Raw genomic sequence first — 56,500 nt, forward strand, 5'->3', positions numbered from 1 at the left:
AGCCCGCTCCCACATTTTGTTTTGTGTCGTTGCTGCATTCCGGGCGAAGGCGAAATCTCCGGATTTTGTTAATTGTTGCTTAACCGCCTTTTGGCTAAGCTCCCGTCCCATGAGCCGCTATCTGCGTTTTTTCCTGGTCCTGCTGTTGAGTCTTGCGCTTCCCCTGACCGGGATGGCGGGTGTGCCGTCGAGCACCGAGCCGTGCCCGATGCAGATGTCCGACATGCAGATGATGAGCGACATGGCCCCTGACTGTTGCCAGGACGGCGCAGCCGCTGACCACGGCAAAAGCTGCAAGCCCGGCCAGGAGTGCAAGACCGGCGGCATGCTGCAATTGTCGATGCCGGTGCTCAAGGCCCCGGTAACTGCCTCCAATGCGCTGGTCGTCAGCGTCTCTTCCGACTTCATTCCCGACCGCACGCCGTCCGGCGTCTGGCGCCCGCCCCGTCGCTGAATCCTGTTGCACCTGAAGACTCGTCCCTGAACCGGGACGGCCTTGCTGTGGGCCGCGTAAAGCGGTGCGCAGCGCAACAGAACAGGACACTTCAAGATGAATTTCCTATGCGTGCGTGCCCTGGTGATGGGCGTGCTGGCGTGGCCGACGCTGGCGTCTGCGCTGACCCTGGATGAGGCCTTGCGCCTGGCGCAAAACAACGCGCCGTCGCTGACGGCTGAATCCTCCAAATTGCAGGCCGCGACCCAGGCGGCGATTCCGGCCGGCGAACTGCCGGACCCGAAACTGGTAGTAGGCCTGCAAAATTTCCCCGTTGGCGGGCCCAATCGCGGCACGTTGTATGGCGATGACATGACCGAGCAAATGATCGGCATCCAGCAACAAGTGCCCAGCCGCGACAAGCGCAAGGCACGGGTTGAGTTGGCGTCGGCCAGCGTGGACACGGCTGCCGCCGAAGGCCGGATCGAGCGCTTGAATGTGCGTCAGGCCACCGCCCAGGCGTGGATTCGCGCCTATGCGGTGGAGCGCAAAGAGGCACTGTTCAAGGACTTCTATCAGCAGAATCGCCTGCTGCAAGACACCGTGCGTGCGCAACTGGCCGGCGGTCGCGGGCAGCCTTCCGACGTCGTGATCCCGAAGCAGGAAGCGGCTGACCTGGCCGAGCGCGAGGATGAGCTGATCCAGCAACGCGCCCAGGCCCGGGCGGCCCTCAAGCGCTGGATCGGCCCGGCCGCCAGCGAAGCCCCCAGCGGGCAATTGCCGAACTGGAAAATCGACACCACCGGCTTCACCCACAACCTGCACCAGCACCCGGTTCTGCAAGCCTTTGCACCGCGCACCCGCGAGGCCGAAGCCCGGCTGAACGAGGCCAAGGCGCAAAAGACCTCGGACTGGAGTTGGGAAGTGGACTACCAGCACCGAGGCCGTGAGTACGGCGACATGGTCAGCCTGCAATTCACCTTCGATTTGCCGATCTTCCCCGGTCGCCGACAAAACCCCGGTATCGCCGCCAAGCAGGCCGAACTCGACCAACTGGACGCCGAACGCGAAGCCAAGACCCGTGAACATACCCAGGAACTCGAAGACGACCTGGCCAACTACCAGCGCCTGGACCGCGCCGTGCAGCGCAGCCAGGACAGCCTGGTGCCGCTGGCCGAGGAGAAATTGTCGCTGAGCCTGGCGGGGTATCGCGCGGGCAAGGGCGACCTGATGAGCGTGGTCAGCGCCCGCCGCGAGTGGGTCGAGGCGCGCTTCAAACAGATTGATGCCATTGAGCAGCGCGCCCTGACCGGCGCCCAGCTGTATTTTGCTTACGGGGAACCCGCCAATGAATAACCGAATCGTGAATATGGCCCTGTTGGGCTGCGTCCTGCTGCTGGGTCTGGGTGGCGGCTATTGGCTGGCGCAGACACGCGAGGCACAGCCGGCCATGGTCGGGACGATGCGGGCGCCGGACGAGAAAAAGGCGCTGTACTGGTACGACCCGATGTACCCGCAGCAAAAATTCGACAAGCCGGGCAAGTCGCCCTTCATGGACATGCAACTGGTGCCGCGCTACGCCGGTGGCGCCGAGGAGAGTGCGGCGATTCAGATCGACCCCAGCCTGACCCAGAACATCGGCGTGCGCCTGGCGAGCGTCAGCCGTGGGGTGCTGGCGTTGAGTCTTGAGCTGTCGGGAATCCTCGCCTTCAACGACCGCGATGTGGCGGTGGTGCAGGCGCGCGCTGCCGGATTTGTCGAGCGGGTTTACGCCCGTGCGCCGGGGGATGTGCTCAAGGCTCAGGCGCCCCTGGCGGACATTCTGGTGCCGGAATGGGCTGCCGCGCAGGAAGAGTTTCTTGCCCTGCGCCACAGCGATCCCGGCCTGTTGGCCGCCGCCCGCCAGCGCCTGCGCCTGAGTGGCATGCCCGCCGGGCTGATCACGCAGATGGAGCGCAGCGGCCGGGTGCAATCGGTGATGACCATCACCACCCCGCTGGGCGGCGCGTTGCAAACCCTCGACGTACGCGAAGGCATGACTGTCGCGGCGGGCCAAACCCTGGCGCGGGTCAATGGCCTGGGCACCGTGTGGCTGCAGGTCGCCGTGCCTGAAGCCCAGGGCGCCGCGCTGGCCGTTGGGCAAACGGTCGAGAGCCGTTTTGTCGGGTTGCCGGGACAAGTCGTCAAAGGCACCGTCGCCGCGATTCTGCCGGCAACCGCCATGGACAGCCGCACCGTGCAGGTTCGGGTCGAACTGCCCAACCCTGACGGTATGTTGCGCCCCGGTATGACCGCCCAGGTGCGCCTGGCCCAATCCAGCGGCCAATCGGTGCTGTTGCTGCCGAGCGAGGCGTTGATTCGCACCGGCAAACGCGTGCTGGTGATGGTGGCCGAGGAGGGCGGGCGATATCGCCCGGTAGAAGTCCAGGTGGGTGCAGAAAACCAGGACAACACCGTCATCCTCGCCGGCCTGCAGGAAGGCCAGCAGGTGGTGGCCTCCGGTCAATTTCTGCTGGACTCCGAAGCAAGTTTGAAGGGAATTACCACTCAATCGTCCGGCGGTTTTTCAGATGAGGGGGCCATGGACGGCATGAGCATGCAACCGGGAGCCCGGCCATGATCGCCCTGTTGATTCGCTGGTCGGTGGCCAACCGCTTTTTGGTGTTGTTGGCGACTTTATTCGTGACGGCCTGGGGTTTGTGGTCGATCCAGAACACCCCGGTGGACGCCTTGCCGGACCTGTCGGATGTGCAGGTGATCATCCGCACGCCGTACCCGGGCCAGGCCCCGCAGATTGTCGAGAACCAGGTCACTTACCCGATGACCACCACCATGCTCTCGGTGCCGGGGGCGAAGACCGTGCGTGGCTTTTCGTTCTTCGGCGACAGCTACGTCTACGTGCTGTTCGACGAGGGCACCGACCTGTATTGGGCGCGCTCGCGGGTGCTGGAATACCTGAGCCAGTTGCAGGCGCGTTTGCCGGCGTCGGCCAAGCCGGCGCTGGGCCCGGATGCCACCGGTGTCGGCTGGATCTACCAGTACGCGCTGGTGGACCGCACCGGCAAACACGACCTGGCGCAACTGCGCTCGTTGCAGGACTGGTTCCTCAAGTTCGAGCTCAAGACCCTGCCCAATGTCGCCGAAGTGGCGACCATCGGCGGCCAGGTCAAGCAGTACCAGGTGCAGATCGACCCGCTGGCCCTGGCCAGTCGCGGCATCACCCAGGCCCAGGTGGTGGAAGCCATCGGCAAGGCCAACCAGGAAACCGGCGGTTCGGTGCTGAACATGGGTGAGTCGGAATACATGGTGCGTGCGTCCGGCTACCTGAAAACCCTGGAGGACTTTCGCGGCATTCCCCTGCGGCTCGACACCCACAACGTGCCGGTGACCCTTGGGGATGTAGCGACGATCCAGCTGGGCCCGGACATGCGCCGGGGCATCAGTGAACTGGATGGCGAAGGCGAGGCGGTGGGCGGCGTGGTGATCCTGCGCAGCGGCAAGAACGCCCGCGAGGCCATCGCGGCGGTCAAGACCAAGCTGGAGCAACTGCAAACCAGCCTGCCGCCCGGGGTGGAAATCGTCACCACCTACGATCGCAGCAAACTCATCGATCGCGCCGTGGACAACCTCAGCCACAAGCTGCTCGAAGAGTTCCTGGTGGTGGCGCTGGTGTGCGGGATCTTCCTGTGGCACCTGCGCTCCTCGCTGGTGGCGATCATTTCGTTGCCGGTGGGGGTGTTGATTGCCTTTATCGTCATGCGCTTCCAGGGCATCAACGCGAACATCATGTCCCTGGGCGGGATTGCGATTGCCATCGGCGCGATGGTCGATGGCGCGGTGGTGATGATCGAGAATGCCCACAAGAAAATCGAAGCCTGGCACCACGCGTATCCGAACCAGGAATTGAAGGGGGAGGCGCATTGGAAGGTCATCACCGATGCGGCAGTGGAGGTGGGGCCGGCGTTGTTTTTCTGCCTGCTGATCATCACCTTGTCGTTTATCCCGGTGTTCACCCTGCAAGCCCAGGAAGGCCGCTTGTTCGGGCCGCTGGCCTACACCAAGACCTATGCCATGGCCGCTGCGGCGGGGTTGTCGGTGACCCTGATCCCGGTGCTGATGGGCTACTGGATTCGCGGGCGTATTCCCGATGAGCAACGCAACCCGCTGAATCGCGGCCTGATCAAACTCTACCAACCGGCCCTCGACGCGGTATTGCGCTGGCCGCGCATGACCATGCTGGTCGCGCTGCTGATGGTCGCCAGTGCGCTATGGCCGGTGTCGCACCTGGGCGGTGAATTCCTGCCGCCGCTGGATGAGGGTGACCTGTTGTATATGCCGTCGGCGTTGCCTGGTTTGTCGACGCAAACTGCCGGCGCATTGCTGCAACGTACCGACCGCTTGATCAAGAGCGTGCCGGAAGTCGCGCACGTGTTCGGCAAGGCCGGCCGCGCAGAAACGGCCACCGACCCGGCGCCGCTGGAAATGTTCGAAACCACCATCGAGTTCAAGCCGCGAGACCAATGGCGGCCGGGCATGACCCCGGAAAAACTGGTGAAGGAACTCGACCGGGTGGTGCAGGTGCCGGGGCTGACCAACATCTGGATTCCGCCGATCCGCAACCGCATCGACATGCTCGCCACCGGGGTCAAAAGCCCGATCGGCGTGAAGGTCGCGGGTTCCAGCCTGATGGACATCGACGCCGTGACCCAGGCCGTGGAAAAGGTCGCCAAGACGGTGCCCGGCGTCAGCTCGGCGCTGGCGGAACGCCTGACGGGCGGGCGCTACATCGACGTGGATATCGACCGCCCGGCCGCCGCGCGTTATGGCCTGAGCATCACCGATGTGCAGTCCATTGTCTCCGGGGCGATTGGCGGGGAAAACATCGGCGAGACCGTCGAAGGCTTGGCGCGGTTTCCCATCAACCTGCGCTACCCGAAAGAATGGCGCGACTCGGTGAGCGCGTTGAGCAACCTGCCGATCTATACCCCGTCGGGCAGCCAGATCACCCTGGGCACCGTGGCCAGGATCAAGGTCAGCGAAGGCCCGCCGATGCTCAAGAGCGAAAACGCCCGGCCTTCCGGCTGGGTGTACATTGACGTGCGTGATCGCGACCTGGCGTCGGTGGTGAAGGACTTGCGCGAGGCGATCAACCAGAACGTGCAACTGCAACCGGGCATGAGCCTCAGCTACTCGGGGCAGTTCGAGTTCCTGGAGCGGGCCAATGCGCGCCTGAAACTGGTGGTGCCGGCGACCTTGCTGATCATCTTCGTGCTGCTGTACCTGACGTTCCGGCGGGTGGATGAGGCGCTGCTGATCCTCGCCACGTTGCCGTTCGCGCTGACGGGTGGGGTGTGGTTGCTGTACTGGCTGGGCTTCAACCTGTCGGTGGCGACTGGTGTTGGATTTATCGCGTTGGCGGGGGTGTCGGCGGAGTTCGGCGTGATCATGCTGCTGTATTTGAAAAACGCCTGGGCCGAACGCCAGGGAGGAGGGGACCAGGCCCTGCTGGAAGCCATCACCGAAGGTGCCGTATTACGCGTGCGGCCCAAGGCGATGACCGTGGCCGTAATCATCGCCGGCTTGCTGCCGATCCTTTTAGGCGGCGGCACCGGCAGCGAAGTCATGAGCCGGATTGCCGCGCCCATGATTGGCGGCATGCTCACAGCGCCCTTGCTCTCCCTCTTCGTCATCCCGGCGGCATATAGGCTAATGCGCAAATCCAAAAGCTAACGACAATCAAATGTGGGAGCGGGCTTGCTCGCGAAAGCGGTGTGTCAGTCGCCAGATGCCGTGGCTGACCCACCGCGTTCGCGAGCAAGCCCGCTCCCACATTTAGACCTCATTCAGCCTGACCCACCGCTCCTCCTTGGCCGCCACCCGAATCGCCGCCGCCAACCGCTCAACCTCCCAAGCCGCCGCAAAATCCGTCCCGTCACTGCCCTTGCCGGCCAACGCCATCACCAACTCATGCACCTCCAGCGTCTTCAACTCGTTGTACCCCAACTGATGCCCCGGCGCCGGACTGAACGCCGCATACCCTGGCAACGAAGGCCCCGCCAACACCCGCTGAAACCCCTCCTGCCCAACCCGAAACAGCTGCAATTCATTCAACCGTTCCTGATCAAAAAACAACGTGCCCCGCGTGCCACTGATCTCAAAGCTCAGGTGATTCTTATACCCATGCTTCAGCCAGCTACTGCTCACCGTCCCCCTTGCCCCATTGGCAAACCGCAACAACGCATGCACCTGGTCATCCACCGCAATCTCCCGCAGCGTCTCACTCCCGGCGGTGGCAGGCCGCTGCCCGTGCACCGTTTGCGTATCGGCACACACACTCACCACATCCCCCACCAAATAGCGCGCCATGGACAGTAAATGGCTGCCCAGATCCGCCAACGCACCGCCGGCATGTCCCACCTCACAGCGCCACGACCACGGCGACGCCGAATCCGCCATGAAATCCTCGCTGAACTCCCCCTGAAAACTGATGATCTCCCCCAACTCACCGCGGGCGATCAACTGCCGGGCCAAACCAATCATCGGGTTGTGCTGATAGTTGTAACCCACCCGCGTCACCACCCCGGCCTTGCTCGCCGCATCACGCATCGCGGCCGCCTGCTCCAGGCTCACCGCCAGCGGCTTCTCGCAATACACCGCCTTGCCTGCCGCCAGTGCAGCCATGGCCATGGGGTAGTGCAAATGGTTGGGAGTAGTGATGGCGACAACATCCACCTTGGGATCGTCAATCAACTGCTGCCAGTCGCCATGGGCCTGGGCAAACCCCCAGTCATTGGCGCAGCGTATTGCGCGCTCGGTATCGGCATCGGCCAGGGCGGCCAGCGTGAGCTTCACCGGCAGCTCGAACACCGCCCGCGCGTTATTGAACGCCAAGGCGTGGGCACGCCCCATAAAGCCTGTACCAATCAGGCCGATTCCGAGTTCGCGCATAGCCGGGTTCCTTCGAATTATTGTATTGAGAAGCCTATTTATGGAATAAATATTCCCAAAACTCAACACATAGAATAAAAATTCATTCTCAAAGCCCACACCTCCCCCGTGGCGAGGGAGCTTGCTCCCGCTGGGCTGCGCAGCGGCCCCAAAAAGCGTAGGAGCCCTGCGCACTCCAGCGGAAGCAAGCCCCCTCACCCCAACAGCCCCCCTCCACGGATCACCGCCGCTGATAGCACTACATTCAGCACCGACCCAAACCCCTCCAGTTAACAAAACATAACGTAGCGCCGATTGTCAGACGATTCCAAAGCCCGCTAGGATGGCCCAGCTTGCCCAAGGCGCTCTAGATTGCAGGTTTCAGGGCTCCCCACGGCAAGACGACCTAACAATAATAAAATGGGAGAAAGGTCTATGAGTGAGCCTGTCATGGGTGTGGTGTTTTTCCGCCCGAAGGCCACGCGCAGGGTCGCATTGCTGGCCACAGCGCTCTCGTTGCTGGGGGTTGTCGCGTTGTCGACACCGGCCCATGCCGCCACAGAAACCACCGCCGCCGCGGTGTTCGCCATTGACTCCCCCAAGGCCGCCAAAAGCCTGATGATCGACGTGGTCCACGCAGGCAAGCGCCTGGTCGCGGTCGGTGATCGCGGGCACATCCTCTATTCCGACGACCAGGGTGTCACCTGGACTCAAGCCAAAGTCCCCACCCGGCAACTGCTGACCGCCGTATTTTTCGCCGACGACCAACACGGCTGGGCGGTGGGCCATGACGCACAGATCCTCGCCACCACCGACGGCGGCGTTACCTGGACCCAACAATTCCAGGACCTCAAGCGCGAAGCACCGCTGCTCGACGTCTGGTTCAAGGACGCCAGCAACGGCTTTGCCGTGGGTGCCTACGGTGCGCTGATCGAAACCACCGACGGGGGCAAGACCTGGGACGACGTCAGCGACCGCCTCGACAACGAAGACCAATACCACCTCAACGCCATCGCCCAGGTGAAAGATGCCGGGCTGTTTATCGTCGGTGAGCAGGGCAGCATGTTCCGCTCCCATGACGAGGGGCAGACCTGGGAAAAACTCGAAGGCCCCTACGAGGGCTCGCTGTTCGGCGTGATCGGCACCGCCCAGGCGCAGACGCTGTTGGCCTACGGCCTGCGTGGCAACCTGTTCCGCTCCACGGATTTTGGCAGCACCTGGGAGCCGGTGGAGCTGAACGCCACTCGTGGCGCGCTGGAATTCGGTTTGTCGGGGGCGACCCTGCTGGACGACGGTTCCATCGTGGTAGTGGGCAACGGTGGCAGCGTGGTGGTCAGCCACGACGACGGCCTGACCTTCAGCGTATTCAATCGCCCGGACCGCATTTCGCTGTCGGCGGTCACCGCGGCGGGCAACGGCAACTTGATTCTGGCGGGGCAGGGCGGCGTTCGCGTGGCCAGTCCAACCGGCGCCGAGCCGACAAAACAATAAGAAGGCGGGGACACAATGAGCAGTCATCACAACGACAAGGCCACGTTTCTCGAGCGCCTGATTTTCAATAACCGCCCGGCAGTCATCACGATCTGCCTGCTGGTGAGTATTTTCCTGTTCTGGCAGGCGACGTTGATTCGCCCGTCCACCAGCTTCGAAAAAATGATCCCCCTCCAGCACCCCTTCATCGAGAGGATGATGGAGCACCGCAACGACCTGGCGAACCTGGGCAACACGGTGCGCATCTCGGTGGAAGCCAAGGACGGTGACATCTTCACGAAGGAGTACATGGAGACCCTGCGCCAGATCAACGACGAGGTGTTCTACATCTCCGGCGTCGACCGCTCCGGCCTCAAGTCCCTGTGGAGCCCCAGCGTGCGCTGGACCGAAGTTACCGAAGAAGGCTTTGCCGGCGGTGAAGTGATCCCGCAGAGCTACAACGGCTCGCCGGAAAGCCTCGACCAGTTGCGCAACAACGTGCTGAAGTCCGGGCAGGTCGGGCGGTTGGTGGCCAACGACTTCAAGTCGAGCATCGTCGACATTCCGCTGCTGGAGTCCTATCCGGACCCACAGGACCAGGGCAAGCTGCTGGCCCTGGACTACCGCAAGTTCTCCCATGAGCTCGAAGACAAGATCCGCGACAAGTTCGAAGCGCAGAACCCCAACGTCAAGATCCACATTGTCGGTTTTGCCAAGAAGGTCGGCGACCTGATCGACGGCCTGGTGATGGTGGTGATGTTCTTCGGTATCGCCTTCGTCATCACCCTGGTGCTGCTGCTGTGGTTTACCAACTGCCTGCGCAGTACCGTCGCGGTGTTGAGCACCACGCTGGTGGCGGTGATCTGGCAGCTCGGGCTGATGCATGCCCTGGGTTTCGGGCTGGATCCCTACTCGATGCTCGTGCCGTTCCTGATCTTCGCCATCGGTATTTCCCACGGCGTACAGAAGATCAACGGCATCGCCCTGCAATCCAGTGATGCCGACAACGCCCTGACCGCGGCCCGGCGTACCTTCCGCCAGCTGTTCCTGCCCGGCATGATCGCGATCCTCGCCGATGCGGTCGGTTTTATCACCCTGCTGATCATCGACATCGGCGTGATCCGCGAGCTGGCAATCGGTGCTTCGGTGGGTGTGGCGGTCATCGTGTTCACCAACCTGATCCTGCTGCCGGTGGCGATCTCCTATGTCGGCATCAGCAAACGCGCCATCGCCAAGAGCAAGAAGGATGCGCACCGCGAACACCCGTTCTGGCGCCTGCTGTCGAAGTTCGCCAGCCCCAAGGTCGCGCCGGTGTCGATAGCCCTGGCGCTGATCGCCTTCGGTGGCGGCCTCTGGTACAGCCAGAACCTGAAGATCGGTGACCTCGACCAGGGTGCACCGGAGCTGCGCCCGGACTCGCGCTACAACAAGGACAACAACTTCATCATCAACAACTACTCCACCAGCTCCGACGTGCTGGTGGTGATGGTCAAGACCCCGCCCGAAGGCTGCTCGCGGTATGAAGCCATGGCGCCCATCGACCAGTTGATGTGGAAGATGCAGAACACCGAGGGCGTGCAGTCGGCCATCTCGCTGGTGACCGTGTCCAAGCAGATGATCAAGGGCATGAACGAGGGCAACCTGAAATGGGAAACCCTGTCGCGCAACCCGGACGTGCTGAACAACTCCATTGCCCGTGCCGATGGCCTGTATAACAACAATTGCTCCCTGGCGCCGGTGCTGGTGTTCCTCAACGACCACAAGGCCGAAACCCTCGACCGCGCGGTGCATGCGGTGCAGGACTTCGCCAAGGAGAACAACAAGGACGGCCTGGAATTCATCCTCGCCGCCGGTAACGCCGGGATCGAAGCCGCCACCAACGAGGTGATCAAGGAGTCCGAGCTGACCATCCTGATCCTGGTGTACCTGTGCGTGGCCACCATGTGCATGATCACCTTCCGCTCGTGGGCGGCGACCCTGTGCATCGTGCTGCCGCTGGTGCTGACCTCGGTGCTGGGCAACGCGCTGATGGCGTTCATGGGCATCGGTGTCAAGGTCGCGACCTTGCCGGTGGTGGCGCTGGGGGTGGGGATCGGCGTGGACTACGGCATCTACATCTACAGCCGCCTGGAGAGTTTCCTGCGGGCCGGCCTGCCGTTGCAGGAAGCCTATTACCAGACGCTCAAGTCCACCGGTAAAGCCGTGCTGTTCACCGGCCTGTGCCTGGCAATCGGCGTATGCACCTGGATCTTCTCGGCCATCAAGTTCCAGGCCGACATGGGTCTGATGCTGACCTTCATGCTGCTGTGGAACATGTTCGGCGCGCTGTGGCTGCTGCCGGCGCTGGCACGCTTCCTGATCAAGCCCGAGAAGCTGGCGGGGCAGAAAGGCAATTCGCTGTTCGCCCACTGATCCAACGCTGTTTGCCAAAACGCCGTGGCCTGTGCCACGGCGTTTTGCATTGCGCGGGCTTAGGCCGATGCAACGATTTGACCTATCATGAGGTCTTTCCTCTTGATGATTGATGGTTATGACTGCCGACACCGCTACCTTGCCCGACGCTTTTGAAGACTGCCAGATGGTCGAAATCGATGGCCTGCACAGCTTCGATTTCAGCCTGGATGACCAGACGTTATCGATCATCTGCATGGACGGTCGCGCCGAGAAGCGCTGGAGTTTCACCCTGGAGCAAGTCAAGGCGGCGACCTTTGATCAAACCCTGCAAAGCTGGACCCTTACCGGTGACTCGGGCGAACACCGCCTGGTCTGCATGAGCGGCGTCACCGGCAACAATAATGACGAGGATGAAGCGGATGATGATGCGTAAATTCTGGCCCCTGCTGATGGCCGGCAGCGTAGGCGCAATGTCGGTCCAGGCTGCGCCGGTGGACACCTATGAGTTGCTGGTGGGCAGCTACACCGCCGGCACCAGTGAAGGTATCTACCGCTTGCAGTTCGACAGCCGTACCGGGCAGTTCAACGGCCAGCCGGTGCTCGCCGCCAAGGCGGCCAACCCGTCGTGGCTGACCCTGTCCAAGGACCAGAAGCACCTGTTTGTGGTCAACGAAAACGGCCCGGGCCAAAAAGACCCGGTGGGGCGCGTCAGCAGCTACAGCATCGACCCGAAGAACCATCAACTGACCCTGATCAACCAGGTGCAGAGCCTGGGCAACGAGCCGACCCATTCCAGCCTGGCCAGTGATGGGCGCTATCTGTTCGTGGCCAACTATTCGGTGCTGGAAGATCCGGGAGGAAGCCTCGCGGTGTTGCCGGTAGATGCCCAGGGCAAGCTGTCGCCGCCGGTGCAGTTGAGCGGGCACCCGGCCAGCCGGGTCAACCCGGAGCGTCAGGCGTCCAACCACGTGCATTCGGTAGTGTCTTCGCCGGACGGCAAATACGTGTTTGTCCAGGACCTGGGGGCGGACAAGATCTTTGCCTACCACTACGACCCCAAGGCCAACCATGAACTGCCGCTGACCCCGGCCGACCCTGCGTTTGTGCAATTGCCACCGGGCAGCGGCCCGCGGCACCTGCTGTTCACCGCAGACGGCAAGCACGCGTGGCTGACCACCGAGATGAGCGCGCAAGTGGCGGTGTTCGACTACAACGATGGCAAGCTGACCCAGAAGCAACTGGTCAACTTCGCGGATGGCCAGCCGGTGTCCGACAAGGCCGGTGCTGCACTGCACACCTCAAGCGACGGCAAGTTCCTCTACGTGAGCAACCGTGGCACCGCCAACCAGATGTTGGTGTTTGCCATCGACCCGGCCACTGCGCAGCTCAAAGAGATCCAGCGCCGATCGGTGGAAGGTGACCATCCCCGGGAGTTCGCCCTGGACCCCAGCGGCAAGTTCCTGCTGATCGCCAACCAGAAGAGCAACGAGATTGTGGTCGTCGAGCGCGATCCCAAGACCGGTCTTTTGGGCAAAACCGTGCAGAAACTGGCGATTGATGCCCCCAGCGACCTCAAGTTCCTGGTGCGGCAATAAGCCACAGGCCCCGCAGTGCGGGGCCTGACTTGTTGTATTAATACTATTAATAGCGGCTAGTGTTTCAATGAATTTCTAAGGCTAACCCCTCGGGCGTAAGTTTGGTTCCAAGGCCAACACAGGCCACCAAGCCAACCGAACACAAGGGTTACCGACATGAACTTCAATCTTTTCTCGATCATCGCCGCTTCCGCTGTTTCCGCCACCGTAGCGTTGCCAGCCAGCGCCAGTGTTGAAATCAGCAGCAAAAAAACCAGCACCAGCGCCTACACCCAGAAATACCTGCAACAAAGCGCCAACTTCTATGCAGCGCTGGACCACAAAATCCAGAACTGATCTTGAAGTTGATGAAGATCAAATGTGGGAGCGGGCTTGCTCGCGAAAGCGCCGGGTCAGTCTATACATGGGCTGACTGATACACCGCCTTCGCGAGCAAGCCCGCTCCCACATTTTGTCCTGCGACAGTCTCAGGTTTTTGCCATCACGGCGATGAACAACGGCGATTCCAGAAACCGCTGCAACCAAGCTCGCAACCGCGGATACGGCGCCCGGCCAAACCACTCCCGATCCACATGGGCAAACTGCCGCACAAACGGTGCAAGTGCCACATCCGCCAGGCTCAAATGCCCGGCCAGCAAATACTCCCGCTCCGCCAGCAACCCCTCCAGCCTCATCAAAAACACCTCACCCTCGGCCCGATAATGCTCCATCGGCTGCTCCGGATAGCGCTCGGCATACTTGTATCGATTCAATTGATGTTTGAAGCCCTGATCATTCTCTTCAATCAGCGCCTGCGTCGCCCGATCATCCCCAAGCAACCAACCCTCAGGATCGTTCTTTGCCAGTGCCCAGCGCATGATCGCCAGGCTTTCATCGATCACCCGGCCATCCACGCTCAGCACCGGCACCGTGCCTTTGGGTGACAACGCCAGCATCTCAGCCGGCTTGGCCTTGAGGCTGACCTCGATGATCTGCACCGCCACCCCTGAATACCGCAGGGCCATCCGCGCCCGCATCGCATAGGGGCAACGGCGGAACGAATACAACACGGCCTTGCTCACTTGACCTCCAGGGTGCTCAAGCCATTGCCCTGGCGCTTGACCTGAATCTGCACCGGAATCCGCTCGTGCATTTCCTGCACATGGGAAATCACCGCCACCTTGCGGCCCTGGGCCTGCAAGCCGTCGAGGGCGTCCATCGCCAGTTGCAGCGACTCGGGGTCGAGACTGCCGAAGCCTTCGTCGATAAACAGCGACTCGATCTTCAACGTGCTCGACGCCATCGACGCCAGGCCCAAGGCCAGCGCCAGCGACACCAGGAACGTCTCGCCGCCGGACAACGAGTGCACCGAACGCAGTTCGTCGCCCATCTCCGTGTCGAGTACCAGCAGGCCGAGCATGCTCCCGCCGCGCTTGAGGCGGTAGCGGCGCACCAGTTGGCGCAGTTGGACGTTGGCGTGGTGCACCAGCAGGTCGAGGTTGTAGGCCTGGGCGATCTTGCGGAAGGTATCGCCGGTGGCCGAGCCGATCAGCGCATTCAGGCGTGCCCAGCGTTGCCATTCTTCGTAGGCCTTGGCGATCTCGGCCGCCAAGGCCTGGTTGGCATCCTGGCGGCGCTGGTCGTCGGCCTGGCGGGCGCGCAGTTCGGCGCAGTGTTTTTCGCCAATGATCAGCGCGGCATTGAGTTCGGCCAGGGCGCTGTCCAGTTGCTCGGCGTCGAGGTTGCCGTTGTGCAGCGCCTGGTGATCCTTGAGCCGCTGTTCGCGCTCTTGCAGCAACACCTTGGCCTGCTCGATGGCTTTTTCGCTGTGTTGCAGTTGCTGGCGTAGCTCGGCCACCTGCGGCTCATCGAAGGCCATCAGGCGCGCCAGGCCTTCGTCATCGAGTTCCGGGTGCAACGCGCGCCAGTCGCTCAGGCGCGTAGTGAGGGCCGCGTGTTCGGTTTCCAGGGACTGTTGGCGTTCTTGCAGCGATTTGAGGTCGGCGGCCAGTTGGATCAACTGGTTGCGGGTGTCCTGCAACTGTTGGTTGGCCTCGGCCTCATGTTGCCGCGCCTGGTCGACGGCCAGGTCCAATTGCTGTTGCCAGTGCTCGGCGCTGGGGCTTTCGCCCAGCAGGCCGGCGAGTTTTTCCTCGGCCGCGTGTTGCAGGGCGCTCTGTTCGGCGAGCTGTTTGTGCAAAGTCTCCAGCTGCTGCTGGCGATGTTGCTGGCGGTCCTGCTCTTTCTCGATGGCTTGCTGGCGCTGTAGCTGCTCGGCCAATTCTTCCTTTTGGTTGTCGAGCTGTTCCAGGCGCTGGCTGACCTGCTGGTCGAGCAACATGAAGGTCGCCGCCGGCTCGCTGCGCAGGCCTTCGAGGGTCTCGGTGGGGAGCAGGCTGGCGAAGGCGTTGAGTTCTTCGTCCAGGCGTTCGCGGTCGTTGGACAGTTCCCGTTGCTGGTCGATCAGTAACTGGCGCGCCTGTTGGCTGGCGTCCTGGGCGGCTTGCAGTTGTTGCTGCAAACGCCCGGCGTTCTGTTGCAGGTTGAGCAGGGCGCCCTGGCGTTGCTCGTCCTGGGTGAGGCTCTGGCTGAGCTGGCTCAGTTGCTGGGCGAGCCAGGCGTCGCGCTTGGCCGCGTCCTGGTTGAACAGCGAGGCCGACAGCGGATGGGCTTCAAGGCTTGGCAGCAAGGCCTGCAACTGGCTGGCGAGTTGCTCCTGTTGTTGCAGGAATTCCTTTTGCTGGGCGATCAGGCCGCCCACTTCGCCACGCAGGTCAGTGAGTTTTTCCTTGAGCACATCCACGGCTTGCTGCGCGTTGGCTTCTTCGCTTTCGTCGTGGCGGGTCAGGCTTTGCAGCATGGCTTCGGGCTGGTGATACGGGTGCTCGACACTGCCGCACACCGGGCACGGCTGCTCATCCTGCAGCTGGCCGCGCAACTCTTCGACGCTGGCACTGCGGGCCAGGCGCTGGCGCTCCAGCAGTTGCTTGGTGACGGTCAGGGTCTGTTCGGCGACGGCCAACTCGGCCTTGGCCTGCAAGCCGCTCTGGTTCAACAGTTCGCGTTGTTGCTGGGCGAGGGTCTGCTTTTGCGTCAGGGCCTGGCTCTGGCTGTCGAGTTGCTGATGGCTGTTCCACAGCCGCGCCAGGTCCTCAAACGCGCGATGTTGCTTGCGGTTGTCCTGGAGCAGGCTGCCGAGCAACTGGATTTGTTCGGCCACTGCATGGGGTTCGGCGCCGGCTTCGTGGTACAGCAGGTCAAGGGCTTCGCGTTGCTCGGTCCATTTTTCACCGAGACGGGTGGCGCGCTCTTCCAGTTGTGGCAGTTCGGCCTGGCCTTTATTGAGGCGATTGCCGATCAGCATCAGCTGTTGCAAGCGGTCGCGGTAGGCGCTCCAGGCCTCACTCAACGGCGCGAGGGCGGCGCTGCGTTCAAGCTCTGCGGCCAGCCTGTGCAGGCGCTCGGCGACAACTTTCTGCTTGTCGAGCAAGCCGCTCAACGTCGCCTGGCCTTCCACGCAGGCAGCTTCACCCAGCTGTTTCTCTTCGCTGCGTTTGGCCAGTTCGCGGGTCAAGTGGGCGAGGGTGGTTTGCTCCTCGAAGGCCTGGCGCAGCAAGGGCACAGCGTCGGCTTGCTGCTTGAGGGCCTGGGCGAGGGCGGCTTGCACGTCGGCCTGTTGCTGTTGCAGTTGGGTCTGGCGGGTGTGCAGCGCGGTTTGTTGCTCAAGGTGCTGCTGGATCTGCGCGGCAAGGGGCTGCAGCTGCGTGGTCAGTTCGGCCTGGCGGGCGAAGTGGTGACGTTGCGGCGCCAGTTGTTCCAGGCGGCTGAGGTCCAGGCGCTGCGGGCCCTGGCTTGCCCAGTGTTGCTGGGCCTGTTGCAGTTGCTCGACCGCACTTTGTTGGCGCTCCTGCCACTCCCGCAGTTCCTTCAGCCAGGTGTGCTGCAACTCGAGTTGCTTGAATTGCGCCTGCTGGGTCTTGAGCAGTTGCTGTGCGGCGGCCAGTTGTGCGTCGAGTTCGGCGCGGGCCTCGGGGGCCAGCGGGGTGACGCCGGTGGCCTGGTCCTGCAGGTGTTTGTGGGCGTCCCGGGCGTCCTTGGCCTTATCGAACGCGCGGCGGCCGAGTTGGGTGTAGAGCGCGGTGTCGGTGAGCTTTTCCAGCAGTTCGCTGCGCTCGTTGTCGTTGGCCTTGAGGAACGCACTGAACTCACTTTGCGCCAGCAACACGGCGCGGGTGAACTGCTCGAAGTTCAGGCCCAGGGCCAATTCCAGCTGGGTCTTGTATTCGGTTTTCTGGCTGGCCAGCAGCTGCTCGCTGTCCAGGTCGATCAGGCTTTGCCGGCTGGCTTGCAGCTTGCCGCTGGCCTTGTCCCGGGCGCGGTTGGCTTCCCAGCGGGCGCGGTAGCGACGGCCACTGACGCCGACAAAATCCACTTCGGCATAACCGCCGCCAGTGCCCCGGCGAATCAGGGTGCGTGGGTCACCGATGGAAATATCGGTGTCGGCATCCGGCATTTTTGCCTGGCCGGTATCGCCCAGGCGCGGCACGGCGCCAAACAGCGCCAGGCACAGCGCATCGAGCAAGGTACTTTTGCCGGCGCCGGTGGGCCCGGTAATCGCGAACAGCCCGGCGCTGGCCAGGGGCTCGGCGGTAAAGTCGATTTCAAACGGACCCGCCAAAGAGGCGAGGTTTTTCAGGCGAATGGCGAGGATCTTCATGGCTGTTCGCCCTCCTGTTGCACTTCCTGGAGCAGCACGGCGAAGTCCTTCAGGGTCTGTTCGTCCACTTCACTGCCGTAGCTTTCCTGCCAGGCGCGGCTGAACAATTCCTGGGGCGTGAGCTGGTCGAGTTCGATCAGGCGGTCTTCCTGGCTGTCTTCACGGCCTCCGTTGCCTGCGTATTCAGCGGCGATGCGCACCAGGCGCACGGCCTTGCCTTGCAGGGCGTTTTCCACCTGCTGGCGCAGGTCGGGTTGCGGTTCGTCGAGGCGCACCCGCACTTCCAGCCACGGTTGGCGCTGGGTTTCGGCCAGCAGGTCGATGTCGGGCAGGTCGGCCAGTTGCTTGAGGATGTCGGCCAGGGGCGCGGCTTCCAGGCGTTGCAGGTTGACCGAGCGCGGGATCAGGCGGGATTCGACGCTGACCAGGATTTCGCCGTCCAGTTGCACGTCGAGGATCTGGTGCTGGTAGCCGATTTCCGAGAATGACAGCGGAATCGGTGAGCCGCAGTAGCGAATCCGCTCCTCGCCATTCACCCGCTGGGGTTTATGCAAATGGCCGAGGGCCACATAGCTGACGCTGGCATCGAACAGGCTCGCCGGCAGCGCTTCGGCATTGCCGATGATCAGGCTGCGCTCGGAGTCTTCCGACACCGAGCCGCCGGCCATGTGCGCATGGCTGATGGCAACCAGTGCCTGGCCCGGCTGGCGCTTGGCATTGGCGGCAGCAATCAGCCACTCGTGAACCTGGCCGATGCCCCGCAGGTAATCGTCCCCCAGTTGGGCGCCGGTCACTTCGGCCGGGCGCAGGAACGGCAATGCCAGGCACCAGCCGGCAATTTCACCGTCGGCACCGGGCAATGGAATCAGCAGGCGTTCGACATCCAGTTGTCCGTCATCCAGCCACAGCACCCGGCCCAGGGCGTGGGTGCGCAGGCGGCGCATCAACGGCGCCGGCAGTTCGATGCGCGAGCCGGAGTCGTGGTTGCCGGCGATCATCACGATGGTCAGTGCAGGGTTTTGCTCATGGGCGCTGATGATGAAGTCGTACAGCCGCTCCTGGGCCTTGAGTGGCGGGTTGACCGTGTCGAAAATATCGCCGGCGATCAACAGCACGTCAGGGCGATGCAGGCCCAACTGGCCCAGCAGCCAGTCGAGGAAGCAGGCGTGTTCGAAGTCGCGTTCCTGGCCGTGCAGGTTTTGCCCAAGGTGCCAGTCGGAGGTATGAAACAGACGCAAGGCGATCTCCGTAAAAAAGAGGGTGACCGCTCAAGACAAGGTGGCGGTACGCAGAACCGCCAATTCTACTTTGCAAATGAACCTAGTGCGCGTACGCCCTGCTTTTTGTGGCGAGGGAGCTTGCTGTGGTGAAGGAGATTGCTGGTGAAAGGAGCTTGCTGTGGCGAGGGAGCTTGCTCCCGCTGGGCTGCGAAGCAGCCCCAAAACAGGCAAATGCGCTTCTTCCTGGAAAACCGCATCAGCCGGATAAGGGCCGCTTCGCGCCCCAGCGGGAGCAAGCTCCCTCGCCACAGCAATCTCCTTCACCAAAGCAATCTCCCTCACCACAGAAAGCGGTCTCACACTCATTGAGGTGTCTGGCGAAGTTAAACGTCGCGCATCAAAAGGCCGAAGCGCAGATCCGTCTCCGCCGGGATCGGCAGATACACCGTATGGCCGTCGCCCGGCGCCACTTCGATAGCCTCGCCCTTGGCGTTGTGCAGCGTGGCCAGGTCAAAGTGGAAATTCCCCGCCGGGGTCATCAGTTCCAGGTGATTACCCACGGCAAAGCGGTTCTTCACCTTGACCTCGGCCAGTTCGCCGCGCCGTTCACCGGTGAGCTCGCCGACGAACTGCTGACGTTCAGACACCGAGCTGCCGTTCTGGTAGTTCTGGTATTCATCGTGCACGTGTCGGCGCAGGAAACCTTCGGTGTAGCCGCGCTGGGCCAGGGATTCGAGGTTGGTCATCAAGCCCCGGTCAAAGTCGCGCCCGGCCACCGCGTCATCAATCGCCTGGCGATATACCTGGGTGGTGCGGGCGCAGTAAAAGTGGGATTTGGTGCGGCCTTCGATCTTCAACGAGTGCACGCCCATGCGCGTCAGCCGCTCGACGTGCTGCACCGCCCGCAGGTCCTTGGCGTTCATGATGTAGGTGCCGTGTTCATCTTCGAAGGCGGGCATCTGTTCGTCGGGGCGATTGGCCTCCTGCAGCAGGAACACCTGGTCGGTGGGCGCACCGAGGCCCAGGGTCGGCTCGGGCGCATAGTGCTGCACGATGTCGCCGGCGGCGTTTTCCACCGCCGGCGTCGCCTGGTATTTCCAGCGGCAGGCGTTGGTGCAGGTGCCTTGGTTGGCATCGCGTTTGTTCATGTAGCCCGACAGCAGGCAGCGCCCGGAATAGGCCATGCACAGCGCGCCGTGCACAAATACTTCCAGCTCCATGGCGGGGACTTGCTGACGGATTTCCTCGATCTCTTCCAGCGACAGCTCCCGGGACAGGATGATCCGGCAGATGCCTTGGGCCTGCCAGAACTCGACGCTGGCCCAGTTCACCGTATTGGCCTGTACCGACAGGTGGATCGGCATGTGTGGGAAGTGTCGGCGCACCAGCATGATCAGGCCAGGGTCGGACATGATCAGCGCATCCGGGCCCATGGCGATCACCGGGGCGAGGTCCTTGAGGAAAGTTTTCAGCTTGGCGTTGTGGGGCGCGATATTCACCACCACGTAGAAGCGCTTGCCCTGGGCCTGGGCTTCCTGGATTCCGAGGGCGAGGTTGGCGTGGTCGAACTCGTTATTGCGCACCCGCAAGCTGTAGCGCGGTTGCCCGGCGTAGACGGCATCGGCGCCGTAGGCAAAGGCATAACGCATGTTTTTCAGGGTGCCGGCGGGGGCGAGCAGTTCGGGAGCGATAACGGGGGGCATGGGTTCAGGTCGCAAAAGGGCGGCAGGGTAGCGGTGCCCGTCGCGACGTTTATTGATCCAGATCTAAGAAGTAGGGCACTCGCAGGATTTGCAGCGGACTAAGCATCAGGGTGCACATGAGTGTCCTGCGTTTTTTGAGATGGATCGGCCATGAATCAGACCAACCTGCAATTCAAAACCCTGCTGTTACTGCTCGCCCTGGTGACCATCGCGTTTATCTGGATTTTGCTGCCGTTCTACGGCGCGGTGTTCTGGGCGGTGATCCTGGGGATCATCTTTGCGCCGATGCAACGGCGCTTCCAGCAACGTTTTGGCTGGAACCGCAATCTCACATCCCTGGCAACCCTGACGGTGTGCCTGATAATCGCGATTCTGCCGGTGATCATCACCAGTGCCTTGCTGGTGCAGGAGGGCGCGACGCTTTACAAGAACGTCGAGAGCGGCAAGCTCGACGTTGCCGGGTATATCGAGCAGTTCAAGAACTTCCTGCCACCGTATTTCCAGCACCTGCTGGACCGCTTCGGCATGGGCAACCTGGAAGGCCTGCGGGAGAAGATCGTCAAGAGTGCGATGCAGGGCAGCCAGTTTTTTGCGACCCAGGCGTTCAGCTTCGGCCAGGGCACCTTTGACTTCCTGGTGAGCTTTTTCATCATGCTGTACTTGCTGTACTTCCTGCTGCGCGATGGCCCCGAGCTGGTACGCAAGGTGCGCACGGCGGTGCCGCTGGCCGAACCGCAGAAGCGTCGCCTGCAATTGAAGTTCAACCGGGTGGTGCGTGCCACGGTGAAAGGCAACGTGCTGGTAGCAGTCACGCAAGGCGCGTTGGGTGGCTTGATCTTCTGGTTCCTGGACATTCCCAGCGCGTTGCTCTGGGCGGTGTTGATGGCGTTTCTGTCGCTGCTGCCGGCGGTGGGCGCGGGGATCGTGTGGGGGCCGGTGGCGGCGTACTTCCTGCTGAGCGGGTCGATCTGGCAGGGCGTGGTGCTCGGGTTGTTCGGGGTATTTGTGATCGGGCTGGTGGACAATGTGCTAAGGCCCATCCTGGTGGGCAAGGACACCCGCATGCCGGATTACCTGATCCTTATCTCAACCTTGGGCGGCCTGTCGATCTTTGGCTTGAACGGCTTTGTCATCGGGCCACTGATTGCTGCGTTGTTCATGTCCAGCTGGGCGCTGTTTGTGGAAACCAAACCGCGGGTGCAACTGCCTTAGGCATGAAAGCAATGCGCCATTTTGACCGACAGGGCCTGGGCGGCCGGTAGTGAAGTGAGTGGGCCGCTGATGGCTTCGCCATCGCGTACCAGGTACCAGCAGGCGAGCAAGCCAAGCTCCCGCAGAGAGGCGGGAACGGCACTGCCGATGACAGACATGATTTGAATAGTGGGCATGATGACCTCCGATACGCTATGGAGGTGACATTACGGTGCGTGGGCCTTCAGGGAAAATCAACCTGCTCGATAGTCGACATCACTGTTATCGAGCGACCCTCAGTCAGTCGACCACCTGGTCGAGCATATGCACCACTTCCTGTTCACTGAGCAGGCCCTTGCGCACCAGGTTTTCCGTCAGCAAGGACAGGAACTTGGCGTTGCGATGGCCTTCCAGGGCCTTGAGCTCCGTCAGTACGCTATAGACCTTGCTCGAGGTGCAGAGGCCGGCGGTGCGATGTGGGTTTTGCGTGGGCATGGGCAATCGTCCTTGTTGTTATTGGTCGGACAGTGTTGATAGTGGAAGCCTTTTGAGACACAAACATGACAGCGCAGGCCCCGTTCGGGCAAGCGCCTATTGAGATCAATGATGTGGGATTTGGCCACAGCCATTGTCCTTATAACGACCTTGGCGAGATTTATTCAGACCTGCAGGCCAAAAAAAGGCCCCGCTTTTAGGGCGGAGCCTGTTCAGGTGTATCAGTTGAGGCTTACCAGCCGCGACCGTAATAGCCATGTGGAGGGCCGTAGTAGCCGCGCGGTGGGCCGTAGTAGACCGGCGCCGGGCGGTAATAAACCTGTTGTTGCACATACACAGGCGGTGGCGGTGCGTAGTAGACCGGCGGCGGAGCGGCATACACCGGCTGCGGCTGGACATACACCGGTTGTTGCACGTAGACCGGCCGCGATTGACTGGCGACGATCGAGCCGCCTACCACTGCACCAACAACGGCTCCCAGTGCGAGCGGAGCACCCCAACCACCACCGTGGGCGGAGGCCTGTCCTGCCATAGCGAGTGCGCCGATCAGCAAGGCGATCTTGGGGAGTTTACGAATCATGGTCATTCCTCGGTTAGCCCCTGCGCTCATGGTCTGCAATCAATCGACTCAAGGATTGTCGCGGGGATACTTTTAAGACAGCGTATTTCTAAAAAACAGCACAGCCGATAGGTAAAGGTTGTGTAAGGTCTGTATCGGTTGGCTTACACAAGTGGCCGGGCACAGTGCGTATGATCCATGAGAACCCGCCGGCGCGGGTATTCCGTCTATCCGAAACCGCCTCTGGAATGGCTTCAAGGAGTTACCGATGCAGATGAACCCCAACAAGGACACCCAACTGTGCATGTCACTGTCGGCGCGCCCCGGGAACTTTGGCCTGCGCTTTCATAACCACCTGTACGAGCAGTTGGGGTTGAATTTCTACTACAAGGCCTTCAGTAGCCAGGACCTGCAGGGCGCCGTCGGTGGCATTCGGGCCTTGGGTATTCGGGGTTGTGGCGTGTCGATGCCGTTCAAGGAAGCCTGTATTGCCCTGGTGGATGAGCTGGACGATTCGGCGCGGGCCATTGCGTCAATCAATACCATCGTCAACACCGACGGGCATTTGAAGGCCTACAACACCGATTACATTGCCATCGAGCAACTGCTGCACAAGCACCAGGTGCCCAAGGACTCGACCTTCGCCCTGCGCGGCAGCGGCGGCATGGCCAAGGCGGTGGCCAGTGCCTTGCGCGATGGCGGCTACGCGAAGGGCGTGATCGTGGCGCGCAATGAAGAAGCGGGCCGGGCGCTGGCCCAGAGCCTGGGGTATGAGTGGCAGGCGCAGTTGGGTGCCTTGCGCCCGCAGATGCTGGTCAACGTGACGCCGATTGGCATGACCGGAGGGGCGGAAGCGGATCAGTTGGCGTTTGAAGCTGACGCGGTTGATGCGGCCGAGACGGTCTTCGATGTGGTGGCGATTCCCTCGGAAACCCCACTGATCCTGCGTGGACGGGCCCAGGGCAAACGAGTGATCACCGGTTTGGAAGTGATCGCCATCCAGGCGTTGGAGCAGTTTGTGCTTTACACCGGCGTGCGGCCGACGGATGAACAGTTTCAGGCGGCGGTGGCATTTGCCCGGAGCTGAGCATCACCGCTGGCGGTGTGGAGAGGGAGCTTGCTGTGGAGGGTGAGCTTGCTGTGGCAAGGGAGCTTGCTGTGGAGAGTGAGCTTTTGTGGCGAGGGAGCTTGCTCCCGCTGGGTTGCGCAGCAGCCCCAAGAAAATGGGAGCGCTACGCACTCCAGCGGGAGCAAGCTCCCTCGCCACAGCAAGCTCCCTCGCCACAAAAGCTCCATCACCACAGAAGCCCACTCACCACAAACATTACTCGAGCCGCGAAAGGCGCTCTTCCAGCGCCGCAATCCGCGCTTCCAGCTCTTCGATACGCTCCAGGGAAACCCCACTTCCCGCACCACGCTCCACCGGATTCCCACGCGCCGCCAGGATCGCTTCAATGTCCGCCGGGTCGCCCAGGGCGTGCATGTACCGATCTTCCCGCTGCCCCGACTGACGCGGCACCAACAACGCCAGCCCACGGGCAATCAGGCGTTCCAGTTGATGCACCACCTGCTCGGCGTCTTCAAAGTCATGCATGCGCCCGCTCCGGGTCAGCAGTTCGTTGACCGTCTGCGGCCCCCGCAGGAACAGCAACCCGCTGAGAATCACCTGGGCCGGCACCAGCTCCAGCGCCTTGTCCACCCGATGCTCCCAGCGGTCGGCGCGGCTGCCCATCACCAGCCGGGTAAACCCGCGGCCTTCCAGGGCCCGCAGGCTCTGGCCAACCTGGCCCTGGCTGAGGTTCATCACCGGTTCGCGACTGGTTTTCTGGTTACAGGCGATCACCAGCGCGTTGAGGGTCAACGGGTAGGTTTCAGGGCTGGTGGCCTGTTTTTCGATCAGGCAGCCCAGGATGCGGATTTCCGTGCTGTTCAGGCGCGGTTCTTCGGAAGTGGTGTCGTGCTCGGTGGTCATCGCGCTTTCCCTAATGCAGTGAGCTCACTAGCCTAATCCTGAAAAAATAAAAGACAAGCGGCGCCGGTGGCCGGCATGTCTATAATCGCGGCTGTTTCAAACCCTGCCACAACTGTCGAGACTGTCATGACTATTTCCCTGTACGCCGCTTCCCTCCCGGTCTTCAAGCAAATGCTCAACGCCCTGAGCGATGTGCTGAACAAGGCCGAGGCCCACGCCACCGCCAAGAACATCGACCCGAACGCCTTCCTGCAGGCACGCCTGTACCCGGACATGTTCCCGCTGGTGCGTCAGGTGCAGATCGCCGTCGACTTCGCCAAAGGCGTTTCTGCCCGCCTGGCTGAAATCGAAGTTCCGAAATACGACGATACAGAAGTCACCTTCGCCGACCTGCAAGCGCTGATCGCCAAGGTCCTGGCGTTTATCGACACCATCACCCCGGCCCAGGTCGACGGTAAAGAAGGCATCGAGATCATCACTCGCCCTGGCACCCCGAAAGAGAAGCGCTTCAGCGGCCAGTCGTACCTGCTGAGCTACGGCCTGCCGCAGTTCTTCTTCCACGTCACCACCGCTTACGCCTTGCTGCGTCACAACGGCGTGGAAGTGGGCAAGCGCGACTACATGGGCGCGTTCTAAGCCTTGTAATAAAAAGCCCGGGGCGGTTCATTCACGAACCGCCCCGGGCTTTTTTGTGCGCGCAAGGTCTACGCGGCTTGTTCTTCCTTGCCCAGGCACGCGGCAGCGGTGAACAACACGTCGGTGGACGAGTTCAGTGCGGTCTCCGCCGAGTCCTGCAACACGCCGATGATGAAGCCCACGGCCACCACCTGCATGGCGATTTCGCTGGGAATGCCGAACAGGCTGCACGCCAGCGGGATCAACAGCAGCGAGCCCCCGGCAACCCCCGACGCGCCGCAGGCACACACCGCCGCGACCACGCTGAGCAGCACGGCGGTGGGGATGTCCACGGCAATGCCCAGGGTGTGCACGGCGGCCAGGGTCAGCACGGTGATGGTGATGGCAGCGCCGGCCATATTGATGGTGGCGCCCAGCGGGATCGACACCGAGTACGTGTCTTCATGCAGGCCCAGGCGCTTGCTCAACGCCAGGTTGACCGGAATGTTGGCCGCCGAACTGCGGGTGAAAAACGCGGTGATCCCGCTTTCCCGCAGGCACATCAGCACCAGCGGGTAAGGGTTGCGGCGCAGCTTCCAGAACACGATGGCCGGGTTGATCACCAGCGCGACGAACAGCATGCAGCCGATCAACACCAGCAGCAGGTGTGCGTAGCCCAGCAGGGCGCCGAAGCCGGACGTGGCGAGGGTCGAGGCCACCAGGCCGAAAATCCCCAGGGGCGCGAAGCGGATCACCATGCGCACGATCAGCGTGACGCCGTTGGACAGGTCCCCCAGCACGGTGCGGGTGGTGTCGCTGGCATGGCGAATGGCGATGCCCATGCCGATGGCCCACGCCAGGATACCGATGAAATTGGCGTTCATCAGCGCGTTGACCGGGTTGTCCACCACGCTCAGCAACAGGCTTTGCAACACATCACCGATACCGCCGGGAGGGCTGACGGCCACATCGTGGGTGGCCAGCACCAGCGAGGAGGGGAACAGCGTGCTGGCGATCACCGCGACCACGGCGGCAGCGAACGTGCCCAGCAGGTACAGGAACAGGATCGGGCGGATATGGGTTTCCTGGCCGTGCTTGTGGCTGGCAATCGAGGCCATCACCAGCACAAATACCAGGATGGGCGCGACGGCCTTGAGCGCCGAGACAAAGACCTTGCCAATAAACCCGGTGGCTTGTGCGACGTCGGGCAACAGCAGGGCCAACAGGATACCGGCGATCAGGCCGATGACAATTTGGGTGACCAGGCTGATAGACATCAGGCGTTGAAAGAGGGAAGGGGCAGCAGTCATAAAAAGGTTGTCTCTGGTTTTTTTAATAGATGCAGCTAGGCAGCATGAATCTGGCAGGGGCGAAGTCTAACATCTGTAGGAAACGTCTAATCCGGGTGCGGCGTTCCGTCACCACGATGGGACACATTCTGTTAACATTGCCCATCCTCTTATTTCTTCTCTATCAGCGGGCCCTCCGGGCTGTCGTTGATGTCGCTGTTTTCTGGAGTTTTTAATGCTGTTTCCGATCCTGCTGTTGTCGGCAGCCGGTTTTACCGTGCTGACCACAGAGTTCATCATCGTCGGCCTGTTGCCTTCCATCGCCCGGGACCTCGATGTAAGCGTGTCCCAGGCCGGGTTGCTGGTGACGTTGTTCGCCTTCACCGTGGCGGCGTTTGGCCCGTTCCTCACCGCATATTTCGCCCGGTTCGAGCGCAAGCGGCTGTTTATCACGATCCTGATCATGTTCGGCCTGGCCAACACTCTGGCGGCGATGGCCTCGAATATCTGGGTCATGTCCCTGGCCCGGTTGATCCCGGCACTGGGGCTGCCGGTGTTCTGGGCCCTGGCCAGCGAAACAGCGGTGGACATTGTCGGGCCGGACTTCGCCGGCCGCGCGATTGAAAAAATCGGCTTCGGCATCGTGTGTGCCACGGTCTTCGGGATCCCGGTGGGCACGCTGATTTCCGATATGTTCGGCTGGCGCACCGCCTTTGGCATTCTCGCGGTGGTGGCGTTCGCCAAGGCCCTGCTGCTGTTTATCTACCTGCCGAAGACCCGGGCAAAGCACGACCAGGTCAGCCTGCGCTCGCAGTTCAAGATCTTGCGCAGCCCGCTGATGCAGGGCCATATCCTGCTGTCGATCCTGGTGTTCAGCGGGATGTTCACCGCCTACACCTACCTGGCAGACATTCTCGAACGCCTGGCGGGTTTTGACGGCACGGTAGTGGGCTGGTGCCTCATGGGCTTTGGCGCGGTCGGCCTGATCGGCAACTCTTTGGGCGGGCGCATGGTCGACCGTCATCCGCTGATTGCGTCGATGGTGTTCTGCGGTTTCATGATCGCCGGCATGGTGGCGCTGGTGCCCGCCATCCATTCCACGATCGGGTTGGCGGCGGCGATGGCGGTATGGGGCGTGACCCAGGCGGCATTGTTTCTGGTCAGCCATGTGCGACTGATGAAGGCCGCACCCCATGCGCCGGCGTTTGCCGCCTCGTTGAACATTGCCGGGGCCAACCTGGGTATTGGCCTGGGGGCGCTGGTGGGCGGGCACGTGATCGACACCCTGGGCCTGGGCAGCCTCGGGTTTGCCGCGGCGGGCTTTATCCTGTTGTCGATCCTGCTGGCGCTGTGGCTGATGACCGCCAAGACCCGCGCCGTCTGCGCCTGAGCCTTCAGGGCAGGGAAGTGAACAGCTCCCGTCTGGCACCTTCGGTAATCGCCACGATGCCGGGGTGCTTGACCTTGCGCTCCACCGAGATTGCATAAAACGATTCGGTCACCGCATCCGTCTGGCCGATCAGCGCCACGCCATACTGGCGTTCCACCTCGTCGGCAATCACGCTCGGCGCGATGAAAATCCCGCTGCCGGATTGGCCAAAGGCCTGCATCAACGCGCTGTCGTCAAATTCCCCGACAATCCGAGGCTGGATCTGCTGCTCGGCAAACCAGCGCAGCAAACGGCTGCGCACCACCGTCTCCGCCCCCGGAATCAACAGCGGCGCACCCTGCAGGCATTGTGGGAAATCGCCGCGATGCTGGTCAGCCAATGCCTGGGTTGCGAAGAAACTGATGCCGCATTCCCCCAGCTTCTGGCTGTAGCCTTTGATGTCCAGGTGCGGCGGCATCGGGCTGTCGGAGATCACCAGGTCCAGGCGCTGGATCGCCAGGTCCGCCAGCAAGCGTTCGAGTTTGTCTTCACGGCAGGTGATGCGGATCGGCTCGCTCAACTCCATGGTTGGCGCAATCAGCCGATAGACGATGGACTTGGGCACCACATCCGCGACGCCAACCCGGAACAGGATCTGCTGCTCATTGGGCTGGGTGCGCAACATCGCTTCAAGCTCATTGCCCAGCTGGAACATCTGCTCGGCATAGGGCAGCGCCTGGCGCCCGGCTTCGGTCAGCTCCAGCTGGCGCCCGACCTTCTGGAACAATGCCACGCCAAAGGTCTGTTCCAGCAGGCTGATCTGCCCGCTGATGGTCTGCGGCGTGAGGTTCAGTTGCTCGCAGGCGCGCACGATGCTGCCGGTCTTGGCGACGACCCAGAAGTAGTGCAGTTGTCGGTAATTAAGCATGGCGGCCAATACTTCGTTAAAACCGAAGTATAAACGAAAAAAATACGAATTTTCCTGAAGTGTTCCCCTGCATAGAATGCGTCGCTATCGAGGGGCCACTACTTGGACCCGACGGTTCTAACGAGGAACGCATCATGAAACTCAATTCCCTGGGCGCAACGGCGTTACTTGGGCTTTCATTAGTCATGCTCAGTGGCTGTGACCAAGCGGAAAAAAGCGCGCAACAACTGCTGGGCAAGGCCACTGAGTCGGCCAAGCAAGTGATTGACGACACCCACCAGGCCGCCGAGCAGGCGTTGAGTGACGCGACCAAGGGCTTGATCGCACCGCCGCAAGGCAAGCCGGACAAGCCGGAACAGGAAGACAGCAAGCCTGAGTCCACCTCCCAAGAAACCTGATACCCGCACACAACACCAGGAATGACCTATGGAATACCTTTTACAACTGGCCGCCAGCCCGACCGCGTGGATCGCACTGGCCACCCTGATCGTCATGGAGATCGTGCTGGGGATCGATAACCTGATCTTTATCTCGATTCTCACCAACAAGTTGCCGGTGAAGCACCGGGCCAAGGCCCGCCGCATCGGCATCAGCATGGCATTGATCCTGCGTCTGGGCCTGTTGAGCACCATCGCCTTTATCGTGCAGCTGACCGAGCCGGTCATCGACATCCTGGGGCAGTCGTTCTCCTGGAAAGACATGATCCTGATCGCCGGTGGCCTGTTCCTGGTGTGGAAGGCCACCACCGAGATCCATCACAGCATGGACCCCGAGAAGGAGCATGTGGACACCGGCGCGCCGAGCGTGACCCTGGGCTTCGCCTCGGCGATTGGCCAGATCCTGCTGCTGGACATGGTGTTTTCCATCGACAGCATCATCACCGCCGTGGGCATGACCGAGCACTTGCCGATCATGATCATTGCCGTGGTGGTCTCGGTGATCGTGATGCTGGTGGCGGCCGAGCCGCTGGCCAAGTTCATCAACGACAACCCGACCATTGTGATGTTGGCCCTGGGCTTCCTCATCATGATCGGTATGACGCTGATCGCCGAAGGTTTCGGCGCCCATGTGCCAAAAGGCTATGTGTATGCGGCCATGGCGTTCTCGGCGGCCATCGAATGCCTGAACATGATGCGACGCAACCGGCATAAACGGCTTGCTGCCAAACACTAAGGGCTGAACATAAGGGCCGACTGCATGCAGTCGGCCTTTTACTGTCTGCTAGAATCCGCCCACTTGACGCCTTGAGGGATACCCATGAACGAGCCGATTCGCCTGACCCAATACAGCCACGGTGCTGGTTGCGGTTGCAAGATCTCACCTCAGGTACTGGAAGTGATCCTCGCCGGCAGTGGCGCACAGAACCTCGACCCCAAGCTCTGGGTAGGCAACGCTTCGCGCGATGACGCGGCGGTGTACGCCATCGACGAGGAGCGCGGCGTGGTGTCCACCACCGACTTTTTCATGCCGATCGTCGATGACCCCTTCGACTTCGGCCGCATTGCCGCCACCAATGCCATCAGCGATATCTATGCGATGGGCGGCGATCCGTTGATGGCCATCGCGATTCTCGGCTGGCCGGTCAACGTGCTGGCTCCGGAGATTGCCCGGGAAGTGATTCGCGGCGGCCGTTCCGTGTGTGACGCTGCCGGGATTCCCCTGGCCGGCGGCCACTCCATCGACGCCCCGGAGCCGATCTTCGGCCTGGCCGTCACCGGGCTGGTGGAGAAGCGCCACATGAAGCGCAACGACACCGCCACCGCCGGTTGCCAGCTGTACCTGACCAAACCCCTGGGCATCGGCATCCTTACCACGGCCGAGAAGAAGGGCAAGCTGCGCGAGGCCGACGTGGGCCTGGCCCGTGACTGGATGTGCACCCTCAACAAACCCGGCAGCCGTTTTGGCAAGCTGGCCAGTGTCACGGCCATGACCGACGTCACCGGTTTCGGCCTGTTGGGCCACCTGGTGGAAATGGCCGACGGCAGCCAATTAACTGCCCGCATCGAATACGAAAAAGTCCCACGCCTGCCCGGGGTTGAGTACTACCTGGAACAGGGCTGCGTCCCCGGCGGCACCTTGCGCAATTTCGACAGCTACGCCAGCAAGCTGGGGCGCCTGAACGAACTGCACAAGCGCGTGCTGTGCGACCCGCAAACCAGCGGCGGGCTGCTGGTGGCGGTCACCCCCGAAGGCAATGCCGAATTCCTCGCCGTGGCGGCGGAGCTGGGCCTGAACCTTGAGCCGATCGGCGAACTGGTTGAGCGACAGACCAACGCGGTAGAGGTGTTCTGATGCCCATCGACATCACCGATTACCGCGACATCTTTCTCAACGACCGGCCGATGATGGATACCCGCGCGCCGATCGAGTTCATCAAGGGCGCGTTTCCCGGGGTGGTCAACCTGCCGTTGATGACCGACGACGAGCGCGAACGGGTGGGCACCTGTTACAAGCAGCAAGGCCAGCAGGCGGCCATTGTTCTCGGGCACGAACTGGTGTCCGGGGCGATCAAGGCCGAACGTATCGAACACTGGGCGCGTTTTGCCCAGGCCAATCCGGATGGTCTGCTGTACTGCTTTCGCGGCGGGATGCGTTCGCAGATTGCCCAGCAATGGTTGAAAACCGAGGCGGGTATCGACTATCCGCGAGTGGGCGGTGGCTACAAGGCCATGCGGACTTTCCTGCTCGACACGGTTGAAAGCGCCACCGCGCAATGCGACTTCGTACTGTTGGGCGGCATGACCGGTACCGGCAAGACCGAAGTGCTCGGCCAGTTGAACAACGCCCTGGACCTGGAAGGCCACGCCAACCATCGCGGTTCCAGCTTCGGCAAACGCGCCACGGCGCAACCTTCCAACATCGACTTCGAAAACCGCCTGGCGGTGGACCTGCTGAAAAAGCGTGCCGCCGGTATCGAGCAGTTTGTGGTCGAGGATGAGAGCCGCATGATCGGCAGCTGCGCGCTGCCGTTGCCCCTGCACAAAGGCATGCAGGGCTTCCCGATGGTCTGGCTGGAAGACAGCGTTGAAGGCCGGGTGGAGCGCATCCTGAAGGATTATGTGGTGGACCTCTGCGCCGAGTTTGTCGCGGTGTTTGGCGACACTGGCCAGGAACTGTTTGCCGAGCGCCTGACCCAGAGCCTGGGCAATATCCACAAGCGCCTGGGCGGCGAGCGGTTTGCGCGGTTGCACGCGATCATGCAGGAAGCATTGGCAGAACAAGCCAGCAGCGGCGCGGTGGATTTGCACCGCGGCTGGATTGAAGGGCTGTTGCGTGAGTACTACGACCCGATGTATGCGTTCCAGCGGGAAAGCAAAGGCGCACGCATCGAGTTTGCGGGAGAGCAAGCGGCGGTGGTGGAGTATTTCCGGGACAGGCTCGCTCGGCGTACGTGATTGATTGAGTTTGCCGGCCCCTTCGCGAGCAAGCCCGCTCCCACATTCGACCGCGTTTATCCAGTAGGAATGCGGTCAAAAGGTGGGAGCGGGCTTGCCCGCGAAGAGGCCCTCAAACTCACCCAATCACTACAGGATAAACGCCCCGATCAGCCCACACACCACCCCCATCAGCATGGTCAAGCCGGCCACAGTCACCAGTACCCGCGCATCGAAATCCTTGCGCAGCATCAGCAGCGACGGCAGGCTCACGCTCGGCAGCGTCATCAGCAAGGCCACGGCCGGGCCGGTGCCCATGCCGAGGGTCATCATGGTCTGCACGATGGGGATTTCGGCGGCGGTCGGGATCACGAACAACGTGCCGACAATCGCCAGAGGCACCAGCCACACCAGGCTGTTGGCCATGGCGCCGTCAACGTGGGGAAACAGCCAGACCCGCGCCGCGCCAAGGATCAGCACCGCCAGGATGTACACCGGAATCGTGCTCCAGAACAGCTGCCACAGGGTGCGCAGCCAGCGGGTCAGGAACGGTTCGGTTTCGGCATGGCTGGCCTGGGCCACGGCGTCGAGCGCGGCTTCCGGTACCTGCTCCGGCCGCGCGATGCGTTGCGCCACCAGCGAAACACCCACCACCAGCACGATCCCGGCCACCAACCGCAGCGCGGTAAAGCCCCAGCCCAGCACAAAGCCCATGAACACCAGTGTCGCCGGGTTCAGCACCGGGTTGGCAATCCAGAACGCCAGCGCCGCGCCGACCGAGACTTTCTGCCGACGCATACCGGCCGCCACCGGAGCGGCGCAGCAACTGCACATCATCCCCGGCAGGGCGAACAGCCCGCCACGCAGGGTAGATCCCAGCCCGGCACGGCCAAACAGGCGCAGCAGCCAGTCCCGTGGGATCAGCACTTGCAGCAATGAGCCGAGAATGACCGCCAGCACCGCAGCCTTCCAGATCGCCAGGAAATACACCTGGGCATAGGCCAGCGCGGCGGCCAGTGGCGCGCTTTGCTGGTCGTTGAGAATCGAGGCGCCGATGCTGTGGTTGTCTGCCGCGATAAACGCCTTGGCGTAGTAGGGCGACCATTTCACGTAGTAGAGGCCGACGCAGGCCACCAGCAGGAACAGCGCTGGTTTCCACCAGAAGGACCAGCCCCGGGCAGGCTGGGTGGAGGAGAGGTTGGACATGTAGATGATCCGCAGGTGAGTCAATAGCGCAACATCATACGCTGTACAAGGCCGCCTCCGAAGCACTGTGGCGAGGGAGCTTGCTGTGGCGAGGGAGCAAGCTCCCTCGCCACGGGTCTTCAGGGGCGGTCAGATATCGGCGCTGACTTGCGTTGCGTCCGGGCAAGTCTGCTGGCCATTATCCAGGCCTTGCTTGTAGTTGCGGCTGAGCAGCGAGGCCTTGCCGTTGTGCCAGGTCAGGGTCAACACATACAAGCTATCGAAATCGCTGCCGGACCAATCGTCGGTAATCACATGTTTTTCACCGACGGCCTCGCTTGCCACCTTGTTGATCAAGTCCGGCAGATACCCATGGGACCAGGCAGTGTAGATGACGGCGTTGTGGTATTTGTCTTCCACCAGTTCGTCAGCGAGGGCGCTGGTGTCATTGGCCGAGAACTTGATGTTGACCGGCAACCCGAGCTTGATCGCGCTGGGGCTGATGGTCATCAACGGGCGGATGTAGCTGTAGGAGTTGTCTTTCTCGCCTTCCTCGACATTGCGGGTCGGGTTGGGTGCGAACACGTAGTTGGCGTTGCCGAATTTTTCCGGCAGCACGGTGGCCAGGTTCATCGCACGGTTAAGCCCCTGGCAGTTGAGTTGGCCGAGGCCCCCGGCAGGTTTCTCGCCATGGCGCAGGAACACCAGGGTTTGCACGCCGTCGACCGGCTGGGCGCGGCTGACCCGCGATTCCAGGCTAAGGCCGACCGCGGCGCTCACCAGCAATACCGGCAGCAGGATGTAGGAGTAGCGTTTGAAGCGTTTCGCAAGGCACAGAGGCTTGATGGTCATGATGGTTCTAAGTCTCGGTGCAGGGATTCAGGGCAAGCAAGCCCAGCCATCGGGCGCTCTTTAAGAGTCCCCCAAGGCAGTTTGGTTCGTTTCGCGGGGGAGATGGGGCGGCATCCTTGCCGTGTGCAGGAGATTAACCCGCAGATGTTGCTGAATTAAGACGGATGCACGATAGGCACTGAACCACTACTCTCCTACTTTTATCAGGAGTCCCATGATGAACTCACTTTCAGACTTCCCCATCACCGCCAAATGGCCGGCCCGGCATCCCGAGCGTCTGCAGCTGTATTCGTTGCCCACGCCCAACGGGGTCAAGGTGTCGATCATGCTCGAGGAAATCGGCCTGCCCTACGAGGCGCACAAGGTCAGTTTCGAGACCCAGGACCAGCTTTCCAGCGAGTTCCTGTCGCTGAACCCCAACAACAAGATCCCGGCGATCATCGACCCCAATGGCCCGAGCGGCCAGGCGCTGGGGCTGTTCGAGTCGGGCGCGATCCTGATCTACCTCGCCGAGAAGAGCGGTGAATTGCTTCCCGAAGACCCGGCGATGCGTTACGAGACGATCCAGTGGCTGATGTTCCAGATGGCCGGTATCGGGCCGATGTTCGGCCAGGTGGGGTTCTTCAACAAATTCGCCGGCGCGGCCTACGAAGACAAGCGCCCGCGCGATCGCTACGTCGCCGAGTCGCGCCGCTTGCTGGAGGTGCTGGAAAAGCGCCTGTTGGGCCGCACCTGGATCATGGGTGACGAGTACAGCATCGCCGATATCGCCACCTTCCCGTGGGTTCGCAACCTGATCGGCTTCTATGAGTCCGGCGACCTGGTGGGTATTACCGACTTCCCGAACGTACTGCGGGCCCTGGACGGGTTTGTCGCCCGGCCGGCGGTGATCCGTGGCTTGAACATCCCAGCATAAGGACCGGCATGGCTTCTTTCGACTTCAAACAACTGGACGTTTTCAGCAGCGTGGCCGTCAAGGGCAACCCGTTGGCCGTGGTGCTGGGCGCCGACAGCCTGAACGACCAGCAGATGGCGGATTTCGCCAACTGGACCAACCTCAGCGAAACCACCTTCCTGCTCAAGCCCCGTGATCCACGAGCGGACTACCGCGTAAGGATCTTCACGACCCTCAAGGAATTGCCGTTTGCCGGCCATCCGACCCTGGGCAGTTGCCATGCCTGGTTGCTGGCCGGTGGCCAACCCGCTGGGGAGGAGATCATCCAGGAGTGTGAGATCGGCCTGGTGCGCATCCGCCGCCAGGGCGATGAACTGGCGTTTATCGCGCCACCGTTGCTGCGTTCCGGCCCGCTGGAAGCTGAATTGGTCGAGCGCGTGCGTCGGGCCCTGGCCCTTGAACCCGGTGCGATTTTGCGCAGCCAGTGGGTGGATAACGGCGCGGGCTGGCTGGCGGTGATGCTGGCGGATCGCGAGCAGGTACTGGCACTGCGGCCGGACTATTCGCAGTTGCAGGGCTTGGCCGTGGGCGTGATCGCCCCGTGGAACCCCGAGCGGGATGGCGATGAGGCGCAGTTTGAGGTGCGGGCCTTTATTGCCGGCGACGGCGCTCCGGAAGATCCGGCCACCGGCAGCCTGAACGCCGGTGTCGCCCAGTGGTTGCTGGGCGAGGGGTTGGCGCCCAGCCGCTATGTGGTCAGCCAGGGCACCGCCATGGGCCGCGCCGGGCGAATCCGCATTGAACACAGCGGCGAGGAAATCTGGGTCGGCGGCGCGGTTGCCGTTTGCATTGAAGGCCGTCTACAGCTCTAGATCAATGCAATTGTTACCAAGCCTGCAATAAACTGTTCCGCACTTGGCGTTTGTGCTCTGCGGTGCACGAGGCATAAGCTTTCGCCCCAAAGATTTTTGGCCTGCCTTTTTTCAGGAGCATCAATGTCCAGCCAGTTCCCCGAAGCCCGTCCACGCCGCCTGCGCCGCTCCCCGGAGTTGCGTGGCCTGTTCCAGGAAAGCGAATTCACCCTCAATGACCTGGTGCTGCCGATCTTCGTTGAAGAAGAAATCGACGACTTCGTGCCGATCACCAGCATGCCCGGGGTGCAGCGCATTCCCGAGTCGAAGCTGGCCGGCGAGATCGAACGCTATGCGAAAGCCGGGATCAAGTCGGTGATGACCTTCGGCGTGTCCCACCACCTGGACGCCTCGGGCAGTGACACCTGGCAAGAGCGTGGCCTGGTGTCGCGCATGTCCTCGATCATCAAGGATGCGGTGCCGGAAATGATCGTGATGTCCGACACCTGCTTCTGCGAGTACACCGACCACGGCCATTGCGGCGTGATGCACGGCGCCGAAGTCGACAACGACCGCACCCTGGTCAACCTTGGCAAGCAAGCTGTGGCTGCCGCTCGTGCCGGTGCCGATGTGATCGCCCCGTCCGCCGCGATGGACGGGCAGGTCCAGGCCATTCGCCGGGCCCTGGATGAAGCAGGCTTCAGCCATATCCCGATCATGGCCTATTCCACCAAGTTCGCCTCGGCCCTCTACGGCCCGTTCCGCGAAGCCGGCGGCAGCGCGCTGAAGGGCGATCGCAAGAGCTACCAGATGAACCCGATGAACCGCCGCGAAGCGGTGCGCGAATCGTTGCTGGATGAGCAGGAAGGTGCGGACGCGCTGATGGTCAAGCCGGCCGGCGCGTACCTGGACATCATCCGCGACATCCGCGAAGCCTCGCGTTTGCCGGTGGCGGCGTACCAGGTCAGCGGCGAGTACGCGATGATCAAGTTCGGCGCCCAGGCGGGTGCGATCGATGAAGCCCGCGTAGTGCGGGAAACCCTGGGCTCGATCAAGCGCGCCGGTGCGGACTTGATCTTCACCTACTTCGCGATGGACCTGGCACTCGCCGGGATCTAAGTAACCTGTGGCGAGGGAGCTTGCTCCCGCTGGGGCGCGCAGCGGCCCTGAAAATGGGCCTGCTGCGCAGTCCAGCGGGAGCAAGCTCCCTCGCCATAAGAAGGCTGTTCGCGGCTGCTTGCAACTTAGCGCTGGGCAAACGCCAGGTTCAGCCCCAACCCCGCAAACGCCGCTGCAAAACTGCGGCGCAGCCAGTTCTGTACACGTGGCGATTCGATCACCGCGCGGCGGAACACATTGGCCAGCAGGCCATAAATCACAAACACCGCAAACGTCATCGCCATGAATACACTGCTCAGCAACAGCATTTGCAGGGCCGGTGCGCCCGCGCCCGGGGTGACGAATTGCGGCAGGAACGCCAGGAAGAAAATCGTCAGCTTGGGGTTCAGAATATTCAGCAACAGGCCTCGCACCATCAGGCTGTGGGCGCTGGAAATCGTCGGTGTGTCGTTCATGGCAAAGGCCGTTCGGTCCCGCCAGGTGGCGTAGGCGAGGTACAGCAAGTAGGCGGCCCCGGCATACTTGAGGGCTTCGAACGCCAGGGCGCTGGTATGCAGCAGGGCGGACAGCCCAAGCACGGAGGCCAACAAGTGCGGAACGATCCCGGCGGTGCAGCCCAGCGCCGCGAACACACTGGCGCGCTTGCCGGCGGTCAGTCCGGTGGACACGGTGAAGATCACGCCGGTGCCGGGAATGAGCACGACGATCAGGCAGGTGATCAGGAAGTTCAGGCTAAGCATGGCATTCAAACTCCTTGTAGGAACGACGGGAGCCTGATCCTTTCACGTTGCGGTTTTTTTGGCGAGTGCGGCAGGTCGGCGAACCCCGGTTAGACTTACCGGTCGATATCTGCCAAGACTGGCCCATTGTCGCCCAAGGAAGCCCCATGCGTTCATCTCGCCTCATCCTGTGCCTTACCACCTTATTGGTATTGGCCGGCTGCTCCAGCCAGCGCACCCAGCAACTGCCGGAACGCAGCGAAGCCGAGGTGAAAGCGCAGATCGTGCGACTGATGCCGGCCAGCGTGCCGGATCGTGGCGGCTGGGCCCAGGACATCTACACCGCCTTCAACACGCAGAAAATCTACCCTGGTACGGAGAACATCTGCGCGGTATTGGCCGTGACCGAGCAGGAGTCCACCTATCAGGTCGACCCGCCGGTCCCGAACATGGGCAAGATCGCCCAGGACGAGATCCTGCGGCGCGCCGCTAAAGTCCATGTGCCGGCGGTATTGGTGCGCACGGCACTGCAACTGCGCTCGCCCACCGGCAAGTCCTACGCCGAGCGCTTGAACGCTGCGCGCACCGAGCGGGATTTGAGTGGAATCTTTGACGACTTCATCAGTGTCGTGCCCTTGGGCAATACGCTGTTTGGCGGCTTCAACCCGGTGCATACCGCCGGCCCGATGCAGGTCAGCATCGACTTCGCACAGAAGCAGGCCCGGGATTATCCCTACACCGTGGATGGCAGCATCCGCCGGGAAGTATTTACCCGCCGAGGCGGCATGTACTTTGGCATCACCCATCTGCTGGGCTACCCGGTGCACTACGACCAGATGCTGTACCGCTTCGCCGATTTCAACGCGGGTTGGTACGCCAGCCGCAATGCGGCATTCCAGGCGGCTGTCAGCCGGGTCTCGGGTACCACGCTGGCGCTGGACGGCGACTTGATCAACTACGGCTCGTTCCTGCCAGGCACCACCGAGCTGGCAGTGCGCTCACTGGGCAAGGCGCTGGACATGCGCAACCCGAGCATCCGCAGCCAGCTGGAACAGGGCGAGCGCCTGGATTTTGAAGACACCACCCTGTACCAGCGGGTGTTCGCCCTGGCCGACAAGGCCGCCGGCAAACCGGTGCCGCGGGCGATCCTGCCGGGCATCGTGCTGAAAAGCCCGAAGATCACCCGCAACCTCACCACGGCCTGGTTTGCCAAGCGCGTGGATGAGCGTTATCAGCGCTGCATGAAGCGTTAGGCTTATCACCGGGGATTTACCGGGCTGATGTTGATGGTCCGGATGGCTGCGGTGGGATACACCTCCAGTCTTGTCCCCAAGGAAGAACCTGACATGACTGCCCATGCCATCCCCGAAGGCTTTACTCCGCTGCGTCGCAGCAGCCCACTCCTGGACCTGCTTGGCCCGGTGTATAGCCGAGGTGAGGGCTTGCAGCTGGAAATCGGCCTGCGCGCCGACAACCGCCACGCCAACGGACGCGGCACCGTGCACGGTGGCGTGCTGGCCACCCTGGCGGATGTGGGCATGGGCTACGCCATGGCGTTTTCCAGCGAGCCGCCGCTGCCGTTGATCACGGCGAGCATGACCCTGGACTATCTCGGCGCGGTGCAGGTAGGGGAGTGGGTCGAGGTGCGTCTGGAGCATCACAAGCGCGGGCGGCAGATGGCGTTTGCCACGGTCAGCGTGCAGGTCGGGGAGAAGGTGGTGGTGCGGGCAAATGCGGTTTTTGCGGTGCCCCAGGCGCGGGACTGACCGATAAAGAAAAGGCCCGGTTTTCGTGGAACCGGGCCTTTTCCATGTTGCTCTTTGAAATCAGCTGCGTTCAAGGGCCAGGGCTACACCTTGCCCGCCACCGATGCACAGGGTAGCCAGGCCTTTCTTGGCGTCACGCTTGATCATTTCATGCAGCAGGGTCACCAGCACACGGCAGCCTGACGCGCCAATCGGGTGGCCGATGGCAATCGCGCCGCCGTTGACGTTGACCTTGGCCGCGTCCCATTCCAGCTGTTTGCCCACCGCCAGTGACTGCGCGGCAAAGGCTTCGTTGGCTTCGATCAGGTCCAGGTCGCCCAGGCTCCAGCCGGCCTTGTCCAGGCAGCGGCGGGTGGCCGATACCGGGCCAATGCCCATGATCGCGGGATCAACGCCGGCGTTGGCGTAGCTGGCGATTCGGGCCAGCACTGGCAAGCCGAGCGCCTTGGCTTTGTCCGCGCTCATCAGCAGCACGGCAGCCGCGCCGTCGTTGAGGCTGGATGCGTTGCCGGCGGTGACGGTGCCGTCTTTCTTGAAGGCCGGCTTGAGCTTGGCCAGGGATTCGGCGGTGGTGCCGGCGCGTGGCTGTTCGTCCACGGCGAAGGCCACCGGGTCGCCCTTGCGCTGGGGAATCAGGATCGGTGTGATCTCATCGCTGAAACGCCCGGCTTCAATGGCCGCCGTGGCTTTTTGCTGGGAGGCGGCGGCGAAGGCGTCCTGGGCTTCACGGCTGATGCCGTACTTGTCCACCAGGTTCTCGGCGGTGATGCCCATGTGGTAGTCGTTGAACGCATCCCACAGACCGTCGGTGATCATGCTGTCGATCATCTTCGCATGGCCCATGCGCAGGCCGGTGCGGGCGGCTGGCAATACGTACGGGGCCAGGCTCATGTTCTCCATGCCGCCGGCGATGATTACCTCGGCATCGCCGCAACGGATCGCTTGTGCGCCCAGGTGCAGGGCCTTGAGCCCCGAGCCGCAGACCTTGTTCAGGGTCAGCGCCGGCACGGCGTGGGGCAGGCCGGCGAGGATCGAGGCCTGGCGGGCCGGGTTCTGGCCGCTGCCGGCGGTGAGCACCTGGCCAAGGATCACTTCATCCACGAGTGCCGGGTCGATGCCGGTCTGCTCCAGCAGGCGACGGATCACCGCAGCCCCCAGCTCCGGGGCCGGGATGCTTGCCAGCGAACCTTGGAAGCTGCCCACGGCGGTGCGGGTGGCAGCAACAATCACGACGTCTTGCATGGAATCTGTCCTCACTGGAAGTGCATTTCTGGAACGTGGTCCGGGACGATCAGTTTACCGGCTGTCTTGCTGACGATCTCTTCAACACTGACGCCAGGTGCGCGTTCCTTGAGGACAAAAGCGCCATTTTCGATTTCCAGGTAGGCCAGGTCCGTCAGCACGCGCTTGATGCAGTTGGCGCCGGTCAGCGGCAGGCTGCATTGGCTCAGCAACTTGGATTCACCGTCCTTGGACGCGTGGGTCATGATCACGATGATGTTCTCGGCACCGGCCACCAGGTCCATCGCGCCGCCCATGCCCTTGACCAGCTTGCCGGGGATCATCCACGAGGCGATGTTGCCTTGTACATCGACCTCAAACGCGCCGAGCACGGTCAGGTCGACGTGGCCGCCGCGAATCATCGCGAAGGATTCGGCCGAGGAGAAGATCGACGCGCCAATGCGCGCGGTGACGGTTTGTTTGCCGGCGTTGATCATGTCGGCATCGATGGTTTCTTCAGTAGGAAACGGACCCATGCCCAGCAGGCCGTTTTCCGACTGCAGCATGACCTCCATGCCTTCTGGGATGTAGTTGGCCACCAGGGTCGGAATGCCGATGCCGAGGTTGACGTAGAAACCGTCCTGCATTTCGCGGGCGACGCGTTGAGCCATTTGTTCGCGGGTAAGAGCCATTTTTTGTCTCCTTATTATTTGGGCTGGTGGATTATTTGCGGAGGGTGCGCTGTTCGATGCGCTTCTCGAAGGTGCCGCAAATGATCCGGTCGACGTAGATCCCTGGGGTGTGGATATGCGCCGGGTCCAGCTCGCCCGGTTCGACGATTTCTTCGACTTCGACCACGGTGATCCTGCCGGCGGTGGCGGCCAGCGGGTTGAAGTTCTGGGCGGTGTGGCGATAGATCACATTGCCGAAGTGGTCGGCTTTCCAGCCTTTGACGATGGCGAAGTCGCCGGTGATGGATTCTTCCATCAGGTACGGGCGACCGTTGAACTCGCGGGTTTCCTTGCCTTCAGCGACTGGCGTGCCGACGCCGGTGGCGGTGAAGAAGGCCGGGATGCCGGCACCGCCTGCGCGCAGTTTTTCGGCGAGGGTGCCTTGGGGCGTCAGGACCACTTCGATTTCGCCGCTGAGCAGTTGCTTCTCGAACAGGGCGTTTTCACCGACGTAGGACGCGAAGACCTTGCTGATCTGCTTGCCTTCCAGCAGCAGGCCCAGGCCGAAGCCGTCGACGCCGCAGTTGTTGGAGACCACGGTCAGGTTGCGGGTGCCCTTGCGCTTGATTTCGGCAATGAGGTTTTCCGGGATGCCGCACAGGCCAAAACCACCGGCAAGAACCGTCATGCCATCTTCCAGGCCTGCCAGCGCCTCTTCATAGGACGCTACGCGTTTATCAAAACCTGCCATATGCACCTCTTTTATTGTTTGTGGGCCAGCCATATGAACCGAGTGTTGCGCCGACGGATTGATTTGTTAAGTTGTTTTTTAAGGTTGATTGATTTAAAAAACAGCATAGTCCTCAGCCATCGGGAGAAGCTTCATGACAGTTAAACAGATGCGCGCCTTTCTTGCCGTGGCCCAGACCTTGAGCTTTGCGGCCGCCTGTGAGCGTTTGCATCTTTCCCAGTCGGCCTTGAGCCTGACCATCAAAGGCCTGGAAGAAGGCCTGGGCGGGCGGCTGTTCAGCCGCAATACGCGCAATGTCGCGCTGACCCCTGAAGGCGAATCCCTGCTGCCCCTGGCCCGGCGCTTGATCGCCGACTGGGACAATGCCGAGGATGAGTTGCGCCAGCGTTTCACCTTGCAGCGCGGGCGGGTAACGGTGGCGGCGATGCCGTCGTTTGCCGGAAACCTGCTGCCACCGATCCTGAAGATTTTTCGCGCGCGCTATCCCCAGGTCAACGTAACGGTGAATGACGTGATCAACGAGCAGGTGCTGGAAATGGTCCGCGATCGCCAAGTTGAGTTGGGCGTGGCGTTTGAACCGTCGGAAAGCTCATCGCTGGTGTTCACCCCGCTGTATGTGGACCGCTTTGTGGCGGTGGTGCCCGGTGACTCGCCATTGGCACGCCGCTCCGATATCGCCTGGCACACCCTGCTTGAACAACCCTTCATCACCTTGCAGCGCCCGTCCACGGTACGAGTGATGCTTGAAGAACACCTGAAGGCGCTGGACCTGAAGCTGCCCGTAGCCCTGGAGAGCCATCAACTGGCGACGGTGGGCAAGATGGTTGCCAGTGGCTTGGGCGTGAGTGCAGTGCCGGCGTTGTGTGCACGCCAAATGCAGGAAGCAGGCGCCCATTGCATCACCTTGAGCGATCCGGTGATCGAACGGCCGATTGGTGTACTGACCAAGCCCGGCCACGAACTTTCAGCGGCGGCCCAGGCCATGTTTGATATTTTTTGCGATGAAGCGGGGAAGGGGCGTTTTCCGGCGTTGTTGCGATAACCGTCGGCCATAAAAAAGCCTGCTCGTTTTAAGCGAGCAGGCTTAAGTGATAAGTGCGTAGTTATCAGCAGTATCTGTCGATCACCTTAACTTGCGAATGGCCTTTAAGGTTCTGCCACTCGGTATTAAGTGTATGGAAGACCTGCTCGATAAAGTTGCGATCGGCGGCGGCTTTCTTGCCGACATAACCCTGGCCGCGGCGGTACATCTTCAGGCGCGCTGCCAGTTCACGGTTATTCCTGTCGAACTCTTCTTCCACGGTGTGGGGCGCCAGGCAGTCAATATGGACCTGGCCCGATTTACCAATCCAGAGGATATGGTCGTCGAGCGTGTCTTTCTGCGCTGCGAACATCTCAGCCAATTCATCGATAGTTGGTTGGTTGTTCAGATTCATGTGTAAGCCCCTTGACCAGTTGGCGATCTCTAGTTGATCCGTTAAAACTACTAAGTTGTCTCCGGCTCAGAAAACCGGGCGTCAGCGACTGTCTGCCGAATACGGGCAGGGTCTTGAACCGATGCATGTAGTCTTGCTGATGACCTGCTACGCAATGGTTTCATAACGAAGACAAGCAGCGTTTGAGCTCCTTGTACCGATCCTTTCGGGCCGGTCAGCTTCATCAATCTGCCTTGTGGGCAGTGCACATCCGGAAAAAACAGCTCGGCGGTCAGACGAGCTTGTTCAAAACGCGTGTTACCAACGCTCCCGATCCGGGAGACGCTTGAATCATGCAATTACAAAACGGTTACGTCAACGATTATGTAGTGATTATTTTTGAGCACTACATAAATCCTTGCAGGGCGGGGGTGTGAGCGGAAAACATGACTTGGGCGTCACTTTTCGTGCGGGCAGGTCGCGGGATCCGGGGCTTTTTGTGGCGAGGGAGCTTGCTCCCGCTGGGGTGCGAAGCGCCCCCACCAGGCTGACTGCGGTTCTGCAGGAATCATTCGGTTGTCGGTTTTGGGGCTGCTGCGCAGCCCAGCGGGAGCAAGCTCCCTCGCCACAGAAAAGCAGGATTGGGCTATCCCAGGCGTTCTGCCAGCAACGGCAACAAACGTTCGCAGGAGGCTTCGATCTTGAGTTGCAGCAACTCATCGCCCCGTGTCTTGCCCAGATTGATGGCAATCACGGGCTTGCCTTGCTCGACCATCGCCTTGCACAACCGAAACGCTGAATACGCCATCAGCGACGAACCCACCACCAGCAATCCTTCTGCGTCATCCACCGCCGCCATCGCCTTGGCTGCCGTGCCCTGGGCGACGTTCTCACCGAAAAACACCACATCCGGCTTCAACCGTTGCCCACCGCAATGGGGGCAGCGGGGCACCTGAAAACGTCCTTCAAAGGCCGGGTCCAGCAGGGTGTCACCGTCGGGGGCTTGAACGGCATCCACACCCGCCAAGTACGGATTCTCCGCTTCCATTTGGCGCTGGATCAGGTCCCGTTCGCTGGTCTGCTGGCAATCCAGACATAGCACCCGGTGAAGGCTGCCGTGGAGTTCGATCACATCATGGCTGCCAGCCTGGTCGTGCAGGGTGTCGACGTTCTGGGTGATCAGCCCGGTAATGCGCTGGCGCTGCTGCAGGGTGGCCAACGCGATATGCGCCGCGTTCGGCTGCGCGACACGCACCCTCGGCCAGCCGAGCATCGCCCGCGCCCAGTAGCGGCGGCGCGCCTGCGGGGTTGCCAGGAACTCCTGGTACATCATCGGTGCCTTGCCCCGGCGCACGCCTTCGCTGTCGCGATAATCGGGAATCCCCGAAGAGGTGCTGATACCCGCACCGGTCAGCACCAGGAAGCGCCGTTCGGCCATGGCCCGGTGCAGGCTGTCGAGCTGGTTATCGACTTGATGTTGCAGGGTATCGAGCATGGGGTCCCCAATGATTATTCGCCGCGAATGTACTGCTCCAGCTGTTTGATCAGGTCGGCCTGTTCGGCAATCGCTTCCTTGACCAGGTCGCCGATGGACAGCAGGCCAAGCAGTTCGCCATTCTCCACCACAGGCAGGTGCCGCAGATGTCGGTCGGTCATGATCGTCATGCACGTCTCGACAGTCTGGTGAGTGTCGACGGTGATCACCGGTGAATTCATGATCTCGTGGGCTTTGGTCGTCACCGAAGACAATCCATGGAGGATGACCTTACGGGCATAGTCTCGTTCACTGATGATGCCCACCACCTTGCCGTCCTGGAGCACTGGCAAGGCCCCGACGTTTTTCGAAGCCATCACGATCAAGGCCTCAAATACCGTATGGTCGTGGGGGATGGTGTGGACTTGATGGTTATGCTGGTCTTTGGACTTCAGCACTTGGGCAACGGTTTTCATGGAGGCCACTCCGGTGTTGTTATTGTTGGGAGGTTAGCAGGCCCTACAGAATCCTGGATGGCCTGCAGCAGGGCAAGGTCCAAAGCGGCATACATCCCGTCGAAAAACGTCATTGTCGCGATTTCTTAGTGCTTCTCAGCCTTTGTTTGCCGGTTTCGCCGCCCGCTTCGGGCTGGTGGCCGTCTTGCGCTTGGCCGGTTTGCGTTTGTTTTTCCACGGTGTGGCACCCCGTCCTGCCGGGCTGGCCGGACCGCTGATGGTCAGACGCATGCCGGTGCAGCGGGTGACTTGCTTGCTCATCCACGCCGCCTGCTTGGCGACGAATTCTTCCAAGCTCATCTCTCCGCTTTGCACCATGTCCAGTGCCTGCTCCCAGATGGCCGTGGTGCCGGGGTCGGCGATTGCCCGTGGCACTGCATCGATCAGGCTGAACGCGGCAGGCGTTGCCGACAGCGCCTTGCCGTTTTTCACCAGATAGCCGCGGTCCAGCAGGCCCTGGATGATCCCGGCGCGGGTGGCTTCGGTGCCGATCCCGGTGGTGTCCTTGAGCTTTTGCTTGAGCAGCGGGTCTTCCACCAGCTTGGCGACGTTTTTCATCGCCTTGATCAGGTCGCCTTCGGTGAAGGGTTTGGGTGGCTGGGTCCACAGGTCCTTGAGGTTGACCTTGGCCACGGCGTAGTCCTGCCCCTGAACCAGTTTTGGCAAGGACTGCGGCGCAGGTGCTTCACGGCCCTTGGCCGGCGCCAATGCTTCCGGCAATGCGCGTTTCCAGCCAGGCTCGACGATGACTTTGCCGACTGCCCGCAGGGCTTCCCCGGCGCAATCGAAGTCGGCCTGGGTGCGGTCGTATTCGTGGTTGGGCAGGAACTGTGCGAGGTAGCGGGCGCGAATCAGGGTGTATACCGCGCGATGCTTGCCGGTCAGTTGCCCGACATCCTTGCCGGCGCCGGTTGGGATGATGCCGTGGTGCGCACTGACCTTGGCGTCGTTCCAGGCCCGTGAGCGGCGTTGTGGGTCCATGTGCGGCATCAACGCGTTCACTGCCGGATCGGCCCGGCCCAGCGCCGCGAGGATTTTCGGCGCGTCGCCGTGCTGGCTAAGGGGCAGGTAGCCGCAATCGCTGCGCGGGTAGGTAATCACTTTGTGGGTTTCGTAGAGCGACTGCGCAACATCCAGGGTTTCCTGAGCGCCGAGGCCGAGCTTTTTCGAGCAGATTTCCTGCAAGGTGCCGAGGTCGAAGGGCAGGGGCGCCACGTCGCGCATCCGCTCGGTACGCAGTTTGACCAGTCGCGCACTGGCGGCGTTGCTCATGGCATTGGCGGCGTCCCGGGCAAGCTGCGGATTGAGGCAGCGGCCCTGATCGTCACAGGCGTCTTCTGTTGCGCGCCACTGCGCCGTAAAGGTGATGTCGTCGTGGAGCAGATCCACATCGATGGCCCAATAAGCGACGGGTACAAAGTCGGCAATGCTGCGGTCCCGGTCCACTACCAGGCGCAAGGTCGGGGTTTGCACACGGCCGACCGGCAACACGCCCTGGTAGCCGGACTGTTGGCCCAGCAGGGTAAACAGGCGGCTCATGTTCATCCCGATCAGCCAGTCGGCACGGGAGCGGCCAAGGGCCGAATGGTAGAGGCTGAAGGTTTCAGCACCGGGCTTCAACGAGGCCAGGGCCTTGCGGATCGACGCGTCGTCGAGCGCCGAGAGCCATAGCCGCTGGATGGGGCCGCGATAACGGCAATGCTCCACCAGCTCACGGGCGATCATCTCGCCCTCACGGTCGGCATCGGTGGCGATCACCAGTTCCTGGGCTTCCCCCAGCAGACGCTTGACCGCCTTGAACTGGCTGGCAGTCTTGGGCTTGACCAGCATCTTCCACTTTTCGGGGATGATCGGCAGGTCGGCCAGCACCCAGCGCTTGTACTTCGCGTCGTAGCTGTCGGGCGGGGCGGTTTCCAGCAGGTGGCCGATGCACCAGGTCACCGTCACGCCTGAACCCAGCCAGCAACCGTCGCCACGCCGGGTCGCGCCGAGCACGGCGGCGATATCCTTGGCCTGGGACGGTTTTTCACAGAGGAACAGCCGCATGGTCACCACATTCGCTACGCAATTGAATGGGGAGCAGGATGGGCAATAAATTAGAATTGGGCAACTTTTATCTGGATGGATATACAGCAATTTGTGTGTCTGGTGCTAAACCCAATGTGGGAGCGGGCTTGCTCGCGAATGCGGTGTATCAGTCAACCTATCCGGCGACTGACACCCCGCTTTCGCGAGCAAGCCCGCTCCCACACTGAAACTCCAGCGTCGGCCGGATCGACGTTTAGTTATTGTCGATATCGACGTTCTTGGTCTCTTTCAGGCAAATCAGCCCCACGATCAGGCTCACCCCGGTAATGACCACCGGGTACCACAGCCCATAGAAAATATCCCCGGTGTACACCACCAGCGCAAACGACACCGTCGGCAGGAAGCCACCAAACCAGCCATTCCCGATGTGGTATGGCAGCGACAGCGAGGTGTAGCGGATGCGTGTCGGGAACAGCTCCACCATCAGCGCTGCCAGCGGGCCGTAGCACATGGCGGCGATCAGGATCAGCGCGACGATCAGCACCACCACCATGGTTTTGTTGACCTGGGCCACATCAGCCGATTGCGGATATCCCGCCAGGGTCACCGCGCCTTTCAGGGCGGCTTCGTCGTAACCGTCGATACGCACATCACCCACGCTCACCTGCACCGCGCTGCCCGCCGGGGCGGCCGCGCTTTCGTACGGCAGGCCCTGTTTCACCAGGAAGGTCTTGACCTTGTCGCAGGGGCTGTCAAAACGCGCCTTGCCCACCGGGTCGAACTGGAAGGTGCAGGTGGCCGGGTCTGCCAATACGGTGATCGGCGACTGGCGGCTGGCGTGGTCCATCGCCGGGTTGGTGTAGTGCGCCAGGCCCTTGAAGATCGGGAAGTACAGCGCGGTGGCCAGCAGCAGGCCGACCATCAACACCGGCTTGCGCCCCAGCTTGTCCGAAAGCCAGCCGAAGAAGATGAAGAACGGCGCACCAATCACCACGCTGATGATCAGCAGCATGTTGGCCAGTGCCGGATCCATCTTCAAAAACTGCGTGAGGAAGAACAGCACATAAAACTGCGCGGCATAGAACGTCACTGCCTGGCCGGCGTTGATGCTGAACAGCGCAATCAGCACGATCTTGAGGTTTTCCCATTTGCCGAACGACTCGCGGATCGGCGACTTGCTGGCCTTGCCTTCCTCTTTCATTTTCAGGAACGCCGGCGACTCGTGCAGGCTCATGCGGATCCAGGTGGAGATACCCAGCAGCACGATCGACAGCAGGAACGGCAGGCGCCAGCCCCACACTTCGAATTGGTCGCCGGTGAAGTAACGGCACGCCAGCACCACCAGCAGCGACAGCAGCAGGCCGAGGGTCGCGGTGGATTGAATCCAGCTGGTGTGGAAGCCGCGTTTGCCCGCCGGGGCGTGCTCGGCCACATAGGTGGCTGCGCCGCCGTACTCGCCGCCCAGCGCCAGGCCCTGGAGCATGCGCAGCGCGACGAGGATGATCGGTGCGGCAATGCCGATGCTCGAATAGGTCGGCAGCAGGCCGACGCAGAAAGTCGCCAGGCCCATCAGGATGATGGTGGCGAGGAAGGTGTACTTGCGCCCGATCATGTCACCCAGCCGACCGAACACCAGCGCGCCGAACGGGCGCACCACAAAGCCGGCGGCGAAGGCCATCAGGGCAAAGATAAACGCCGTGGTGTCGTTGACCCCGGCAAAGAACTGCTTGCTGATTACCGCCGCGAGTGCGCCATAGAGGAAGAAGTCATACCACTCGAACACCGTCCCGAGGGAGGAGGCGAAGATGACTTTCTGTGTGTCGTTGCTGTCTCGCGCCTTGGTGGCGGAGCCCAGGGGTTGAGCGTGTTCTGACATTTGGGTAGCCCTCACAGTGATTATTTATTGTTGTTCCACTGTCGGCGCCACATCGGCGCCGCTATTCCCCTGTAGGAGCCCGGCTTGCCGGCGATGGCGCTCTCAAGCTGTGCACAACACTTGAAAACGCCACCGCCGGCAAGCCGGGCTCCTGCAGGTCAAGCCGGTAAGGTCAGTTCTTTCTCCGGGGCGAGGCTCCTTGTGTTCGGCGAAAGGATAAGCTGCGCGGCTTTTTCCGCGATCATCAGCGTCGGTGAGCAGGTGTTGCCTGAAGTGATGCGGGGCATGACCGACGCGTCGGCGATGCGAAGGCCGGGAACCCCGTGCACTCGCAGTTGGGCGTCGACCACCGCGTCCTTGTCGCTGCCCATGCGGCAGGTGCCCACTGGATGGAAAATCGTGGTGCCAATGCGGGCGGCGGCTTCCTGCAGTTGTTCGTCTGTCTGCAGTTCTGCGCCGGGCAGGTACTCCACCGGGTTGAATTGCTTCAGGGCCGGCGCCGAGACGATGCGTCGGGTCAGGCGAATGGCGTCGGCGGCCACCCGCAGGTCTTCCGGATGGCTGAGGTAGTTGGGGCGGATCAGCGGTGCGTCTGCCGGGTTGGTCGAGCGAATGTCGATGCGGCCACGGCTTTGCGGGCGCAAGTCGCACACCGAAGCGGTGAAGGCCGGGAACCCGTGCAGTGGTTCGCCAAAGCGCTCCAGGGACAGCGGTTGCACGTGGTATTCGAGGTTGGCCGACGTCTGCTCCGGCCCGGAGCGGGCAAACGCGCCAAGCTGGCTGGGGGCCATGGACAACGGGCCGCTGCGGTCGTACAGGTAGCGCAGGCCCATGCCCATCTTGCCCCACACGGTGCCGGCGATCTGGTTCAGGGTGCGGGCGTTTTCCAGCTTGTAGATCAGGCGCAGTTGCAGGTGATCCTGCAGGTTGCCGCCCACGCCGGGTAACTCGTGCAGCACATCGATGCCCAAAGGCTTGAGCACGCTGGAGGGGCCGATACCGGAGCGTTGCAGGATGCCGGGCGAACCGACGGAGCCGGCGCACAGGATGATTTCCTTGCGCGCCCGCCACGTGACTGGCTGGCCTTGCTGGCGAGCAACCACCGCCGCCGCGCGGCCGTTCTCCAGGAGTACGCGGTCGACTTCAACCTCGGTCATCACCGTCAGGTTGGGCCGCTGGCGGATCGGTTTGAGAAACGCCTTGGCCGCATTCCAGCGCACGCCGGATTTCTGATTGACCTGGAAATAGCCACAGCCTTCGTTGTCGCCCTGGTTGAAGTCGCTGATGCTGTCGATACCGCTTTGCTGCGCCGCGTCACGAAACGCATCGAGGATCGGCCAGTGCAGGCGCTGTTGCTCAACCCGCCATTCACCGCCGTCACTGTGAAATTGCGAGGCACCGGCAAAATGGTTTTCGCTCTGCTTGAACAGCGGCAGCACATCCTTCCAGGCCCAGCCGGGATTGTCCTCGGCCCAGCCGTCGTAATCCCGGGCCTGGCCGCGCATGTAGATCATGCCGTTGATGGACGAGCACCCGCCTAGCACCTTGCCGCGCGGGTAGCTCAGCGCTCGGCCTTGCAGGCCTTCCTGGGCTTCGGTCTTGAAGCACCAGTCGGTACGTGGGTTGCCGATGCAGAACAGGTAGCCGACGGGAATATGGATCCAGGGGTAGTTATCGCGACCGCCTGCTTCAAGCAGCAACACGCGATGGGCAGGGTTGGCAGACAGTCGATTGGCCAGCAGGCAGCCCGCCGGGCCGGCGCCTACCACCACGTAATCGTATTCAGCAGCTGCAGAATGCATCTGTGACCTCGCTTGTTTTTCTTATTGGTCCCATCCTAGTTGTTAGTTTTCGTCTTAAAAATGTTAGTTTTTACCCAGCTGCTGTGCGTTTTTAGACAACGCTGCTGTTCAGGGGAAGAAGGGGAAGGCATGTTCGACTGGAATGATCTGCGGTTCTTTCTTGAGTTACAGCGTAGCGGACGCTTGCTCACGGCGGCGCAACGCCTGAAAACCACCCACGCCACCGTGGCCCGGCACATCGAGGCCATCGAGAAAAGCCTGGGCACTGCGCTGTTCGTGCAGCACGCCCAGGGTTACGAACTCACGCCCTCCGGCGAAGCCCTGCTCAAACATGCCGAAGCCATGGAAAACGTGGCGCTGCTGGCCGAAGAAGAACTGACCCATTCCGCCGCGCCCCTGGGCAAGATCCGCCTGGGGGTGGCCGAGGGTTTGGGCGTGATGTTCCTGGCCAGTCGCATGGGCGGCCTGTTCGAACGCTACCCGGGCCTGGAAGTGGAACTGCTGGCAGTGCCACGGTTTGTCAGCATCCTCAACCGCGAAGCGGAAATCAGCATCCACCTCGAACGCCCCAGCGTCGACCAACTGGTGACTCGCAAACTCACCGACTACCGCCTGGCGCTCTACGCCAGCCGCAGCTACCTGGACCGCACACCGCCGATTGAAAAACGCGAGGACCTGGCGGTGCACGCCTGGATCGATTACGTCGACGATTTACTGTTCAGCCAGGAACTGAAATTCCTCAGCAGTTTCTGCCGCAACCCCAAAGTGGTGTTCCACAGCACCAGCGTGATCGCCCAGCACCAGGCGGCGCGCTCGGGGTTGGGAATTGCCGTATTGCCCTGCTTCATGGCGGCGAGCGACCCGGACCTGGTGCCGCTGCTGCCGGCGGAGAGCATCCAGCGCAGCTACTGGATCAGCTCCCGGCGCGAGTTGCACAAGTCGGTAAGGTTGCGGGTGTTGTGGGATTACCTGGTGGAACTCTGCGCGCGGGAGCAAGGGGTTTTGCTGGGGGAGGGTTAGAGCTTCACCACCTGATGCACCTGTTCACCACAGGCACGGATCTCCTTGATCATCTTTTCAAACGGCGCGCTGACAATTTCATCGTGGGTCAGCCAGCGTATTTTCTGCGTCAGGACGTAGTGATAACGCCAGTCGCCCTTGACGCGCTCACCCGTCAGGTCCAGGTCGTACCACGGCGAGCGTACCTGGCAAGCATTGATGTCCTTGTCGATCTGCCCACCCGACAGTGTGATGGTGTAATCCAGCGTCTCGGGGTTGCCTATGTACAAGTCGGCCAGTTGCCCATTGCGGCGGTAGTTGAGCAGACCGTCCCATTTCTCTTGCAGCAAGGCATCGTTGTAGACGTGGTCGTTGCCCAGCGGTTCCAGGGGCCGCATGTCCGTCAGGGTGGCGCTGACCTTGTAGCTGGCCGGGATCAAGAAGGCGGTGGCGGGGCGCTCGACCTGGCAGTCGGTGATCTGTTTGCCGAAGTTGTCGCAGATGTTCTGGTCGCTGGCGGTGGCGCCTTGCTGGCGGTCGGCGACGCTCAGTTGCATCAGCGGCATGCCGCGAAAATCAACGGTGGCCGAGACCCGGGCGGTGCCCTGGGCGTCGAAGCGCTCCTGTTTGTCGAGGATCAACGTGGGGGCGGCGGGTTGCAGCGGGATGTGTTCTTCACGTACCTGGCCCTCGGCGTTGGTCACCAGCACCCAGCGGTCCTGGATGTCGGGCAGGGTCTGGCCGGGGGCGAAGATCGGGTTGGTCGGGTCCAGCCACCACACCTGGCCATCGACTTCGGCGCGGACGATGGCGTGGTTCGGTGCGCCGGTGCCGGGAATCAGCAGCGGGTTAACCACATCGCCACGGCTGACCCAGGCGGGCTCGGCCTTGATTCCGCTGGCCTTGAGCATGGCCGCTAGCAGCGTCGAAAGGTCTTTGCAGTCGCCGTAGCCGTGCTGTTCGATCTCCGCCAGGCTGAAGGGTACATAGCCGCGATCCGAGGCGCGCCAGTCGCCCAGGTAACGGTAGTGGTCGTTGATGTGCTGCATCAGGCCGGCCACCTGTTGTGCCGGTGGCAAGCCGCGAACGGCGGCCACGGCGGCGGCGCCCTGGGGCGGCAGCTTGGCGCCGAGGATCTGGTTGTAGCGTTCGGCAAAGCCGCCGAAGTACTGCTGGCGATCCAGGGAGCTGCCGACTTCGATACGCGGGGCGTGGCGTATGTAGGCGTTGGCGGATTCGTTGATATAGCTGAGGTAGGTCGGGGCCTTTTGCACCACGTCCAGGGTCTTGCGATTGGCTGATGGCGTAATGCTGAAATCCTCCATCAATTCGCTGCGCCACTCGATCGGCCGCTCGGCGGTGAAGCGTGCCTTGAAGTGGTCGCGCCGTGCGGCGTTGGGGCCGAACTGCAAGGCGTAGTAGAACTCGGTCATCAGCGGTTTGGCCGGGTGATGTTCGCGCACCGTGTAGCGGATTTGCGTGCCGACCCGCAGGTTGGGAAACGCCAGCGAGGTCTGTTTTTCCCGGGAGAAACCCTGGTCCGGGTTGGGGGCGGTGCGGGTGTCGATTTGCGTCGGGTCCAGGGGCACAGGTTTGCCGCCGGGCTGGGTGGACTCGGCCTTGATCAGTTCGAAGCCGTCTTCTTCCTGGTAGCTGAAGTCGATCCGCGAGAGCATTTCGCGGCCGCTTGGCTTGAGGATGGTGTAGTGAAAGCGGGTAGTGCAGTCGACGCTGGCGTCGCGGTTGAAGTGGCAATGCAGCTCGGTGTCGCTGGCCAGCGGGGCTTCGGCCATTGGTTGCAGGGCGGCAAGCGCGCTGTGACTGGCAAGCCCCCAGCTGATGCAGATCAGGGGACGGTAAAACGAAAAACGGAGCATGGGCGCCTCAGGTGGAACATTGACACAAGTACCCTAGGGGTACCGAGAAGGCGCCGGATGATAATGGATCGCAACACGAATGCCTAGCATTGTCCGACAATTAATTACGCTGTAAGGCCCGATCTAGAGCCTTCGTTAATGTTTTAAGGATTATTTTTCGAGTTCAAACTCGACGCTTCCCAGCCGCTCACCGTTCACCAGCACGTGAACCGCATGCTTGCCGGGATAGTGCTTGCGCGTGGTCAATTCACGGATATGTTGGCCACGGCTGATGGCGTGATGTTCTCCGGCACCCAGGGTAAATGCCTTGAGCTTGAACACCTTGGACGCGCTGTGACCGGCGCTTTTCACATAGTCGATGGCGTAGTCGACCACCAGCTTTTGCGACGAATCGGCAGTGGACTCCAGGCTGAAGGACAGGTTGATCCGCTCCCCCAACTTGATCGCCGCCGGCTCGACCTTGAGTTGATGGATCTTCACTTCGGCCCTGGCCCCGGCGCCCATGATCGTCAGCGCCCGGGTGTTGCCTTGCTTGATCAGGCTGCGCAGCGCGTGGCGGGCGATCCACGCCGTGTGGGGGTTATCCAGGGACCAGCCTTCGATCAGGCCCAGCACCCAATCCGGATGGTCCTTGGTGATGTCGTTGAGGTGGTTGGCCACCGACTTGCGCACGTAGAGGCTGCTGTCGGCCTTGAGATTGTCGAGGATCGAAGCGCACAGGTTCGGATCGGCCTGCACCTCGGCCAGGCGAAACGACCATGGCAGCCGTGGCCGTGAACCTTCGCTGGCGAGGCGTCGCACGTGTTCGTTGTCATCCAGCGACCATTGCTGCATTACGGCCAGGGTGCGCTTGAAATCCCTCAGCAGGAAATGCCGCACGGCAAACTCGGCGGAGCCGAAGGTGGTGAAGTACTTGAGGGCAGCCATGGAACGCTTGAAGTCTTCGCCGCCGTAGCTCGCGACGTAGTGGGGCAGGAACAGGCTGACAAAGGCGCTGTTCAGCCGGGGCGCCAGGGCATACAGCAACTTCAGCGTTTGGGGGTAATCCAGCGGGATCACGGCATGCAGGCTTTCGCTGACCCGCGCCATGCGCTGCATCACCGACAGATCCACGAGCCCGGCCTTGGCGTGTTTGAGAAAGCCCTTGGCGTCGAACGCCGGGTACACCGCGGTCATTTCGCTGGCGATGTGTTGCAGGCGTTCGGCGTTGAAGATTTCCTTCAGGGCCGGGGCGCTTTGGTCGGTCATGGGCAAGTCCGCGGTTAGCCAGAGATGCCCACGAGGCTAACCATCAGTGCCTAGAGATACCAGCGATATTCCCGTGCATGAATCTCCTGCTGGAATGCCAGGTGGTCCTGGCGTTTGTTTTCGCAATACACGTCGACAAACTCCGCGCCCAGGCCTTCGCGCAACGTCGGCTGATGCTGCATGGCGCGCACCGCCTCCAGCATTTCCAGGGGGAAGTCCGCGCCGCTGTTGCGGTCTTCGTTCAGCGGGGCGATGGGTTCTTTGGCAGCCTCAAGACCGTGTTCAAGCCCCACCAGAATCGCCGCCAATACCAGATATGGGTTGGCATCGGCACTCGCCAGGCGATGTTCGATGCGCAGGTTGCGCGGGTCGGATTCAGGGATTCGCACGCACGCGTCACGGTCTTCAAAGCCCCAGCACGCGCGGGTTGCCGCGTTGACCGTGCCACCAAGGCGGCGGAAGGCGTTGTGGTTGGGCGAGAAGATCGGCATGCAGTGCGGCAGCAGTTCCAGGCAACCCGCCACCGCGTGGCGCAACGGTTGCTGCTGGTGGGCCGCCAGCAGGTTATTGCCCGCCGCATCGTACAGGCTGACGTGCACATGCATGCCGCTGCCGGGGTGTTGCAGGTAAGGCTTGGCCATGAAGCTGGCGCGATAGCCGTGCTTGAGGGCCACGCCACGGGTGCTGCGGCAGAACAGGGCGGCCCAGTCGGCGGCGCGCAGGCCGTCTTCCAGGTGGCCGAAATTGATTTCGAACTGGCCGGGGCCGAGTTCGGCGGTGATCACCGTGATGTCGATGCCCTGGGCCTTGGCCGTCTCGACCATATCGTCCAACACCGGCGCAAAGCGTGACAGGCGCTCGATGTGCAAGTTGGGCTGGTCGTCCGCGTCATCACTCAGCGGGTCGCGGGCAAATTGCGGCAGGCCGTCGCTGAGTTTTTTGTCGAACAGGTAGAACTCCAGCTCGAACGCGACCACCGGGTGAATGCCTTTGCGCTGCAGGCGTT

General features: G+C 62.0%; 50 protein-coding genes (1 of these 50 only partly in view). 24 read left to right on the forward strand and 26 right to left on the reverse strand.

The genetic code is table 11. From position 1 onward, the window contains the following. Positions 1–109 precede the first annotated feature (109 nt). From HX839_RS14015 to HX839_RS14030, 4 genes are all read left to right on the forward strand, one after another. The gene (locus HX839_RS14015; RefSeq protein WP_177009771.1) at positions 110–454 is read left to right on the forward strand and encodes a hypothetical protein; all 345 of its coding nucleotides are present in this window, start codon (positions 110–112) and stop codon (positions 452–454) included. A 96-nt stretch (positions 455–550) separates the two neighbouring features. Then, complete coding sequence (locus HX839_RS14020; RefSeq protein WP_102606345.1) at positions 551–1,789, forward strand: TolC family protein; 1,239 nt, start codon at positions 551–553, stop codon at positions 1,787–1,789. Beyond that, a complete protein-coding gene (locus HX839_RS14025; RefSeq protein WP_177067199.1) occupies positions 1,782–3,053 on the forward strand; it encodes an efflux RND transporter periplasmic adaptor subunit in 1,272 nt (423 codons plus the stop codon). Before HX839_RS14020 ends, HX839_RS14025 begins: the two co-directional genes overlap by 8 nt. Beyond that, positions 3,050–6,163, forward strand: coding sequence for an efflux RND transporter permease subunit (locus HX839_RS14030; protein WP_177067200.1), 3,114 nt, complete (start codon positions 3,050–3,052; stop codon positions 6,161–6,163). Before HX839_RS14025 ends, HX839_RS14030 begins: the two co-directional genes overlap by 4 nt. Positions 6,164–6,265: 102 nt before the next feature. On the opposite strand, the gene HX839_RS14035 is transcribed toward HX839_RS14030, so the two are convergent. After that, positions 6,266–7,381, reverse strand: coding sequence for a Gfo/Idh/MocA family protein (locus HX839_RS14035; RefSeq protein ID WP_177067201.1), 1,116 nt, complete (start codon positions 7,379–7,381; stop codon positions 6,266–6,268). Between the two features lie 429 nt (positions 7,382–7,810). Here HX839_RS14035 and HX839_RS14040 point away from each other — a divergent pair, with 429 nt between their 5' ends. The 5 genes from HX839_RS14040 (at position 7,811) to HX839_RS14060 (ending at position 13,155) form a co-directional block, all read left to right on the forward strand. Beyond that, the gene (locus tag HX839_RS14040; RefSeq protein ID WP_008435949.1) at positions 7,811–8,851 is read left to right on the forward strand and encodes a YCF48-related protein; all 1,041 of its coding nucleotides are present in this window, start codon (positions 7,811–7,813) and stop codon (positions 8,849–8,851) included. A 15-nt stretch (positions 8,852–8,866) separates the two neighbouring features. Continuing rightward, positions 8,867–11,242 carry an RND family transporter gene (locus tag HX839_RS14045; protein ID WP_003211205.1) on the forward strand — a complete coding sequence of 792 codons (2,376 nt, stop codon included), beginning with the start codon at positions 8,867–8,869 and terminating at the stop codon, positions 11,240–11,242. A 118-nt stretch (positions 11,243–11,360) separates the two neighbouring features. Then, positions 11,361–11,657, forward strand: coding sequence for a DUF5629 family protein (locus tag HX839_RS14050; protein ID WP_177055131.1), 297 nt, complete (start codon positions 11,361–11,363; stop codon positions 11,655–11,657). Beyond that, positions 11,644–12,819, forward strand: coding sequence for a lactonase family protein (locus HX839_RS14055; protein ID WP_003211210.1), 1,176 nt, complete (start codon positions 11,644–11,646; stop codon positions 12,817–12,819). The genes HX839_RS14050 and HX839_RS14055 overlap by 14 nt, the downstream gene beginning before the upstream one ends. Positions 12,820–12,975: 156 nt before the next feature. Next, on the forward strand, positions 12,976–13,155 hold the full coding sequence (locus tag HX839_RS14060; protein ID WP_003211212.1) for a hypothetical protein: 180 nt from the start codon (positions 12,976–12,978) through the stop codon (positions 13,153–13,155). A gap of 131 nt (positions 13,156–13,286) precedes the next feature. Here HX839_RS14060 and HX839_RS14065 read toward each other — a convergent pair whose 3' ends face one another. The 4 genes from HX839_RS14065 to yegQ all read right to left on the reverse strand — a co-directional run bounded on the left by HX839_RS14065 (position 13,287) and on the right by yegQ (position 20,438). Then, the gene (locus HX839_RS14065) at positions 13,287–13,880 is read right to left on the reverse strand and encodes a glutathione S-transferase (protein ID WP_177067202.1); all 594 of its coding nucleotides are present in this window, start codon (positions 13,878–13,880) and stop codon (positions 13,287–13,289) included. Continuing rightward, on the reverse strand, positions 13,877–17,515 hold the full coding sequence (locus HX839_RS14070; protein ID WP_177067203.1) for an AAA family ATPase: 3,639 nt from the start codon (positions 17,513–17,515) through the stop codon (positions 13,877–13,879). The genes HX839_RS14065 and HX839_RS14070 overlap by 4 nt, the downstream gene beginning before the upstream one ends. Beyond that, positions 17,512–18,753 (reverse strand): exonuclease SbcCD subunit D C-terminal domain-containing protein, encoded by a 1,242-nt coding sequence (locus tag HX839_RS14075; protein WP_177040023.1) that lies wholly within the window; start codon positions 18,751–18,753, stop codon positions 17,512–17,514. The genes HX839_RS14070 and HX839_RS14075 overlap by 4 nt, the downstream gene beginning before the upstream one ends. Before the next feature lie 365 nt (positions 18,754–19,118). Next, positions 19,119–20,438, reverse strand: a complete 1,320-nt coding sequence (gene yegQ, locus HX839_RS14080) for a tRNA 5-hydroxyuridine modification protein YegQ (protein ID WP_177067204.1) — start codon at positions 20,436–20,438, stop codon at positions 19,119–19,121. Between the two features lie 150 nt (positions 20,439–20,588). Between yegQ and HX839_RS14085 the strand changes: the two genes are divergently transcribed. Further along, positions 20,589–21,650: an AI-2E family transporter gene (locus tag HX839_RS14085; RefSeq protein WP_003211223.1), complete on the forward strand. Its 1,062-nt coding sequence runs from the start codon at positions 20,589–20,591 to the stop codon at positions 21,648–21,650. Here HX839_RS14085 and HX839_RS14090 read toward each other — a convergent pair. From HX839_RS14090 to HX839_RS14100, 3 genes are all read right to left on the reverse strand, one after another. Beyond that, positions 21,647–21,826, reverse strand: coding sequence for a hypothetical protein (locus HX839_RS14090; protein WP_003211225.1), 180 nt, complete (start codon positions 21,824–21,826; stop codon positions 21,647–21,649). The genes HX839_RS14085 and HX839_RS14090 overlap by 4 nt on opposite strands. 103 nt (positions 21,827–21,929) lie before the next feature. Beyond that, a complete protein-coding gene (locus HX839_RS14095) occupies positions 21,930–22,124 on the reverse strand; it encodes a hypothetical protein (RefSeq protein ID WP_003211226.1) in 195 nt (64 codons plus the stop codon). Positions 22,125–22,356: 232 nt separating this feature from the next. Next, positions 22,357–22,710, reverse strand: coding sequence for a hypothetical protein (locus tag HX839_RS14100; RefSeq protein WP_008435927.1), 354 nt, complete (start codon positions 22,708–22,710; stop codon positions 22,357–22,359). Positions 22,711–22,951: 241 nt separating this feature from the next. Here HX839_RS14100 and HX839_RS14105 point away from each other — a divergent pair, with 241 nt between their 5' ends. After that, a complete protein-coding gene (locus HX839_RS14105; protein ID WP_177067205.1) occupies positions 22,952–23,770 on the forward strand; it encodes a shikimate 5-dehydrogenase in 819 nt (272 codons plus the stop codon). Positions 23,771–24,007: 237 nt separating this feature from the next. Here the strand turns inward: HX839_RS14105 and HX839_RS14110 are convergent, their stop codons facing one another. Further along, positions 24,008–24,655, reverse strand: coding sequence for a YceH family protein (locus HX839_RS14110; protein ID WP_003211232.1), 648 nt, complete (start codon positions 24,653–24,655; stop codon positions 24,008–24,010). Between the two features lie 126 nt (positions 24,656–24,781). Between HX839_RS14110 and HX839_RS14115 the strand changes: the two genes are divergently transcribed. Next, entirely contained in the window at positions 24,782–25,291 is a 510-nt protein-coding gene (locus HX839_RS14115) for a DUF1993 family protein (protein ID WP_003211233.1), read from the forward strand. A 68-nt stretch (positions 25,292–25,359) separates the two neighbouring features. Here HX839_RS14115 and sstT read toward each other — a convergent pair whose 3' ends face one another. Further along, a complete protein-coding gene (sstT, locus tag HX839_RS14120; RefSeq protein ID WP_087694103.1) occupies positions 25,360–26,580 on the reverse strand; it encodes a serine/threonine transporter SstT in 1,221 nt (406 codons plus the stop codon). 214 nt (positions 26,581–26,794) lie between these two features. Here sstT and HX839_RS14125 point away from each other — a divergent pair, with 214 nt between their 5' ends. After that, positions 26,795–27,949, forward strand: a complete 1,155-nt coding sequence (locus HX839_RS14125) for an MFS transporter (protein WP_177009760.1) — start codon at positions 26,795–26,797, stop codon at positions 27,947–27,949. A gap of 4 nt (positions 27,950–27,953) precedes the next feature. On the opposite strand, the gene nhaR is transcribed toward HX839_RS14125, so the two are convergent. Next, positions 27,954–28,856, reverse strand: a complete 903-nt coding sequence (gene nhaR, locus HX839_RS14130; protein ID WP_003211241.1) for a transcriptional activator NhaR — start codon at positions 28,854–28,856, stop codon at positions 27,954–27,956. Between the two features lie 134 nt (positions 28,857–28,990). Here nhaR and HX839_RS14135 point away from each other — a divergent pair, with 134 nt between their 5' ends. The 4 genes from HX839_RS14135 (at position 28,991) to mnmH (ending at position 32,251) form a co-directional block, all read left to right on the forward strand. Then, positions 28,991–29,254 (forward strand): hypothetical protein, encoded by a 264-nt coding sequence (locus HX839_RS14135; RefSeq protein WP_023658942.1) that lies wholly within the window; start codon positions 28,991–28,993, stop codon positions 29,252–29,254. A gap of 28 nt (positions 29,255–29,282) precedes the next feature. Then, on the forward strand, positions 29,283–30,029 hold the full coding sequence (locus HX839_RS14140) for a TerC family protein (RefSeq protein ID WP_003211245.1): 747 nt from the start codon (positions 29,283–29,285) through the stop codon (positions 30,027–30,029). A gap of 84 nt (positions 30,030–30,113) precedes the next feature. Continuing rightward, the gene (gene selD / locus HX839_RS14145; RefSeq protein WP_177067206.1) at positions 30,114–31,148 is read left to right on the forward strand and encodes a selenide, water dikinase SelD; all 1,035 of its coding nucleotides are present in this window, start codon (positions 30,114–30,116) and stop codon (positions 31,146–31,148) included. Further along, a complete protein-coding gene (mnmH, locus tag HX839_RS14150; protein ID WP_177067207.1) occupies positions 31,148–32,251 on the forward strand; it encodes a tRNA 2-selenouridine(34) synthase MnmH in 1,104 nt (367 codons plus the stop codon). Before selD ends, mnmH begins: the two co-directional genes overlap by 1 nt. Before the next feature lie 129 nt (positions 32,252–32,380). Here mnmH and HX839_RS14155 read toward each other — a convergent pair whose 3' ends face one another. Both HX839_RS14155 and HX839_RS14160 read right to left on the reverse strand, forming a co-directional pair. Next, the gene (locus HX839_RS14155; RefSeq protein WP_003211251.1) at positions 32,381–33,436 is read right to left on the reverse strand and encodes a permease; all 1,056 of its coding nucleotides are present in this window, start codon (positions 33,434–33,436) and stop codon (positions 32,381–32,383) included. Between the two features lie 129 nt (positions 33,437–33,565). Beyond that, a complete protein-coding gene (locus HX839_RS14160; protein WP_102604857.1) occupies positions 33,566–34,267 on the reverse strand; it encodes a histidine phosphatase family protein in 702 nt (233 codons plus the stop codon). A 217-nt stretch (positions 34,268–34,484) separates the two neighbouring features. Here HX839_RS14160 and HX839_RS14165 point away from each other — a divergent pair, with 217 nt between their 5' ends. The 3 genes from HX839_RS14165 to hemB all read left to right on the forward strand — a co-directional run bounded on the left by HX839_RS14165 (position 34,485) and on the right by hemB (position 37,132). Beyond that, positions 34,485–35,183, forward strand: coding sequence for a glutathione S-transferase N-terminal domain-containing protein (locus HX839_RS14165; RefSeq protein ID WP_008435902.1), 699 nt, complete (start codon positions 34,485–34,487; stop codon positions 35,181–35,183). Positions 35,184–35,191: 8 nt separating this feature from the next. Further along, positions 35,192–36,034, forward strand: coding sequence for a PhzF family phenazine biosynthesis protein (locus tag HX839_RS14170; RefSeq protein ID WP_177067208.1), 843 nt, complete (start codon positions 35,192–35,194; stop codon positions 36,032–36,034). Between the two features lie 123 nt (positions 36,035–36,157). After that, positions 36,158–37,132, forward strand: coding sequence for a porphobilinogen synthase (gene hemB, locus HX839_RS14175; protein ID WP_003211635.1), 975 nt, complete (start codon positions 36,158–36,160; stop codon positions 37,130–37,132). 125 nt (positions 37,133–37,257) lie between these two features. Here hemB and HX839_RS14180 read toward each other — a convergent pair whose 3' ends face one another. Next, positions 37,258–37,872, reverse strand: coding sequence for a LysE family translocator (locus HX839_RS14180; RefSeq protein ID WP_003211632.1), 615 nt, complete (start codon positions 37,870–37,872; stop codon positions 37,258–37,260). A gap of 146 nt (positions 37,873–38,018) precedes the next feature. Between HX839_RS14180 and HX839_RS14185 the strand changes: the two genes are divergently transcribed. Together HX839_RS14185 and HX839_RS14190 are read left to right on the forward strand one after the other, a co-directional pair. Beyond that, positions 38,019–39,104: a DUF1615 domain-containing protein gene (locus HX839_RS14185; protein WP_177067209.1), complete on the forward strand. Its 1,086-nt coding sequence runs from the start codon at positions 38,019–38,021 to the stop codon at positions 39,102–39,104. Between the two features lie 93 nt (positions 39,105–39,197). After that, entirely contained in the window at positions 39,198–39,617 is a 420-nt protein-coding gene (locus HX839_RS14190; protein ID WP_003211628.1) for a PaaI family thioesterase, read from the forward strand. Positions 39,618–39,677: 60 nt separating this feature from the next. Here the strand turns inward: HX839_RS14190 and HX839_RS14195 are convergent, their stop codons facing one another. Genes HX839_RS14195 through HX839_RS14205 form a run of 3 tightly spaced genes read right to left on the reverse strand, consistent with a single transcriptional unit; the run spans position 39,678 to position 42,260 of the window. Then, positions 39,678–40,859, reverse strand: coding sequence for an acetyl-CoA C-acetyltransferase (locus HX839_RS14195; protein ID WP_177067210.1), 1,182 nt, complete (start codon positions 40,857–40,859; stop codon positions 39,678–39,680). 11 nt (positions 40,860–40,870) lie between these two features. Next, on the reverse strand, positions 40,871–41,530 hold the full coding sequence (locus HX839_RS14200; RefSeq protein WP_003211625.1) for a CoA transferase subunit B: 660 nt from the start codon (positions 41,528–41,530) through the stop codon (positions 40,871–40,873). A 31-nt stretch (positions 41,531–41,561) separates the two neighbouring features. Further along, entirely contained in the window at positions 41,562–42,260 is a 699-nt protein-coding gene (locus tag HX839_RS14205) for a CoA transferase subunit A (protein WP_008435892.1), read from the reverse strand. A gap of 133 nt (positions 42,261–42,393) precedes the next feature. On the opposite strand from HX839_RS14205, the gene HX839_RS14210 reads away from it, so the two are divergent. Continuing rightward, the gene (locus HX839_RS14210; RefSeq protein WP_134326891.1) at positions 42,394–43,302 is read left to right on the forward strand and encodes a LysR family transcriptional regulator; all 909 of its coding nucleotides are present in this window, start codon (positions 42,394–42,396) and stop codon (positions 43,300–43,302) included. A gap of 64 nt (positions 43,303–43,366) precedes the next feature. On the opposite strand, the gene HX839_RS14215 is transcribed toward HX839_RS14210, so the two are convergent. The 6 genes from HX839_RS14215 to HX839_RS14240 form a co-directional block, all read right to left on the reverse strand. Continuing rightward, entirely contained in the window at positions 43,367–43,696 is a 330-nt protein-coding gene (locus HX839_RS14215; RefSeq protein WP_003211618.1) for a hypothetical protein, read from the reverse strand. A 625-nt stretch (positions 43,697–44,321) separates the two neighbouring features. Then, positions 44,322–45,170 carry an NAD-dependent protein deacetylase gene (locus HX839_RS14220; RefSeq protein WP_177067211.1) on the reverse strand — a complete coding sequence of 283 codons (849 nt, stop codon included), beginning with the start codon at positions 45,168–45,170 and terminating at the stop codon, positions 44,322–44,324. Positions 45,171–45,184: 14 nt separating this feature from the next. After that, positions 45,185–45,625 carry a CBS domain-containing protein gene (locus tag HX839_RS14225; RefSeq protein WP_003211614.1) on the reverse strand — a complete coding sequence of 147 codons (441 nt, stop codon included), beginning with the start codon at positions 45,623–45,625 and terminating at the stop codon, positions 45,185–45,187. 135 nt (positions 45,626–45,760) lie between these two features. Beyond that, positions 45,761–47,710 (reverse strand): DNA topoisomerase III, encoded by a 1,950-nt coding sequence (locus tag HX839_RS14230; protein WP_177067212.1) that lies wholly within the window; start codon positions 47,708–47,710, stop codon positions 45,761–45,763. 235 nt (positions 47,711–47,945) lie between these two features. Then, a complete protein-coding gene (locus HX839_RS14235) occupies positions 47,946–49,568 on the reverse strand; it encodes an MFS transporter (protein ID WP_008435879.1) in 1,623 nt (540 codons plus the stop codon). 158 nt (positions 49,569–49,726) lie between these two features. Further along, the gene (locus tag HX839_RS14240) at positions 49,727–51,370 is read right to left on the reverse strand and encodes a GMC family oxidoreductase (RefSeq protein ID WP_177067213.1); all 1,644 of its coding nucleotides are present in this window, start codon (positions 51,368–51,370) and stop codon (positions 49,727–49,729) included. A 129-nt stretch (positions 51,371–51,499) separates the two neighbouring features. Between HX839_RS14240 and HX839_RS14245 the strand changes: the two genes are divergently transcribed. Next, positions 51,500–52,390 (forward strand): LysR family transcriptional regulator, encoded by an 891-nt coding sequence (locus HX839_RS14245; protein WP_003211603.1) that lies wholly within the window; start codon positions 51,500–51,502, stop codon positions 52,388–52,390. Here the strand turns inward: HX839_RS14245 and HX839_RS14250 are convergent. The 3 genes from HX839_RS14250 to HX839_RS14260 form a co-directional block, all read right to left on the reverse strand. After that, complete coding sequence (locus HX839_RS14250) at positions 52,387–54,246, reverse strand: DUF3857 domain-containing transglutaminase family protein (protein ID WP_177067214.1); 1,860 nt, start codon at positions 54,244–54,246, stop codon at positions 52,387–52,389. The genes HX839_RS14245 and HX839_RS14250 overlap by 4 nt on opposite strands. Before the next feature lie 150 nt (positions 54,247–54,396). Further along, a complete protein-coding gene (locus HX839_RS14255; protein ID WP_177067215.1) occupies positions 54,397–55,494 on the reverse strand; it encodes a DNA alkylation repair protein in 1,098 nt (365 codons plus the stop codon). Positions 55,495–55,544: 50 nt separating this feature from the next. Beyond that, positions 55,545–56,500 carry the 3' portion of a glutamine synthetase family protein gene (locus tag HX839_RS14260; RefSeq protein WP_008435874.1) on the reverse strand. The gene runs 391 nt beyond the window's last position, so the window shows 956 of its 1,347 coding nt (coding positions 392–1,347); its start codon lies beyond the right edge, outside the window; it ends in the stop codon at positions 55,545–55,547.

It is taken from the genome of Pseudomonas sp. I8001, assembly GCF_013385345.1.
Classification (GTDB): Bacteria; Pseudomonadota; Gammaproteobacteria; order Pseudomonadales; family Pseudomonadaceae; genus Aquipseudomonas.

Bases quoted from the DNA above. Each gene is read 5' to 3' on its own strand.
- hemB (WP_003211635.1), top strand. From the start codon at position 36,158: ATGTCCAGCCAGTTCCCCGAAGCCCGTCCACGCCGCCTGCGCCGCTCC.
- HX839_RS14015 (WP_177009771.1), top strand. From the start codon at position 110: ATGAGCCGCTATCTGCGTTTTTTCCTGGTCCTGCTGTTGAGTCTTGCG.
- HX839_RS14125 (WP_177009760.1), top strand. From the start codon at position 26,795: ATGCTGTTTCCGATCCTGCTGTTGTCGGCAGCCGGTTTTACCGTGCTG.
- HX839_RS14035 (WP_177067201.1), bottom strand. From the start codon at position 7,381: ATGCGCGAACTCGGAATCGGCCTGATTGGTACAGGCTTTATGGGGCGT.
- HX839_RS14205 (WP_008435892.1), bottom strand. From the start codon at position 42,260: ATGGCAGGTTTTGATAAACGCGTAGCGTCCTATGAAGAGGCGCTGGCA.
- HX839_RS14165 (WP_008435902.1), top strand. From the start codon at position 34,485: ATGAACTCACTTTCAGACTTCCCCATCACCGCCAAATGGCCGGCCCGG.
- HX839_RS14185 (WP_177067209.1), top strand. From the start codon at position 38,019: ATGCGTTCATCTCGCCTCATCCTGTGCCTTACCACCTTATTGGTATTG.
- HX839_RS14225 (WP_003211614.1), bottom strand. From the start codon at position 45,625: ATGAAAACCGTTGCCCAAGTGCTGAAGTCCAAAGACCAGCATAACCAT.
- HX839_RS14030 (WP_177067200.1), top strand. From the start codon at position 3,050: ATGATCGCCCTGTTGATTCGCTGGTCGGTGGCCAACCGCTTTTTGGTG.
- HX839_RS14170 (WP_177067208.1), top strand. From the start codon at position 35,192: ATGGCTTCTTTCGACTTCAAACAACTGGACGTTTTCAGCAGCGTGGCC.
- HX839_RS14210 (WP_134326891.1), top strand. From the start codon at position 42,394: ATGACAGTTAAACAGATGCGCGCCTTTCTTGCCGTGGCCCAGACCTTG.
- HX839_RS14235 (WP_008435879.1), bottom strand. From the start codon at position 49,568: ATGTCAGAACACGCTCAACCCCTGGGCTCCGCCACCAAGGCGCGAGAC.
- selD (WP_177067206.1), top strand. From the start codon at position 30,114: ATGAACGAGCCGATTCGCCTGACCCAATACAGCCACGGTGCTGGTTGC.
- HX839_RS14085 (WP_003211223.1), top strand. From the start codon at position 20,589: ATGAATCAGACCAACCTGCAATTCAAAACCCTGCTGTTACTGCTCGCC.
- HX839_RS14115 (WP_003211233.1), top strand. From the start codon at position 24,782: ATGACTATTTCCCTGTACGCCGCTTCCCTCCCGGTCTTCAAGCAAATG.
- HX839_RS14240 (WP_177067213.1), bottom strand. From the start codon at position 51,370: ATGCATTCTGCAGCTGCTGAATACGATTACGTGGTGGTAGGCGCCGGC.
- HX839_RS14135 (WP_023658942.1), top strand. From the start codon at position 28,991: ATGAAACTCAATTCCCTGGGCGCAACGGCGTTACTTGGGCTTTCATTA.
- HX839_RS14215 (WP_003211618.1), bottom strand. From the start codon at position 43,696: ATGAATCTGAACAACCAACCAACTATCGATGAATTGGCTGAGATGTTC.
- HX839_RS14110 (WP_003211232.1), bottom strand. From the start codon at position 24,655: ATGACCACCGAGCACGACACCACTTCCGAAGAACCGCGCCTGAACAGC.
- HX839_RS14155 (WP_003211251.1), bottom strand. From the start codon at position 33,436: ATGTCCAACCTCTCCTCCACCCAGCCTGCCCGGGGCTGGTCCTTCTGG.
- HX839_RS14200 (WP_003211625.1), bottom strand. From the start codon at position 41,530: ATGGCTCTTACCCGCGAACAAATGGCTCAACGCGTCGCCCGCGAAATG.
- HX839_RS14095 (WP_003211226.1), bottom strand. From the start codon at position 22,124: ATGCCCACGCAAAACCCACATCGCACCGCCGGCCTCTGCACCTCGAGC.
- HX839_RS14070 (WP_177067203.1), bottom strand. From the start codon at position 17,515: ATGAAGATCCTCGCCATTCGCCTGAAAAACCTCGCCTCTTTGGCGGGT.
- HX839_RS14220 (WP_177067211.1), bottom strand. From the start codon at position 45,170: ATGCTCGATACCCTGCAACATCAAGTCGATAACCAGCTCGACAGCCTG.
- HX839_RS14190 (WP_003211628.1), top strand. From the start codon at position 39,198: ATGACTGCCCATGCCATCCCCGAAGGCTTTACTCCGCTGCGTCGCAGC.
- HX839_RS14160 (WP_102604857.1), bottom strand. From the start codon at position 34,267: ATGACCATCAAGCCTCTGTGCCTTGCGAAACGCTTCAAACGCTACTCC.
- HX839_RS14045 (WP_003211205.1), top strand. From the start codon at position 8,867: ATGAGCAGTCATCACAACGACAAGGCCACGTTTCTCGAGCGCCTGATT.
- HX839_RS14025 (WP_177067199.1), top strand. From the start codon at position 1,782: ATGAATAACCGAATCGTGAATATGGCCCTGTTGGGCTGCGTCCTGCTG.
- HX839_RS14250 (WP_177067214.1), bottom strand. From the start codon at position 54,246: ATGCTCCGTTTTTCGTTTTACCGTCCCCTGATCTGCATCAGCTGGGGG.
- HX839_RS14230 (WP_177067212.1), bottom strand. From the start codon at position 47,710: ATGCGGCTGTTCCTCTGTGAAAAACCGTCCCAGGCCAAGGATATCGCC.
- HX839_RS14050 (WP_177055131.1), top strand. From the start codon at position 11,361: ATGACTGCCGACACCGCTACCTTGCCCGACGCTTTTGAAGACTGCCAG.
- yegQ (WP_177067204.1), bottom strand. From the start codon at position 20,438: ATGCCCCCCGTTATCGCTCCCGAACTGCTCGCCCCCGCCGGCACCCTG.
- HX839_RS14180 (WP_003211632.1), bottom strand. From the start codon at position 37,872: ATGCTTAGCCTGAACTTCCTGATCACCTGCCTGATCGTCGTGCTCATT.
- HX839_RS14245 (WP_003211603.1), top strand. From the start codon at position 51,500: ATGTTCGACTGGAATGATCTGCGGTTCTTTCTTGAGTTACAGCGTAGC.
- mnmH (WP_177067207.1), top strand. From the start codon at position 31,148: ATGCCCATCGACATCACCGATTACCGCGACATCTTTCTCAACGACCGG.
- HX839_RS14090 (WP_003211225.1), bottom strand. From the start codon at position 21,826: ATGCCCACTATTCAAATCATGTCTGTCATCGGCAGTGCCGTTCCCGCC.
- sstT (WP_087694103.1), bottom strand. From the start codon at position 26,580: ATGACTGCTGCCCCTTCCCTCTTTCAACGCCTGATGTCTATCAGCCTG.
- HX839_RS14020 (WP_102606345.1), top strand. From the start codon at position 551: ATGAATTTCCTATGCGTGCGTGCCCTGGTGATGGGCGTGCTGGCGTGG.
- HX839_RS14040 (WP_008435949.1), top strand. From the start codon at position 7,811: ATGGGTGTGGTGTTTTTCCGCCCGAAGGCCACGCGCAGGGTCGCATTG.
- HX839_RS14100 (WP_008435927.1), bottom strand. From the start codon at position 22,710: ATGACCATGATTCGTAAACTCCCCAAGATCGCCTTGCTGATCGGCGCA.
- HX839_RS14055 (WP_003211210.1), top strand. From the start codon at position 11,644: ATGATGATGCGTAAATTCTGGCCCCTGCTGATGGCCGGCAGCGTAGGC.
- HX839_RS14195 (WP_177067210.1), bottom strand. From the start codon at position 40,859: ATGCAAGACGTCGTGATTGTTGCTGCCACCCGCACCGCCGTGGGCAGC.
- HX839_RS14140 (WP_003211245.1), top strand. From the start codon at position 29,283: ATGGAATACCTTTTACAACTGGCCGCCAGCCCGACCGCGTGGATCGCA.
- HX839_RS14060 (WP_003211212.1), top strand. From the start codon at position 12,976: ATGAACTTCAATCTTTTCTCGATCATCGCCGCTTCCGCTGTTTCCGCC.
- HX839_RS14105 (WP_177067205.1), top strand. From the start codon at position 22,952: ATGCAGATGAACCCCAACAAGGACACCCAACTGTGCATGTCACTGTCG.
- nhaR (WP_003211241.1), bottom strand. From the start codon at position 28,856: ATGCTTAATTACCGACAACTGCACTACTTCTGGGTCGTCGCCAAGACC.
- HX839_RS14255 (WP_177067215.1), bottom strand. From the start codon at position 55,494: ATGACCGACCAAAGCGCCCCGGCCCTGAAGGAAATCTTCAACGCCGAA.